Raw genomic sequence first — 57,671 nt, 5'->3', positions numbered from 1 at the left:
CGGACCGCTACATCACCGACCGTTACCTGCCGGATAAGGCTATTGACCTCATGGATGAGGCTAGCTCTCGGGTGCGCCTGCAGGTCTACACGGCCCCTGATGAAGTGAAGAAGCTGGAGTCCCGGCTGGAGGAAATCGAGAAGGAAAAGGCCGCGGCCGTCAACGCCCAGGAATTCGAAAAGGCGGCCTCCCTGCGGGATGAAGAGAAGAAGATCAAAGAGGAACTGGAAGCTAAAAAGGGCGAGTGGCAGAAGGAGAAGGGCCTGGAGAGATCCGTGGTCACAGCCGAGGACATCGCCCAGATCGTCTCCAGCTGGACGGGAATCCCGGTAACCCAGCTGGCCCAAGAGGAAAGCGAGCGGCTGCTGCATTTGGAGGATGTCCTACACCAGCGGGTCATCGGCCAGGATGAGGCCGTCCACGCGGTAGCCCGGGCCGTGCGCCGCGCCCGGGCGGGCCTCAAAGATCCCAAACGGCCCATTGGCTCCTTTATCTTCTTGGGACCTACCGGGGTCGGCAAGACGGAGCTGGCCCGGGCCCTGGCCCAGGCCCTCTTCGGCGACGAAGACGCCATGGTCCGCTTCGATATGTCCGAGTATATGGAGAAGCATACCGTCTCCCGCCTGGTGGGTGCTCCTCCCGGCTACGTCGGCTACGAAGAGAGCGGCCAGCTGACGGAGGCCGTCCGGCGCCGGCCCTACAGCGTCGTCCTCTTCGACGAGATCGAAAAGGCCCATCCGGACATCTTTAACGTGCTGCTCCAGGTCCTGGACGACGGCCGCCTGACTGACGCCAAGGGCCGCACCGTAGACTTCCGCAACACGGTCATCATCATGACCTCCAATATCGGCGCCAGCACCATCAAGCGGGAGACCCTGGGCTTTAAAGCCTCGACCAGCGAAGTGGCGGCCGAGTCTTATGACAAGATGAAGAAACACATCATGGAAGAGCTGCGGCGGACCTTCCGGCCGGAATTTTTGAATCGCCTCGACGACCTCATCGTCTTCCACGCCCTGGCCCAAGAAGACATCCGGAAGATCGTCGACCTGATGCTGGTCGAACTCAACCGTCGCCTGGAGGACAACAACCTTGCCGTCGAGGTAACCGACGAGGCCAAGGAGATCCTGGTCCGGGAAGGCTTCGACGAGGCCTTCGGCGCCCGGCCCCTGCGCCGCGCCATCCAGACCCTTATCGAAGACCAGCTCTCCGACGAAATGCTGGCCGGCAAATTCCAACCCGGCGATAAGGTCCGGGCCGTGGCCCGGGACGGCAAGATCGCCCTGGAAAAGGCGGCTTAGGACCAGGGTCGGGGCCGGTTTGCCAAGGGCAACGATAAATGGGTCAACCCGGCGAAAGTGACTTCACAACCGGCATTTGGGTCGGCTACCGGCGGCACTAAAAAAACACCCGCAACGCGCGGGTGTTTTTTTATAGAAAATGGTTGGTCGGTGAGTGAGCAGGTTTATAGTGTAGAGTGTTAAAATAAAACTACAAATCAGAACCCCGGCTTTGCAGGAGGAATATTTTTCCTTTCCATGCCGCCGGCTGGATCTGCGGGACGTCAGGGGAAGCAGTCTGTTTGGCGATGGGGCGGCCTGCCGGACATTGACGGGCGCATCCGGGGCCGGCGGGGAATCTTCTTCCTGGGCAGTGGTGACTACCACTACGTCGCCTATTTACTGCTGCAGCATATTACTCGTCCCTTTACCCTGGTCCTTTTTGACAACCATGCCGACCTGCTGCCTGCACCAGCCAGCGATCTGCTCGCTTGTGGTTCCTGGGTGAACCGCGCCCTGGAGCTGCCCAATTTGAAGAAAGCCCTGATTATCGGCGCCCGGCCGGATAGCTTTACGGTCACAGGGGTCGCGCCTGACCTGCTGGGGAAGGTCGTATATCTACCTTGGGGCAGTAGCTCTGACCCTCATAATGAAGGCATTCTCCGTGAAAGCGTCGTATGCCTTCCTTTACAAAGACACAAAAAAACGCTGGGGCCGAGGCCCGGCCAACAAAAGTGGCAACTAGTATGGCAGCCAAGGATAGATATTCATGCCGCCGGGCGACATCAGCGGGGAAGCTTACTGGCGTATTGATTGCGTGGTAATTTTAGGGTAAAATGGTGGGGAAAAAGGTTTGCTACGCCTGTCCATAAAGGGAACATTATGAACGAGAAAATAGTCTATTCTTTGGCCGAACGTGTACAGGAGAAGTTTAACCCCGAAAAGATAATTGTTTTCGGTTCCTGGGCAAGGGGGGAAGCAGGGCCGGACATCGATGAGAAGGGATGGTGCTTTATGAACGCGGAGGAAAGAAACAGGATCATATTAGAATAGTAGTAGGGACGTAATCAAGTGAAGGCGTAATAAAAGAAGGTGGGAGCTTTGGAGCGTTTTAAGTTTTACACCTTACCAGATGAAGAAAAGCAAAGCCTTATCACCAAAATCACGGCTAGCTTAAAAGGTCGGGAGGAGATAGCCTTTGCCTACCTCCACGGCTCTTATCTAGGGGAAGGGCCTTTTAAAGATATTGACCTGGCTATTTACCTTCATGAACACGCATTGGGTGATGAAAACTTTCTTTTTGAGATCCACCTGGAGGAGGCTATCAGGACCCATATACCTTTTCCGATTGACGTTCGTATCCTTAATAATGCCCCTTTATCCTTTAAGTACAGCGTAATAAAAAATGGCCGCCTATTAATCGAAAATAACCCCACTACCAGGGTTGAATTTCAGGAGTCTACTTTGGACAGATATTTTGATTTTGTTCCCTTTCGTAAACGCTATTTAAAGGAGACCCTGGGCCTTGAAATATGATACTTTGTTTGATCGGTAGCGCTAAATATCAATTTATTGTCGCAATCGAAGCGGCAATTGATTTAAGCAACCATATCATAGCCCAGAATAATTGGCGGATACCGGAGGATTACGCCGATACTTTTCGCATTCTAGGTGAAGCGGGTATTTTTCCGCCTGAGTTTGTTGCTACCCTTATAAAGATGGCCCGATTCCGCAACCGGTTGGTACATATTTATTGGGATGTAGATAATAATACCCTCTACAACATACTAGAAAATGATCTTAAAGATTTCGACACATACTTAAGGGCAATGACTAAATTGTTTTCTAATGGCAATGGGCTATAATAGGTCCATACTCCTATACGCCCTGCGCCTGGATGGTTGGGAAGCTATTGGGACAAAAAAGGAAAGGCATAATAACCTCCCCATAACCTTTAGCTGCCGGGGCATAATAGTAGTAACAGCGGCGAGGGGGAATGAATATGGCTGACGATAAATCGCTACGGGAAAAGGTATAGAGGAAAAATCCATCTCGGAACTTTCATCGGAACACGGGGTACATCCACCCCAGCTCAATCGGTGGACGGCCCTGGTTATTAAAGAACTACCAAGCCTGTTTACTGATAGACATAATGAAGCCGCCGCTCCTTTTCACCACAGGAGTTTCTTTATCTGGCAAGGCTTCTATTAACCGATATAATTCATCCTGGGCTACGCTCACCATTAGCCACCTTCCTTTCAGCCAAAATCTGTTATTTTGCCGCTTCTTTCCACCATTTTACCCCAGGGCTGACATTTTATCAATATTGCCAGCTACTCGCGCTGATCCTTTATCCTTTCGTCTTTTGCCCTTATTTCAGGCCTTCAGCCGTTGTGCGAGTTTTAATTTTCCAGGGTACCCAGGAGGCAGAAGGGTTTTTCCGCCCGGCGCCCCGCGGCCTCCAGGGCGGCCCGGTCGCCGGCGGCGAGGAGGCAGGTGGCGGGGCCGGCCGACTTTAGCAGGTCCAGCTCCGGGAGGCCAGACCTCCAGTCGATTTGCAGCCTGTATAATGCGGCCAGGTCCCGGGCCTCGGCCAGGATGCCCCGGGAGCCGGCGGGGACGATTTCCCGGATACCCGGCTGGTTGAGGAGCAGGCGCACGGTTTTCAGGTCTACGATTTCCGGGTCGTCGAGGAAGACCTCGGTTCCGACCTTGGGCCGTCCCAGGAGGGCCAGGGTATCGCCGGCAGCCAGGCGTCCCATTAACAACTCCGCGGTTGTTGCCAGGCCGATGACGGTGATCCCTATCCCGGACTGGGTAGTGGGGACGTTTTTTTCGCTGCTGCCGGTGAGGGCTTTCTCCGGGTCGATGCCCAACGCTCGGATCTCGTCGGCCACGCCTTCCCGGATGGCCGCGCCTGCAGGTTCCGGCTCCACGCAAAGGGTGTTGGCAATGCAGGCTGGCCAGGCCCCGGCCGCCAGGACTTTCATCAGGGCCACCCTGGCGGTAAAACGGCCCAGGACGTACCCGGGCACGCGTACCACGTCGGCTACCTTGGGGCCGATAGCCCCGGCGGAGTCGCAGGCGATCACCAAGGACCTTTGCTCATCCAGGTCCAGGATGATCAGATCCCGGTAGCGGCGGGGGGAAAGGGTGGCCGGGGTCATTTCCCTTCACCTTTCCCCCGGCCGGCGGCATAGCTGGCGGGAAATACCCGGCGCAGGCTGGTAAAGGCAGCCGCTGCCAGGGCGATATTCAGGGCGGAAGCGAGCAATAAGGGCACCACCATGGCCAGGAAGAATGCTTTGCCGAACCCCGGCAGGGGGATGAACAGCGCCGGGAGCAAAAGGCCGTTGAGGGCTATTCCCACCCCTATTCCCAACCAGGGGGAAAGGCGGTAAAAGAGAGCAAAGAGGGCGACGACGGCGGCCATGCCGGCGGCGATAACCAGGTGGAGGGGCAGGGTGAGGGGGAACCCGGCGGTAAAGGCGGTGAGCAGGTGCCCCAGGGCTGCTATCAGGGCCCCATCGGCGGGCCCCAGGATGAGGGCGCCGAGAAAGCCGGGAAAAGAATCGAAGGCCGGCGTGCCGGTGATGCTGGGTATTTTTAGATTAGCGCCCACAGTTGACAGGGCGATGAGCATGGCCAGGGTGGCTAGGCGCCTGGCCGTCCAGCGACTTGCCTTGCCGGTCGAGGGAGATACTGCCGGTTTCGCCATGTTTGCTTCACCTTCCTGATATGAAGATTTTGTCAGTGGCAATCCGGGGGGCCGGGTCGCCCCCAATTAAAAAGTCCCCAGCCGTCTTCCGGCTGGGGACTTTACCATCATCCCCGGTTGCTTCTCCCCTTTCCTGGCGAAGGTGAGAGGTCCCATGGACAGGCAGGTCTCCTGGCTCGCGCTTCCTTGTTTTACGATGCCTTCCCGGGAACTATCCCAGTGGCGTTATATCGTAAACTCCACGCTCACAGTGGCGGGACCGCGCCGGATCGCAGCCTGAAAAGGCGGTTACCGGACTTCCCTATTCTTCCCCTTCCGGGACACCTGTCCATTTTCCATATATGGCTGTCAATTATTAATATAATCCACCACCAGGCTTTTGACAAGTCCTGTTTCCAAAACCTACCCTGGAAAGTCCATGACAAATTTGTCGCCGCGAATAGTATTGGGGCTAAGTTGTCCGTTTATTTCTGGCGGAAAAGGCCAGCTCTGGCCGGGTTACCCTGGCTCGCTAGCCAATTGACCGCACCGGTGAGCGGGGCGCGGAAGCTATATAGAAACTATATAAATGACGTCCCCTGCCCATGAACTTGCTGTTGCCGGGGTATACTAGATTTGATTGATAGCAAGGGAGTGGGCATGATGGACGATGATGCTTCTTTACGGGAAAAGGTGCGGCAGCTCCTGCGGAAGGATAAGGACCTGCGCAGTTACGGTTTGAATGCCGACGTGATCGAGGGCGAGGCCCAGCTCCAGGGCATCGTCGATACCCTGGGGGAGAAGGAGCGGGCCGGAGGGTTGATCAGTAAAGTGCCTGGGGTGAAAAGTGTGGCCAATGCCGTGGCTATCAGCACCGACGGTGCCGTCCGGGACGAAGACGTGACCATAGAGGTTGCCGAGGAGCTGGACCAGGACCCGCGGGTGGACCTGCGCCATATTGGCGCCGAAAGCGTTGGCGGCCACGGCACGGTGGTTTTAAAGGGCCGGGCGGAAGACCCGGCCGAGATGGAGGCGGCCCGGGAGGCGGCATTTAAAGCCCGGGGTGTAACCCGGGTAGTGAGCCAGGTTAAGGTAGGGGGAGAGGAAATGAGCCTGGAAAATATTTTCCACAGCCAGGTGAATAACGATAGGGAAGAGTAAGGTTGAATCAGCTGCGGGAGGGCTTTCCTCCCGCGGCTCAATTTATATTTATTGCCATTTCACCTGGATAATATTAAAATAGTATCAAGAAATAAAGATGTACGTTGTTGGGAGGTGATATGATGACGTGGGAAGAGGTAAGAAGGCTTTTCCCAAATAAATATATACAAGCAGGTGTGATACTTGATTTAAAAAGTTTGCGGGTCTATTTCGGGTCTATTTCAATGAGGGGTAAATAATATACCCTTGTCTCACTTCCAGGGAGGCCGTAGTAAAAGAAGGTCAGGGTCGGGTCGTCGTGTTCCGGCCTCTCCGGGTGGCAGGGGAAGAGTTCGATAAAACCGTGACGGCGCAGGTTTGCCGGGGCTTCTTTCGCGAGCCCTGGTATATATTTTTCTATGGACCGGGGAGCGGTTATCCGCACCATGTAATTTGCACGCTCCTCATCTGTCAGGGGCGAGGGCGGCACCCAGTCCGGGAAGTTGCGGCTGCAGTCGCGGCTGAGGAAATCGAATTTCAGGAGCTGGTAGAAGCGATCGAGCTGAGCCTGCGTAAGGTTACGTAAGCACCCTGCTCGTGCCATGATGGCAGCAGGCTGTGCTGCTTCTGTAGGCCTGTGCGCTGGCTCCAGTTTGCTAGGTGTTTCTCCTGGTCTAACCTTTTCCAGCCCGGCCTCGGGGATGGGGATTTTACCGGGACCGGCGGGGGGATTCCCATGGCTGCCTGCCCCATGAATGTTGCCGGCTCCATTCCGGAGGCTACCATGATAATCTGGTAAGGGTTGTATGACGATCCTCGTGGCGATTCCCCGGGTCAGGCTGATGGCAAAGGCCGCCAGGTGGTTAAAGAGATCCCGCTGGCTGTGGCCGCGGCGCAAGAAGCCCTTTGCCTCCCACCAGGCGGCCAGGGCCTCGTAGAGGGCGAAGTAGCTGCCGTCAAAGGCGGTGGCGGCCAGGTAGGCAAAAGCGTGGTCGGCCAGGTGGCTGTTGCCGTAATACTTGAGGAGGTCTTCAATGACGTGGAGGCGCAGCATCTCATCGTAAGCGATGGCGCTGTTGGCCAGGACCTGGTAGGGCGGCCGGTCGAGGAAGAGGTAGCCGAACTCATCGGCCCGGGCGCGTAGGCTCGTGCCTTTCAGGAGTTTCAGAAAGCCGAGCTGGATCTCGTGGGGTTTCAGGGCCGCTACGGCGTCGAAGCTTTCGCCGACTCCTGTGTAAGTTTCCCCGGGCAGGCCGGCGATGAGGTCCAGGTGCAGGCGAATGTTGCCTGCTGCCTGCAGGCGGCGGATATTGGCGGCCAGTCGTTTCCAGTCCTGGCGGCGATTACAGCGGGCGTTCACCCTGGCGTCAATAGTCTGGACGCCGATTTCAAACTGAAAGAGGCCCGGTGGTATCCGGCTTAAAAAGGAAAACATCTCGTCGTCCAGGTGGTCGCCGGCGATTTCAAAATAAAAGCGGGCTTTGGGCCGGAGGGAGAGGAGATACTCCCAGAGGGCCAGGGCCCTTTCTTTATGGGCGTTAAAGGTGCGATCGACAAACTTAATCTCCCGTACCCCGGCCGCCAGCAGCCGCGCCAGGTCCTCCTGCACCCGTTCCAGGGAGAAGTAGCGCACTCCCGTCGTGGTAGAGGAGAGGCAGAAGCCGCAGGCGAAGGGGCAGCCGCGAGAGGTTTCGTAATAGACAGTACGCTGCCGCAGGTCGTTACCGCTAGCAGCCAGGTCTTCTGCGTAGGGAAAGGGAATAGGGTCAAGATCTTTATGGCGAAGGAGAGGGCTGGTCCCCGCCCCCTGGCGATCGGTAGCCAGGGTGGTTTCCTGGCCGGAAATAGTACCGGGCCGCGCCGGGGGGCTGGCGAACGGGGCGCCTGAAGTGGATAAAATACCCGGAAAGATAACTGAGGCCGGCGGGTTGATGACAACCTTCCCATCCTGCCGCCAGGCCAGGCCGGGAATGGCGGCCAGGGGTCCTCTGGGGACGCACAGATTTTCACCCTCAACCGCACCCGGCATAGTACCTGTGATCAATTGCTCCATAAGGGCGCGGAAGGGTACCTCCCCCTCGCCGATGATGATCAGATCGATTTCCGGATGCTGGGCGAGAAAGTCCTCCACCCCAAAGGAGATTTCCGGGCCGCCGCAGAGGATGGGTAGGTCCGGCCGCACCTTCTTCAGAATAGCCGCGACGGCCAGGGTGGACTCCAGGTTCCAGATATAACAGGAGAAAGCCACCAGGTCGGGCCGGTGGCGGTAAATAGCAGCAGCGATATGCCCGGGGTGGTCGTTAATGGTGAACTCATCCAGGACGAAATCTAGGGGCAGGTCGCGGCAGCAGGCCCGCAGGTAGCGCAGGGCCAGGTTAACGTGGATGTACTTAGCGTTGAGGGTGGTTAACAGAATACACAAGGGCTGATCGTCCTTTTTTAGGTTGACGTTAATATCCGTTACTGGCTGAAACCTGTTCTTCGAGAAGCCCCTCATGGGGGAGGGGTTAATTCCTCCTCACCACGAAACTAAGAAAATGCTGTCTGAAGAGCTGGCGGGTACAGGCGGAAGGCGACTGGGTTCGAGGCGTCTGATACTTCTGCGAAGCCGTAGCGAGGCAGCGGTGGGAGAAGAAGCCAGACGGTACCTGGCATATCGGCTTACATACTTGCTTCGGGCTCCACCGCTAAGATTTCCAGATTCCCCAGGCACTCCTTGACGAGCTCCGCCACGGCCAGGTTTTCTTCGGCCGCCGCCACCCGTGCCAGGGACGGCCGGGTGGCCGGGTGCCTGGGGACGAAAAGGGTGCAGCAGTCTTCGTAGGGCCGGATGGAGATGTCGTAGGTGCCGATGCGCCGGGAGACCTCGATGATCTCGCTCTTATCCCAGGCTACCAGGGGCCGTAGGACCGGCAAGTCGACTACCTGGTTGATGACGGCCATACTCTGCAGGGTCTGGCTAGCCACCTGGCCCAGGCTTTCTCCTGTCAGTAAGGCCAGGGCGCCTTCTTGCTCAGCCACAGCCTGTGCAATACGAAACATCATCCGCCGCATGATGGTGACGTAGAACTCCTGCGGGGAGTACTGGCGGATGGCCTTCTGGATATTGGTGAAGGGGGCGATAACCAGGCGCAGGGGGCCACCGTAGCCGGCCAGGACCCGGCAGAGGTCGAGGACTTTTTCCTTGGAGCGCTCGCTAGTAAAGGGGAAGCTGTAGAAGTGGAGGGCCGTTAGCTCCAACCCCCGTTTCATCCCCATGTAGCCGGCCACCGGGCTGTCGATGCCACCGGAGATGAGGAGCAGGCCGCGGCCGGTTACGCCTACAGGCAGGCCGCCGGGACCGGGGATGGTGCGGGAGAAGATGTAAGCCCCTTCGTCGCGGATCTCCACGTAAATATAGCAGTCAGGATGGTGAACGTCCACCCGCCGCTTCGGGCTGTGGCTGAGGAGGTAAGCCCCCAGCTCCTGGTTGACCTGGGGCGAGGTTAAAGGGAAGTGTTTGTTGGGCCGCTGGGTTTGGACCTTGAAGGTGGTGCCGGGGGTGTCCGCCAGGACGGCCAGGGCTTTCTCCTTGATGGCCGCCAGCTCCAGGGGGGCGGTGACTACCGGACTCAGGGAGACGATGCCAAAGACCCGCCGCAGCCGCCGGCTGACGGTTTCCAGGTCGTCGTAGAGCTCGACAAAGATGCGGCCGAAGGTTTTACGCATTTTATGAGGCGGCAGGTCGGCCAGGGCGCGGCGCATGTTGTCCAGGAGTTTATCCTCGAAGTAAGGGCGGTTATTACCTTTGAGGCTGATTTCGCCGTAACGGACCAGGAGAGATGTATACATGTGATTCCTCCGAAAATAGGGTTCTACCAAAAATGGATATGACTTACATTATCGCTGCGGGGCTGGCGGCTACAGGCTCCAGGCTCCGGTGGTTCTCGGCTAGCAAACTATACGCTCAGCCTTCCTCGGCGGCGGGGGTGGCTTGGTTTTATCCCTTTGATCAATCATAACGGGGCGTGGTACTTCTATTTTCTAAAGCCACGTTACGATCCCCATCCCGTTCACCGCCGCCGCGCTACGGCTTCGCTAAGTTTGCTGGCGCCTCGAACCAAGTCGCCTTCCGCCTGTAGCCGCCAGCCCCTGCCTCCACCTGCATTTTTATCCTTCGTGGCGGGGACGGCAGCCACCATGAGGGGCTCCACTAAAAATAGATAGGCGAAATAGGAGGTGTGGCTTCCTTACAGCGACCATAATTCTTGCACACATTCTTTAAAGGCAGCCACGGTGGGTTCTACCTCTTCCGGCCGGTTCAGGGCGCCCAGGCTGAGGCGGATGGCCCCCTCCTGGCGCCAGCGTTCCAGGTGCAGGGCCTGGAGGACGTGGCTGGCGTCCTGGTGCCGGGAGTGGCAGGCCGAGCCGGTGGAGACGTAGACGCCTCGCTGTTCCAGCATGTGGGCCAGGACCTCGGCCCTTACGCCGGGAAAGGAGACGTTCAGGATGTGCGGTGCGGCCGCCGCCGGGTCGGGGCCGTTGATGACGGTGCCGGGGATCTCCGCCACCAGCCGCCGGGCGAGCTCGAGCTTGATCGCCTGCATTCTGGTAGTCCGCCGGGCAAAGTCGGCCGCGGCTAGTTGGGCGGCGACGCCGAAACCGGCAATCCCCGGGGTATTCTCCGTACCGGAGCGCTGGCCGGCCTCCTGGCCGCCACCGGTCAACAGGGATTCCAGGCGCAGGCCTTCTTTGATGAATAGCGCGCCAACACCCTTGGGGCCGTGGATTTTATGGGCGCTTATGGAGAGGAGGTCTATATCATCCCGGTGGCAGTCCAGGGGGATCTTGCCGTAGCCCTGGATGTGGTCAACGTGGAAGACGGCCCGGCTGCGGCTGTGGGCCAGCCGGGCTATCTCGGCAACAGGTTGCCGGGAGCCGACCTCGTTGTTGACGCTCATAATGCTGACCAGGATGGTATCCTCCCGCAGGGCTGCCTCCAGGTCCGTCGACCGCACCAGGCCCCGGGCGTCCACAGGCAAGTAAGTTACCTCGTAACCTTCGGCCTCCAGGCTACGGCAGGTAGCCAGGATAGAGGGGTGCTCGATGGTAGTGGTAATTAGGTGTTTTCCCTGGCGCCGCCGCGCCCGGGCTACTCCCCGCAGGGCCCAGTTGTTAGCCTCAGTGCCGCCGGAGGTGAAGTAAATTTCCCCCGGCCGGGCGCCGATGAGGATGGCCACCTGGCGGCGGGCCTCCCCCAGGGCTTTTTCCGCCTTGACCCCCAGACCGTGGAGGGAAGAGGGGTTGCCATAGTTTTCCGTTAGCATCTCATTGATGACAGCTATGACCTCCGGCAGGGGTGCCGTAGTAGCGCTATTATCTAGATAAATTATGGGCGGCAAATTTACGACCTCCAGGATAACTCGACCCGAACTTATTTTCGCCGGGCCCGGCTGGCCCGGCGTTTTCTATTATTATACAACAATTATCTCCAACTTAAAGGCCCTGGCCACAGCTCTAATTATTTTCGTGGACTTCACACTCTATTTTACAGTAGACGCCCATGTCGCCGGGCAGCACCAGCAGGGGATGAGAACGGTAAGCGCATAGCGCACCTCGTAATTTAGCCAACCAGCTTAGACACCACTCCCCAACCATCAGCATATTGTAAACTAATCTCCTACCCTTAATTTCCGGTGGATTCCTTATAGTGGCGTGCACCGTTAACACCGCCACCAGCAATCGGGAGAGATGAGAGGCAGGCCAGCTTTAATCTGAAACTGGCGCAGCCAGTTTCCGCAGGACTCCCACCTCTCACCTCCCACTTCTCACATCTCATTTTGGGGGAGTGTGTCGCCTATGCACAGGATAGAAAAGGCCTTGTCCAGGCATCAACTGGACCTCATGAGCCTGCCCAATGTCGTCGGGGTAGGTAAGGGTTATAAAAGTGTCCGCGGCGAGGTGACCAAAAAGCCGGCCTTGATTGTTCTGGTGGAGAAGAAGCTGCCTGCCAATCGCCTGGAGCGGGGGGCCAGGGTGCCCCAGGTTTTAGATGAAGCTGAAACTGATATCCTAGAAGTGGGGGAGTTAAGGCTCCTGGGACGGACCGATTATCGCCGCCCGGCCCAGCCGGGGATGAGCATCGGCCACTATAAGATCACCGCCGGCACCTTCGGGGCAGTGGTGAAAGATCGCAAAACAGGGGAGCCCCTGATTCTTTCCAATAACCACGTTATGGCCAATATCAGCAACGGTCGCGATGGCCGGGCCAAGATCGGGGATCCCATCCTCCAGCCCGGTCCCTATGACGGTGGTACCAGTGAGCAGGTAATCGGCTACCTGGAACGTTTTATCCCTATTAATCCAGTTGTCCAAGAGGTTACCTGTACCCGGGCCCTGCGCCTGGAAAAGATCCTCAACCGCCTGGTGCATCTGGTCCGCCCTTATTACCAGGTGCGGATGCAGAAAATAACGGCCGTGGCCAACATTGTCGACTGCGCTGTAGCCCGGCCGGTGAAAAAGGACGCCATTCGGCCGGAGATTTTGGACCTGGGGACGGTTAAGGGCGTCCGGGAGCCCCAGATAGGGATGGAAATAGTAAAGAGCGGGCGCTCCAGTGGCATTACCCGCTCTACCGTCAAGGTTCTCCAGGCTACGGTAAAAGTAGTTTTGGAAGAAGGATTAACCGGTCTTTTCAGTGACCAGTTTGTTACCGGTCCTATCGCCCAGCCGGGGGATAGCGGCTCCCTCATCCTGGATAAGGAGAACTACGCCGTCGGGCTCCTCTTTGCCGGTTCCGACCAGACCACCGTCGGCAACTATATCCAGAACGTCCTTGACCGGCTGGAAGTGGAGTTTTAGCCACTTACATGGTCAACTGGCCGCCAGGGACGTCGACGATTTGCAGCACCCTTTCTTCCTCACCGGTCTGGGCATTGATGTAGGTGAGGTAACTGGTATTATCTAAGCGCGTTTTAATCTCATAGGTCAGCTTTTCGCCGCCCCCGGGCATGGGGATGAGGGCCAGCCTGGTACCTTCAATCTTCACACCGGGGTTTATTTTTGCTCGGGCCTGCTCGGGTGTCAGCTTTGGCCGGGGCAGGTCCCGCTGGTGATGGGCCATATAATAAGGTGTGGCATCCCAGCCGGTGATTTCGCCGTTATCCAGGGCGACCTTGACCTTGACCTGGTCCGGGTAGAGGAGGACATCCCCTTCTTTAGCGGCGAAGGTGATGACCTGGTTGTTGTCGTTACGGACCATATAGGTCGGCTGCATATCACCGAAGCCCTGGCTTTTTAAGAAGGCCCGGGCTTTTTCCAGGGCTGCATTGGCGTCCAGGGACGGCGCCGTCACCGGGCGGGGGTTAAGGAGGGAAATAATCTGCCCGCCCTGCTTGCTGACGTCGACATTGACAATGACATTGGGCCGCCTGCTGTCCATTAACCGCAAGGCAAAGGCCGGGATACGGCCGTTGCTGGTGCGGGTGGCCTGGACCCGGTAGCTGCTGTTGCTGGCAGCGTTACTGAAGTTGGTAGCGCGGCGTTCCGCCTCAGCCTGGATAACCTCGCCGCCCCCCAGGCCCAGGGGCTGTTGCTTCTCCAGGTGGCTGGAAAAGGGGCCGTCATAGTTCAGACTAGGGAGGGTCTGCAGGTGCCGGTCGGTATTAATGAAACCATCCAGGGGGCCGGGGCTGGCCTGGGCGGGGATGGCCAAGCGGGCGATGGTCCGGGGTAGGGCTGGCATCCGGGCGCCGTAAAAGCTGCTCCAGCGTAAGGCTTTGTCAGCTACCTGGCCCTCGGTCTGGTGCAGGGAAGCGGCCAGGCGCTCCATCTCGGCCTTCAGATTGCTCAATTGCTGCCGTTCCTGGGGAGTCATTTCTTCACCCCGGGCCAGTTTTTGCGCCAGGTAGTTATTGTAGTCGCTGGTCTGGGAGAGAAACTTACTAGTATTCACCGGCTTAAAACCCGGGGTGGGCAGCTGGCCCAAAGAGTTTTGCGCCGCGGCTGCCTGGTTCCAGGCCTCCGTTAGGTGGACGGCCTGCTGGCGGGGGGAGTTGCTGGCCAGGGTTTTGCCCATACTCACCTGGGCCTGCTCGACATAGCTCAGGAGGTTGTAAAAATCGCGTTGGCCGCCGGCCTCTACGGCGTTGGCCAGGGTGAGGCGATTGGCCCTTTCCCACAGGCCCCAGCCGACGGCTACCAGCAGGGCCAGGGAGAGCAAGAGGGTGGTCAGCTTCCGTGTCAAAGTAAACACCTTCCTTATACCATTTTAAATACCATTTTAAATACCATTTTAACGGGCGAAGACGTGGTTGCCGATCTGGGTAATGATGGTCCGGGTCCAAATCCAGGGACTAACCTCTTTAGACGGGTTCCAGAAGAATAGGGCGCCGTAGGTCGGATCCCAGCCGTTCAGGGCATCGGCCGCCGCCCGGCTAGCGGTTGCCAGGTTGGTAACCTGCCAAATGAGGCCGTTGCTTACGCTCTCGAAGGCCCAGGGTTCGAAAACAACTCCACTGATGGTTGAGGGGAACAGGGGGCTGCGGACCCGGTTCATGACTACGGCGCCTACGGCTACCTGGCCTTCATAGGGTTCAGTACCGGCCTCGGCGGCGATGAGCCGGGCCAGCAGGTTCATTTCATCGCTGGTACCCACCGGCGTCCCGGCCTGGGTGGGAATCGCGCCAGGAACCTGTCCCTGGCGCTGGTAATGCCAGAGGAAGGCGCCCATCAGAATGACGGCCAGGAAGACCGGTAGTAAGATGCGTAAACGACGGGGATGCATATTCCTTTCCTCCCAATTTTTTAATCACCTCTAGTTTGGATGGGCCGTCGGCAGCTTATGCAGGACAGGAGTGAAATTTAGGAATCAATCCCGGCATAAAAAAAGAGCCCCCAACCAAGGCTCACAGGATCGCGACGCTATGCTATGCTCATAGGGGCCGGTGGATACAGACTTCGGGCTCCGGGTGCTTAAGCGAGCAAACTTGGCGCTCAGCCTTCCTCGGCGGCGGGGGTGGTTGCGACGGGGCGTGATACTTTTCGTTTCTTAAGCCACGTCATGATCCCCATCCCGTTCACTGCCGCCTCGCTACGGCTTCGTTAAGTTTGTTTACGCCTCGAACCAAGTCGCCCTTCGCCTGTACCCACCAGTCCTTAACCGCAGACTCATGACGAAGATGGATCATACCGTGCTAACTATTGCGAAAGCGGCTGCCGCGGCTGTGCTGCGGCGGCTCTTCTTCTTCCCGGGAAGGGCTTTCCTCCGGCGCCTCCTTTTCCCTGGCAGCCTTATTCTCCCGGGCACTCATGAGCAGGTTCATCAGGCTCGTCAACAGGGCCGGATTTTTACCCAGGAGCCCGGCCAGTTCCGCCGACGGCTTGAGGTTGCCGCTGGCGGCCTGCCCCAGGACGGCATTTAAGGCCTCCTGGATAGTACTCCCGGCCCGCGCCGGCGCAGCAACATTGCCGTTAAGGAGATTTAGTATGCCGAGCAAATCGACCAGGCCGACCAGCCCAGCCAGTTCATTAAAGCTCAGAGACTGCTGCTGCGGTCCCAGCAGCTGCAGCAATACCGCGACGAGGTCGGTTTTTTCTACCTTTTCTACCTTTTCCACCTCAGGTTCAGGCCCCCTTTCCCTGTGCATTCACCTGGCAGCGGCGATGCAATCAGGTCCCATTTAAATATATGCCGGCGCCGGGAAAAGCTGCGCTGGCACCAACCATCTTTTCTCTGCATATTTTTAACTAAAGAGGCAACTTTTTAAGATGGGGGGTTATACAGGTGGTAGACCATATCGTGGATCCCAACCTCCTCGCTGTCATCCAGAGCCTGAAACCTTATATGAACCGCCAGGCTCTGCAATGTACCGAGGTGGCGGAGACCCTGCTGGAGGTTCTGGCCAGCGAGCAGGCCCAGCGGGTCCAGGAGAAGCTGCAAAACCTCCGGACGGAATATAAACAGACCATCCAGACAGCCAGGTTAAAGCAGAAAGCAGCCGGCAAGAGCGACAAATGAGAGGATGACCAGAGAGGGCGGGACCCTTTCTCTCTTTTTTTAATTCTGATTCTTCTGCTGCTGTCTACCGGCGGTTTCCCCGGGCCCGGCACCTCTCCGGGAAATAAGGTTAAGAATACTGCAGGTGCAGGCGGAATTTTCCGGCGCTGGCTGGCGGGTCGCCGGGGCAGGGCGCAGGCCTTTCACCTTTCCCTCCGGCCCTCTCCGGGAACGGCGCAGCTGCTACCGGGACCCTGGCTCCGGCAGCGGTCTTTCCAATTAGGCCGGCCGGTTGCCCTGGGGAACTGGGCCCGGCGACCGAGGGCCTTTCTCCAGTGGGGGGGCGCTGGGGGGAGTGAACGACGGTCAGGCTATTTAAAATTACCTCTTCTTCCCAGGCTAGCCGGCCGTTTTCATAACGGCGGCGGCGGATTTCCGCCCTGGGGATAAAGGCTGAAACTTCATGGGGTAGGTCGTAGGTCAGGCGGCGGATAACGTGGATGACGGCACTATCCACCTGGAGTTCCACTTCGTCGGTGTTGAAATGGCAGTCAGGCAGCAAGGGAAACACCTCCTTTGCTGCCAGTATATGTTAGACGGTTGGGCCCGGGACTTACTTTCTCCATAAATAGGCTTCTGCCAAAAATTGTTGCCACTTACAGTAACCGCCATAGGGCTGGCGGTACAGGCTACAGGCTCCGGGTGCTTAAGCGAGCAAACTTTGCGCTCAGCCTTCCTCGGCGGCGGGGGTGGCTCGGCTTTATCTTTTTGTTTAATCATAACAGGGAGTTGTACTTCTCGTTCCTGATGCCACGCTACGATCCTCATCCCGCTCACCGCCGCCTCGGCTCAAGGCTGCGCTGAGTTTGCTGACGCCTTGAGCCAAGTCGCCTGCCGCTGTACCCGTCAGCCCCTGCCGCCACCTGCATTTTCATGGTTCGTGGTAGTCGGCCGGGGGTGATGGGAGAAAGGGCAGCCAGAAAATGTCAGGGGCCGGTTTCCCTGCAGGGGAACCGGCCCCATTTTAACTGGCTTTGCTGACTTCGGGGGTCTTGCTCTCTTCTTTGGCCTTACTTTTATATTCCGAGCTGCGGTTTTCAGTGGTGTAGAAACCGCCGGCCTTATAGATAACATTAACGTTATGGCTGATTAGCCGGTGGACCGGACCCCCGCAGGTGGGGCAGTGTTTTAGCGGCGTGGCTGTGATCCGTTGCTCCTGCTCAAATACCCCGCATTTGCTGCACCTGTACTCGTATACTGGCATCATTACCACCTCAGCTGGTCGATATAGTTCCAGCATTGGTTATACGCCAGGAAGCCAGGTTTGTCAAGACCACCCTTTAGCAGCCCCGGGGGCCTTGGCGGCATCAGATATACCTATGAAAAACGAAATATTAACCACAACTTGCCGGGCTACTGGAGCAGGATTCAGTCGTCGGGTGGCGAATACTTTCTTTTTGTAGCCTTTGGTAACCTTCACTGGAAGAAGGGATCATATCTTGTCACGCTGGCGTTACCAGACACTGCTGTGGATGGTAGTGATCATTGCCACCCTGGCGTCCGGGATAGTGCTTACGAACAGAGTTCGGCTGGAGGAAGCCAATAAGACAGTAACCTTGGCGGTGGATTTCCAGCAGGTGCAGAAACTGGCCCAATGGAGTGGTTTGAATTCCAGGGAAGTTTTGGACCGCCTGCAGCAGGAGGGCGTTAACGCCGTCCTGTTTAAGGAACAGACCATCGATGATCTCCAGCCGCGGGCCTGGGTCGAGGGTGGGTCCCAGGCGGCCCTTACCCTGCCGGCCCTGGGCCGGGAGGTGCGGCCGGAATACACTTATATCCTGACCCGGGAGCGGGAGTTGGCGAAGCGCCTGGAACTGCAACTGGAAAATAAGATTACCGGCCAGGTGCAGGTGCTGGCTGCCGGTGATGTTACTGCCCTGGGCGTTCCCCTGGCGGTGCAGGAGTTAAGGGAGGTAGGCCTGGGCTTCCCGGCCCGGGACATGGCCACGGTAAAGGAGCTGGGGATGTTCGTCGTTCCCCAGGTAAAACAGTGGTACGGCGCCAATCCGGCCACCCTGGCGGCGACCCTGCGGCCCTTGATGGATTACCGGGATAGTATCGCGGCCTTGCTTTTTAATGATAAGACCCTCCCCGGTTATCCCCGTTACCTTTCTAACCTGGCCGCCCAGGTGGAGCAGCTGGGGGTTCCCTTGGGCCTCATCGAGTTTTCACCCCAACAGGGGCTCAACCAGCTGGCCCTGCTCCTGGATAAAAAGGCTATCCGGGTGCACAGCATCAGCGCCGGGGAAATGGACGCCATGACCCCGGCCGCAGCCCTGGAGCGCCTGGACCTGGCGGCCCGGGAGCGGGATGTACGCCTGCTGATTGCCCGCTTTAAGTTTAACCCGGGGTCGGCCAGCTGGTTGCAGGATAACCTGCAGTATGTGGGGGACGTTAGTAAAATGCTGGCAGCCGACGGCCTGGCCATCGGCCGGGCCCGGCCCTTCGCTCCTTTTCCTTACTCCCGGCTTTGGGTGTTGCTAATCGGGTTCGGGGTGCTGGCTGCCGGGGTGCTGTTGCTCGGGCAACTGGAACTGCTGCCGGCCGGCCTAATCCTGGGCCTCTTAGGGGTCCTGGTCTGGACGGGGGTCCTGGGGCTGAACCACCAGGTACTCCTGGCGCGTAAGGCCATGGCCCTAGGGGCGGCCGTCATCTTTCCCACCCTGGCCATGCTTACGGCCTGGTCGCCGGAGGGCCGTGGCTTGAGGACCAGCCTGGCCCTTTTAATCCGTACGGCCCTAATCTCCTTACTGGGAGCGGTGGCCATCGCCGCTATCCTGGCGGATAACACCTTTTTCCTCAAGATTAATGCGTTCAGCGGTATCAAAATCGCCTTTATCCTGCCCTTAATTATCTTTACCCTGGCGGTTATTATCCGGCAAGAAGGGCGGCGCACCGCTACAACCTTTCGGGGCTGGCTCGACGCCAATTTGACTTTGAAGCTGGTGCTCCTGGCTGTGGTGGTGGCCGCTGCCGGTCTGGTTTATATCAGCCGCAGCGGCAATGAAGGGGTCGGCCTGTTGCCCTTCGAAGGCCAGATGCGTTCCTTCCTGGGTAATGCCTTACTCGCCCGGCCGCGGACCAAGGAGTTTCTCCTGGGGTACCCTTTCCTGCTCTTGAGCCTGACCCTGGGTTACCAGCACCGCTACCTGCTCTTCTGGCTTTTAGGCCTGGTGGGGCAGATCTCCCTGGTCAACACCTACTGCCACCTGCACATCCCCTTCCTAATCTCCCTACTCAGGACCTTTAACGGTCTCTGGTTGGGCCTGATCCTGGGTGTAGTGCTGGTTTTAGTAGTAAGGTTGGGGCAGCGGTTTTTGGGGAGGCCTAGGCCATGGCCCGGGCAGTAATCTCTGGCTACTACGGCTTCCAGAATGTCGGTGACGAGGCCGTCCTCTATAGTATTATCGCCGCCTTGAGGGACCTGGCCCCGGACTTGGAGCTCACCGTCCTCTCCCGGAACCCGGCCCAGACTGCGGCCAGTTACGGCGTGCAGGCGGTGGATCGCTGGCACCTGGCCCGAGTGGCCGGGGCCATCCGCCAGGCCGACTTGGTGCTCAGCGGCGGCGGCAGCCTTTTTCAGGATGTCACCGGGCCCAAAAGCCTGCTCTATTACCTGGGCATAGTCCTGCTGGCCCGGTTATGGCGCAAGCCAGTGGTTATCTACGCCCAGGGGCTGGGACCTCTGCAGCGGCGCTGGAGCCGCTGGTTGACACGCCGGGTATTAAATGAGGTCCAGTTGATCACCCTGCGGGATAGCGAATCGCGCCAGCTCCTGGAGAAGCTGGGGATCAGGCGGCCGCCGGTCTACGTTACCGCCGACCCGGTCCTGGGCCTGGACCCGGGGGCGATGGATTTGCAGCCAGGTGATGCTAAATGGGAGCAGCTGAAACTTACCAGTCCGGTGGTGGGGATCGCTGTGCGCTCCTGGCCGGGGGCCGGGGAGTGCTGGCCGCCCCTGGCCCGGGTAGCCGACGACCTGGTTGCCGGAGGGTGGCAGGTTTTATTTTTGCCCTTTCATTTTCCTGCTGATGTCGACGCCTGCCGCCAGGTAGCCCGGTTGATGCACAACCCCGCGGTTATTATAAAAGAAAACCTGGACCTGCCCACCTGGCTGGGTCTTACTGGTCGGTTGCAATTTCTAATCGGCATGCGCCTGCATGCCCTCATCCTGGCAGCCATTATGGAGGTGCCCTTTCTGGCCCTACCCTATGACCCCAAGGTGGCGGCCCTGGCCCGGATGATGGAGCAGCCGGCGATGGGGTGTTTAGCAGGTATTAGCTATCATGGCCTTGGGGCCGCCGTCAAGGCCGCCCTGGCCAATCGCGAGGAACACGCCCGGCGGCTACGGGCCGCGGTGGCCGAGCTGCGACCCCGGGCCCTGGATACCGCCCGCTTGACGTTAGAATACCTGGTGAAAGGAGTAAAGGGCTGATTCTTAGCCCTGTCCTATGGCAGTTGCGAATGATAGTAAATTCAGCCGGGGACCTGAGGGGACCCCGGTAGCCCGTATGGCCAGGGCCGCGGGGATAGTGTTGGTTTTAAACCTCTTGAGCCGCGTGCTGGGCTTTGTGCGTGACGCCAGTATCGCGGCCCGTTTTGGTGCCGGGCCGGCTACAGACGCCTACCTGGTGGCTTATACCATTCCCTTCTTCCTCCAGACGATCCTGGGAATGGCCTTTGTCACGGTCATGGTGCCGGTGGTGACTACCTACCTGGTCCGGGGTGACCGCGATCAGGGCTGGGCCGTGGCCAGCGCTGTCGGCAATTGGACGGCCCTGACCCTGGGTTGATTGACGGTAGCGGGTCTGGGCCTGGCGCCCTGGCTGGTCCGCCTCATGGCCCCTGGCTTCCCGGCACCGGTCTTTGACCTGACGGTAAAGCTCACCCGCATCATGTTCCTTTCCCTGGCCTTCATGGGTACAGGGATGCTGGTCAGCGGTATTTTAAACGCCGGTTACATCTTTACCTCCCCGGCCCTGGCGCCGGCGGTGAGCAACCTGGTCATCATCGGCACGGTGATCTTTGCCGGTTCTACCTTCGGGATTACCGGCCTGGCGGTAGGTACGGTCCTGAGTTTTGTCGCTTACCTGTTAATCCAGCTCCCCGACCTGTCGCGGTTGCACTTTCGCTACACCTGGCGCCTGATGGCCGGGCACCCGGCCGTCCGACAGATCGGCCGCCACCTCTTGCCGGTCTGCTTTAGCCTGGCAGTAGTCCAGCTCTACCTGGCGACGAACCGTTTTTTTGCCTCTAACCTGGTCGCGGGGAGTATCACCGCCCTGGACTTCGCCAACCGCCTGGTCAGCCTGCCCCTGGGGGTCTTTGTCGCCAGCGTTACCACCGCCATCTTTCCCTCCCTGGCCGAGCAGGCGGCCCTCAATGACCGCCGGGAGATGGCCCATCTTACCGACCGGGGTCTGGGACTGGTGGCCCTGACCATTTTACCCGCAGCAGCCGGCCTCATCGCCCTGCGGGTGCCCCTGGTACAGCTGGTCTTCCAGCGGGGGGCCTTTGACCCAAGGGCTACGGCCATGACGGCGACGGCGGTACTCTTTTATGCCGTCGGCCTCCTAGCCCAGGCCATGCACCCCATCCTCACTCGGGCTTTTTACGCCCTCCAGGATGTGGTCGTACCAGTAGTCACCGGGATCCTGTCGGTTGGCTTGAATATTTTTTTTAGTTATCTCTTGGCGCCGCGCCTGGGACACGGCGGCCTGGCCCTGGCCAATTCCCTGGCGGCCAGCATCTACGCCCTGATGCTTTACCTGGCCCTTTACCGCCGCCTACCGGAGCTCAAGGCTGCGGTCCTGGTGAACACCATGGTACGCATCGCCCTGGCGGCCCTGGGGATGGGGCTGCTGGTCTGGTTGGCCGGGTCCGGCTGGCATGTTTTCACCTGGTCGCGGCCGCTTTTGGGCCTGCTGGTACGGATGATGGTCTTAATGGGCGGCGGGGTGCTGGCCTTCTGGGGCCTGGCCCACTGCCTTAAGATTGAAGAAGTAAGCTTTATCAGCGCCATGATCCGGCGGCGGCTGCAGCGGTTTTTTCCCGGATGGCAGGAATAAAGGGCTAAATGGCGAATACAGTTAATACTATTGAGTCTAAACCATGTTATAATAAGCGGAGTGGCGTTATGGATTGGAACGCTATTCAGGGGATCCTGCCCCACCGTTACCCCTTCCTGCTGGTGGATCGTATCCTGGAGGTGGAGGCGGGTCGGCGGGCCGTAGGCCAGAAAAACGTCAGCGGCAACGAATGGTATTTTAGCGGTCATTTTCCCGGACAAGCGGTCATGCCCGGGGTCTTAATCATGGAGGCCCTGGCCCAGGTCGGGGCGGTGGCCCTCCTCAGCCTGCCGGATTTTCAGGGCCGGGTGGCCCTTTTCGGCGGCATGGATCGAGTGCGTTTTCGTCGCCAGGTAATTCCCGGCGATGTTTTGCGACTGGAAACAGAGATTATGAAACTCAAAGGCCGGGTCGGCAAGGGCTACGGCCGCGCCCTGGTGGGGGAGGAGCTGGCTGCTGAAGGCGAACTCCTTTTCGCCGTGGGTGAGCGGATCGAGTAAAAAAGGAGGAAGCGCAGGTGGATATCCTGGCCCTGGCATTAGCCGGGATAGTTAGTTTTTTATTAACACCTTTACTTTGCCGACTGGCTCCCCGCCTGGGGGCCGTCGATAAACCCAATGGCCGTAAAATTCATCACACCCTGATGCCCCGCCTGGGCGGGGTGGCCATTTATGCCGGCTTTCTGGCAGCCTACTGGCTGGGAGGTGCCCATTTCCGGGAGTACCCGGGCCTCCTCCTGGCCGGGAGTTTTATCCTGGTAGTGGGCATCATCGATGACATCCGCTCCCTGAGCCCCCGCCTGAAGCTCCTGGGTCAGATTGTAGCTGCAGCCATCCTGGTGGCCTTCGGTGTCCGGGTGGATTTTCTCACCAACCCCTTTAGCGGCCTGGTCCTCCTCGGCAAACTGGCCATACCGGTAACCATCCTCTGGCTGGTGGGGGTTACCAATGCCCTGAACCTGGTCGATGGCCTGGACGGGCTGGCGGCAGGCACCTCCCTCATCGCCGCTGCCACCATTGCCGTAGTAGCCTGGTTCAATGGTGAATTGGTAGTGGCCTTTCTCTCCCTGGCCCTGGCGGCGGCCACCCTGGGTTTCCTGCCCTTCAATTTTCACCCGGCGCGCATCTTTATGGGCGACAGCGGTTCCATGTTCCTAGGCTTTAACCTGGCGGCCCTGGCTACCATCGGCCTGACCAAGAGCGCGACAGTTATATCCCTCTTTATTCCGGTAGTAATCCTGGGGTTGCCCATCCTGGACACCCTGTTTGCCATTATCCGTCGTTTCCTTAACCACCAGCCCATCTTCGCCCCGGATAAGGGCCACCTGCACCATCGCTTGCTGGCCCAGGGCTGGAGCCAGCGCCAGGCAGTGGGCATCATCTACCTGGTCAATATCTGCCTGGGAGGGAGCGCCATCCTCCTCAGCCGGGTAGCCACGGACCAGGGGGTCTTGATCCTGGTCGGCCTGGCAGTGATTATTTTAGTTGGGGGTGATAAACTGGGGATCATTGGCCGGTCTGGCCTGTCCAGGGCCAAGGCCCGGCATAATACCCTGCATATGTTCTAGTCAGATAGCACCTGTACCGGCAGGAAGCGGCCGCAGTCTTTTAACTGCGGCCTTTTTGCATTGATGGCGTCCCAGGGGAAATAATACAGGAAGGAAAATTACCTGGAACGGGGGTTTGGGAATGCGCGACCTGCTAATTGAGGGCCTTTTAATCCTAGCCTTTATTGTGGCCGGCACGGGCCTGCTTTTCTACCTGCATAAGCGGGAGTTATTATAAAAGGAGGCGTTACCCGTGAAATTCCTGGAGGTATTTCTTCAAACAATCCTGGCCTTTTTTGCCATCCTGATATATACTCGTATACTAGGTAAGCAACAGATTGGCCAGCTGACCTTTTTCGAGTATATCAATGGTATCACCTTTGGCAGCATCGCTGCCGTCCTGGCTACCGATACAGCACCGAACCAGACGTGGATGCACTTCCTGGGTTTAACCCTTTTCGCTTTCTTTACCTGGCTGGCCGGTTATGCTGCCCTAGTGAGCCGACCGGCCCGGAAGCTTATCTCCGGTGAGCCAACAGTTGTCGTGCACAACGGTAAAATTTTGGAAGAAAATATGAAAAAGATGCGCTATAATTTTGATGAGCTGGCCATGCAGCTACGGCAAAAAAATGTCTTTGATATTGCCGACGTGGAATACGCTATTATGGAGCCTGACGGGGACCTGAGCGTCTTGCTGAAGTCCCAGAAACGGCCCCTTACGCCGGCCGACTTGCAATTGCCGACGGAGTACGAGGGGGTGGCTACCGAGCTAATTGAAGACGGGGAGATCCTTTTCCAGAACCTGGAGCAAAACCACCTGGACGAAAAATGGCTTATCCAGCAGCTCCAGGCTCAGGGGATCCAGGATATTAGCCAGGTTGACTACGCCGTCCTGCGGAGCAATGGTTCCCTTTACGTTAACTGCAAGGAAGACGATATTATCAACCCGGTTGATATTACCGACGCCCCGGAGAGCCCGGTAAAGACGGAGAAGGAAGAACAGGACCGGCCTTGAAGATTTCACTAGAAGTCTATTTCCCAAGGAGGCTACAGCATTAATGCCTATCAAATTTGGTACCGATGGCTGGCGCGCCATCATTGCCGACGAGTTCACCTTTGCCAACGTCCGTCTGGTGACCCAGGCTACGGCCAATTACCTGCTCCAGGAGAACGGCCCCGGGCAGCTCATCATCGGTTACGACAACCGCTTCCTGGCCCCGGAATTCGCCTGCAGTGTGGCCGAGGTCCTAACGGCCAACGGCTTTACCGTCTACCTGCCCTCCCGTTCTGTGCCCACCCCGGTGACGGCCTGGGCCATCAAAAAATACGGGGCGGCCGGGGCCTTAATGCTCACTGCCAGCCATAACCCCCCCGCATACTGCGGCCTGAAGTTTATTCCCGAGTATGCCGGGCCGGCCCTGCCGGCGACTACCTCCGCTATTGAAAAGGAGATCGCCGCTGTCGGGACCGGGGGCGAGGTCAAGACCCTGGACCTGGATACAGCCCGCGCCAGGGGGCTGGTCCGGGAACTGGAGCCGGAGGCGGCCTACCGGGAATACCTGCGCCGTTTGATTGATGTTGGGGTCCTCCGCAAGGCCGCTTTAAAGGTTGTCGTCGATCCCCTCTACGGGGCTGGAATCGGCTACCTGGAAGATTTTTTGCGGGCGGCCGGCTACCAGGTCGAAGTTATACATAATCACCGTGACCCCCTCTTCGGCGGCGCCCTGCCGGATCCCAGCGCCCGGGGCTTGGAGGAATTAAGCCGACGGGTTCGGGAGACAGGTGCCCATCTGGGCCTGGCCCTAGATGGCGATGCCGACCGCTTCGGGGTGGTAGATGGGGATGGGACTTACCTAACGGCCAACCAGGTCCTGTACCTCGTCCTGGCCCATTTAGTCCTGGACCGGCAATATAGGGGTCCGGTGGCGCGGACGGTGGCCACCACCCACAATTTAGACCTTCTGGCCCGGGCCCACGACCTGGAGGTAATAGAGACCCCGGTGGGTTTCAAGTATATCGGCGCGGCCTTGCGGGAAAAGGGTTGTATCCTGGGGGGTGAAGAGAGCGGGGGCTTAAGCATCCGGGGACATATCCCGGAGAAGGACGGCATCCTGGCGACATCCCTGGTGGCCGAACTGCGGGCCGTTCAGAACCGCAGCCTGGGGGCGATTCTGGGGGATTTACAGTCGCGTTACGGGCAGTTAGTTAACCAGCGCTTGGACCTTAAGGTAGATCCGGTTGCCAAAGAGCGAATCCTCCAGGAGTTACCCGGCTTTGCCCCGGCCAAGGTAGCCGGGATAGCGGTAACCGGCCGCCTGACGGTGGATGGGATGAAACTAACCTTGGCGGATGGCAGCTGGGTCCTGTTGCGGCCCTCGGGCACCGAACCCCTCCTGCGTCTTTATGTGGAGGCGCCCGACGGCGAGCGCCTCCACCGGATACAACAGGATGTAACTGCAGCCCTCAGGATTTAAAGTAAAGGGAGTATTCGTCAGGCGAGAGTTCCCGGTAACAGTTGGGGCAAAGGGAACCCTTGCCCGGAACATCAATTGCATTTTCTAGGCTGAGGCGCTCGATCAGGCTCAAGGAAGCGCCGCAGCGCAGGCAGGCATCGCCGCTGGCTGCCACTACATTCACCTCCTTCGCACCCCCGCTGATCGGCCGGCATAGGATGGAGCAGGGGGTGAGGGACTATGGGTTACCAGGCACCGGTAATCTTGCTGGTAGCAGTTGTTTCCCTGGTTGGGGCTTATGGCTGGCTCTGGTGGCGGCAGCGAACCGGGAGCCTTAATTACCGCTGCCTAATTATTCTGGTGCGCCAACAGGGAGAGTTCCTGGAAGGGCTCTTGCGTCACCTGTGTCGCCGGCGTTACTGGCATGGGTGGCCTTTGGAGTTCTGGGTAGTTGTGGAAGAAACCTGCGAAACAACCACTACTATCTTGCGTCATTTTAACTATCCCTATCCCTGCTACCGGATGCTTGTTACCCCGGTGGTAGCGACAACCATCCCGGCCTTACCAGAGCCCGGCGGGGTTATATTAGATTTGACGCAAGAAGCGAATTACTGGCAGGCGCGAGCCAGATTATCCCAGGTTTATCAAAAATGTCAAATCAACTAAATCAATAGAAGGAGAAATTTATCTAGGTGGCGAATACAAGTTGTAGTTTGATTTAAGGGGATTAGACCCATGGGCTACAGGCTCAGGCGGGCCGGTTGGACGGCAGGGGTATTTATTGTAGCTGGGAGTATTTTTTTATCCCTGGCGACACTACCAGCCCCGGCCGTCTTCTGGGGATTAACCTGGGGTGTAATTAACGGCCTGGCAGTCTTGACCGGGCTTGACGGCACCAGCTTTATCCGGCAAGCTTTCCTCTTGGGACTCAATCTGGTACTGGTAGGCGGCTGGCATTTTTACAGCGTTGAACCAGCGGCGGCTACAGTACCATTTTTCCTGTTTCTACCGGTGCTGGTACCCCTTTACCGGGGGCAAAGGCGGGTAGCTCTGGCGGGCTTGTTTGCCGGTGTCCTCCTGGGAGGTTATTTCCTGCTGCGTGATAAGGCGGTTGACCTGACCCGGTGGGCCCTCCTGGGTGGCTGGGCCGCCGTGGCGGCCTTTATCCTGCACCTCTGGTGGGAGCTGGTGGCCAGGGCCAGGCAGGTGGTTGCCTTGCAGGCCGAGGTGGCAGACGCCGGCCGGGAATACCAAAAGGCCTGCGCCCGGTTGGCCACCATGGAGATGGCGGCCATTACCGATGATCTAACCCGGATTTATAACTATCGTTACTTTGAGCGCACCCTGGACAATCTATTGATTCCCGGGCAGAAGCCCCGTTCTCTGGCAGTCCTGATGCTGGATATTGATCGCTTCAAAGAAATTAATGATGCCTTTGGACACTTGACCGGCAACCGGGTTCTGGTGGAACTGGCCGCCGTTTTAAAAGAGCAGACCCGGGACCAGGATATTGTCACCCGCTTTGGCGGGGAGGAATTCGCCGTTATCTTACCCGACACCGACTATCACGGCGCCCTCCAGGTTGCCGAGAGGATCCGCCAGGCCATAGCCGGGCATGTCTTCCAGGGCGGGGGGCAGCCCATCCACCTTACTGTCAGCACCGGCGTAGCCGTCTGGCCGGAGGACGGCAGCGATAAAAATGAAATCATCGACCACGCCGACAGCGCCCTTTACCAGGCCAAGACCACCGGCCGCAACAGCGTCTGCGCCTACCGTCTCCTCCAAGGGGGGCGCGCCGTCCATGGCTAAGGGCAGCAGTTACGGGCAGCCAATTTTTTGTTGGCAAGGCATCATCTATCTGGTAAAGGGTAAGGGGAGCTGCCGGGCCGGGTTGAGCCATAACCCCGGCCTGGATCTTACCTTCTGGCGGCAGCGTGGTTACCAGCAGCTGGAGGTCCTAACACCGCCGTTACCCCTGGGGACGGCGGTTTTTTTACATAATCAAGTGGCCGGGTGCCTGGCAAAAGGGGAGCAGGGGTTTAAGTACTCGCAGGTTTTGGCGGCCCTGGACCGGGGCTGGTCCAGGCTGGGTCTGCCCCCCGGGCCCCGGGCCGGGAAGCTAACCATTGCACCCCTGCCACCACCCCCGCCGGCGGAGCTGGCCCTGGTCAGGGAGGTTCTGGCCGGCAGAATTCTCTGGCGGGAGGAATTGGCCTGGGCCCTGGCAGAAAAGAAGCTGGGGGTTAATACACCCCTGGAGGATCTCGGCCACTGGCTCTACCTGGCCGGGGAAATTGAACTATTTCCCGGGGTGGGGTACGACCCCGACGGCCGGCCCCGCTGCCGGCGTTGCGGCCAGGCTACCAGGCTGGTAAAGGTCTCCTGTACCGCCTGCGGGCAGGTCGACTGCTTGCTTTGTGAGGGGTGCCTGGCCATGGGCCAGTCCCGCCGCTGCCGTCCCCTTTATGCCCGGCCCCGGCCAGCTGGCCTTAATCCGCCGGCTCGGCCCCCGGAAATATGGCGGCCCCGCCTCCAGTTCGACCTGACCCGGGCCCAGGCTGATGCCTACCGGGAGGCCGAGGGATTTGTCAGCCAGGATCAGGCCAGAGAGTGCCTCCTCTGGGCCGCCTGCGGCGCCGGTAAAACAGAGGTAGCTTACGGCGCCATTGCTGCTGCCCTGGCCCGGGGACGTCATATCCTTTATGCCTGTCCCCGGAAGGAGGTTATCCGCGAACTGCACCTGCGTCTTCAGAAGGTCTGGCCAGAGTTATCCCTAGAGGCCCTTTACGGTGGTAGCCCGGGGAAGTTTGGTACGGCTGACCTCACCCTGGCTACGACCCACCAGGCCCTGCGTTTTTACCGTTCCTTTGACCTGGTGATCCTGGATGAAGTCGACGCCTTTCCCCTGGCCGGGGATCTCATGCTCTACCATGCCGTCGCTCGGGCCCGCCGGGAACAAGGCCAGACCTTGTGGTTAACGGCAACCCCGCCGCCGGAGCTGATAGCCAGGGTCCGGAGGGGCCGGCTGGCTGTCATCTATCTCCCGGCCCGGCACCACGGCCACCCCTTACCCCGGCCGGAGTTTATCCGGGAACCCTTCCTGAAGCCACCGGGTGATGGTCCTTTGCCCCGCTCCCTGGTAAGGGGGGTCACTACGACCCTGGCGGGGGGACTTCAGCTCTTAATCTTTGTCCCGGCCGTCTATATGGTGGACCAGGTCGTTGGCTGGCTGGCAGCAGCCTGGCCCGGCCGGGCCCCGGCGGGTGATTGGATCCGGGGCTGCTACGCTGCCCACCCCCGGCGGGAAGAGGTTATCGCCGCCTTTCGCCGCCGGGAGTTTCCGGTCCTGGTGACTACTACTGTTATGGAGCGGGGGGTAACCATTCCCCGGCTCAATGTCCTCGTCCTCTATGCTGATGAGGAGCGAATCTTTACGGCCAGCACTCTGGTCCAGATTGCCGGCCGGGCCGGCCGTTCGGCCGAGTATCCCACCGGTAGAGTGTGGTTTATAGCCCGGCGCCTGAGCCCGGCCATGGCCGAGGCTGTGCGCCAGATCCGGGAGTTTAACAACCTGGCCCGCCGGCGAGGGTACCTTAAATAGAAGTGGGATAGGGGAGGTGGGAAAATTGTAGAAACCGGGGCTGGAGGTTACAGGCGGAGGGCGACTTGGTTCGAGGCATTAGCAAACTCGAGCTGTGCCGAAGCGAGGCGGCGATGAACGGGATGGGGATCGGTTTTTAGTTCATAGTTCGTAGGGGCAGGTGATGGCGCGACGTTTACCAATCTCCTCTTCCCTCAAGGGAAAACATGCGCCGGGTGTGGCCGGCCGGTGGGCCGGGAGTTATTCTGTCCCGCTTGCCGGCGGCAAGTATATTCCTGGCGGGAGGAGTATCATCCCTGCCGGTATTGTGGCCGCCTTTTGCCGGCCGGGGCGGGGGATATCTGCCGCCACTGCCGGGAAGAACGGCCGCCCTTCCAACGGGCCCGGGCCGTGGGAGCCTACGGGGGCATTTTAAAAGAAATGATTTGGGCACTGAAATACCAGGGTCGTCGTTCCCTGGCCGGGCCCCTGGGCCTCCTCCTGGCCGGGTTAGCCCTGAAAGAGCTGGGTGACGTTGTTCCCCAGCTGCTGATTCCCGTGCCTCTGACTCCTGCCCGGTTGCAGTCTCGGGGATTCAACCAGGCGGAACTCCTGGCCCTGTCCCTGGGCCGGGAGTTGGGCCTGGTCGTTACCGGCCGGGTCCTGGCCCGGGTGCGGGAAACTACCCCCCAGGTTGGCCTTTCCCGGCAGGCCCGCTGGCAGAACCTGGCCGGGGCCTTTCAGGTGCTGGAGTCCGGGCTTATCAGGGGGCGGCGCCTGCTCCTGGTAGATGACGTGCTGACTACCGGAGCCACAGCAGTGGCCTGTACCGTTGCCCTTCGCGCTGCCGGGGCGGTCAGCGTCCGGGTTGTTACCCTGGCTACGGGGTTCGAGGCTATTGCCAATATTTCGCCATGATTAACCGAAACAGATTCCTCATTCGACAAGAAATTAAGCTTTTAACAGACCCGTCCACAGGAACAAGGTAGTGATTGCAAGTTATTAACAGGGTTATCCACTTTATCCACAGGTTTGGGCCGGTAACACCTCGAGAACGAAGGCTGTTTTCGACAACCAAAAATTAGCGATAATTTTGCCCGCTATAGATATTTGCCGTTTCGTGTTTACCAGAAGTAGATTTGACAGCCATCTTTAACCATGTTACAATTGGTTTGCTTGAGGGTGCTCCCGACCCCAAGGGAGATCTATTTTAGGAGGAATGTTGACAAGATGCAAGGCAAGGTTAAGTGGTTTAATCCGGAGAAGGGTTACGGCTTTATTGAAAGGGAAGACGGTAAGGACGTTTTCGTCCACTTCTCCGCGATCCAGGAGGAAGGCTTTAAAACCCTGGCGGAGGGCCAGGAGGTCGAGTTCGACATTGTCGACGGGCCCCGCGGTCCCCAGGCAGCCAATGTAGTTAAGGCCTAGTAAATCAGGCCCCGGCATTGTCCGGGGCCTTTCTGGTATTTAAACAGTGCCCTGCTGTTTTTTGGCGGCGGCCAGGGGCAGGACTGCCCGGTGACTGCGAAACTTTTTCCTACCTGCCGGCAGGAATTTCTCCTTTGATGGGGAATAATAGTAAAAAGGGGTCAGAAAGGAGTGCTTCCAGGATGGAATTAGTCATCCGCGGCAAAAACCTTCCGGTGACCGACGCTCTACGGCAGTATGTCGCCAAACGGCTGAGCAAAATCGAGCGTTACCTCGACGGTGTCGCTGAAATCCAGGTCAACCTGGCCCTGGCCAGGGAGAAACACGTTGTCGAAGTAACCATTCCCATGAATGGTTACCTCCTGCGCGGTGAGGAAGCCACCGGCGATATGTACGGTTCCGTAGACCTGGTAGTCGAAAAATTAGAGAAGCAGATCGCTAAATATAAGACCCGGCTGAGCAAGAAATTAAAAAACGGCACCCTGAAAGAGCTGGCCGCCGAGCACCAGGAAGTAGCAGCCGACCCGGAACCACGCTTGATCCGGACCAAACGCTTTGCCATTAAACCCATGCCGGTAGAGGAAGCCATCCTGCAGATGAATCTCCTCGGCCATAGCTTCTTTGTCTTTTCCAACGCCGAGACGGAAGAAGTCAATGTCCTTTACCGCCGCCGGGATGGTAACTACGGTTTGATTGAGCCGGAGTATTAATATAAAGATATCTGGAGGTTTTGGGAGAAATTGGCCGCCAGAAGGCCGATTTCTCTTTTTTAGCGGCTTTTTTAAGTTTCCCGGCAGGAATTCTTTTAGCCGGGGCGAAATATAAAATAAAGCAAGGGATAATCGCATTCAAGGGATGAGGCCTTTGACGGAATCGAGAAAGAACAAACCGGGGCCGGAGGACTACGAGCGGATAATCTGCCAGATTAAGGGGGTACTAGGGGCGCGCCTGGTGACAGACAGCAACGGTGATCTTAGCGAGATACATATCATGGCCCTTAGTGGGCGGAGCCCCAAGCAGATCGTCCGGGACGTAGAATCGGCCATTCTGGTACAACTGGGGGTGGCTGTAGACCATAAAAAGATCAGCATCGTCCAGGTAGAAGACCCGGCGCTCCCTGGGGAAGTCAGGGAAGACAGGGCCATGTATACGTCCACCAGCTGCCGGTTACGCCTGATCAGCATTAATCTTTTTACCCGGGGCCCGGAGGCTGAGGCCACGGTGGAAGTGGAAGTCGGCAGCGGGGGTGGGAGTACGGTTTACCAGGGGCACGCCTTTGGCCCCAATGCCCCGGAACATAGCCTGCGCTTGGTGGCGGCGGCTACGGTCAACGCCTTGACGAAATACTGCGGCAGCAACTGGAGCCTAGCCCTGGAAGACCTGGTCTGGGTGGAGGTAGCCCACCGCCGGGCCGCCCTTTGCGCTCTGATCCTAGTTACCGCCGTGGGCAGCGAGTACCTGGTAGGGGTAACCCTGGCCGAAGGCGATGAGCGCCAGGCTGCCGCCCAGGCTGTCCTCCATGCCCTGTCCTGCCGCTTCTGCAACCTGCAGGGACTGCGGAATGAATGATTGTCACTTGTAGCCCTTCGTGTTAAAATATACAGAGCAGGTTTTTCTTGAAAGGAACCAGCACGGTTCCTTTTGTGTTATGTTTGGACCTTATTGGCAAAGGAGGGCTAGGAGAGTGTTAGGTTTACTGCGTAATCTCCTTGATGATAATGCCCGGGATATAAAGAAACTGAGCCGCCAGGTGGAAGCCATTAATGATCTGGAACCCGAGATCCAGGCCCTGAGCGACGGCGACCTCCAGGCCAAAACAGGCGCATTCCGCCGGCGTTTGGAAAATGGTGAAAACCTGGATAACCTGTTGCCGGAAGCCTTTGCCGTCGTCCGGGAAGCTTCCCAGCGGGTTCTGGGCCTGCGCCACTTTGACGTCCAGCTGATGGGCGGCATCGTCCTCCACCAGGGACGCATCGCCGAGATGAAGACCGGTGAAGGTAAAACCCTGGTGGCCACCCTACCGGCCTATCTCAACGCCCTGACCGGCCAGGGCGTGCATATTGTTACCGTCAACGATTACCTGGCCCGGCGGGACAGCGAGTGGATGGGCCGCATCTACCGTTTCCTGGGGCTGAAGGTCGGTCTTATCGTCCACGGCCTGGAAGCAGCGGAGCGGCGGGAAGCCTATGGCGCTGATATAACCTACGGCACCAATAACGAGTTCGGCTTCGACTACCTGCGGGATAACATGGCCCTGCGGCCCGAGGAGATGGTCCAGCGGGAACTGAACTACGCCATTGTCGACGAGGTGGACAGCATCCTCATCGACGAAGCCCGGACGCCGCTGATTATCTCTGGCATGGCGGAGAAGCCGACGGAGATGTATTATACCGTGGCCGGGGTTATCCCGCGGCTCCAGCCCGACGTGGATTATAATGTTGATGAGAAGGCCAAGGTGGCGACCCTGACGGAAGCCGGGGTAGCTAAGGTAGAGAAGATGCTGGGGGTCGGCAACCTCTACGACGACGCTAACATGGAACTGGCCCATCACGTCAACCAGGCCCTGAAGGCCCACACCCTGATGAAGCGCGACCGGGACTACGTGGTCAAGGACGGCCAAGTCATCATAGTCGATGAGTTTACCGGCCGCCTCATGTTCGGCCGCCGCTACAGCGAGGGGTTGCACCAGGCCATTGAGGCCAAGGAAGGCGTGAAGATTGAGCGGGAGTCCCAGACCCTGGCGACTATCACTTTCCAGAATTACTTCCGCATGTATGCCAAGCTGGCCGGCATGACCGGCACGGCGGCCACCGAGGAAGAGGAATTCCGCAAGATCTATAACCTGGACGTGGTGGTCATTCCCACCAATATGCCCATGATTCGCAAGGACTACCCCGATGTCGTCTACCGGACGGAAAAGGGCAAGTTCGAAGCAGTGGTGGAGGAGATCCGGGAACGCCATACCAGGGGCCAGCCCTTGCTGGTAGGCACCATCTCCATCGAGAAATCGGAACGCTTGAGCGAGATGCTGAAACGGCGGGGTATCCCCCATCAGGTTTTAAACGCCAAATATCACGAAAAGGAAGCCGAGATTATCGCCCAGGCCGGCCGTTTGGGCATGGTGACCATTGCCACCAACATGGCCGGCCGGGGCACGGATATTATCCTGGGGGGCAACCCCGAGGCCCTGGCCAAAGAGAAGATGCGTCACCAGGGTTACAGCCCGGAACTCATCGCTGCGGCCACGGCCCTTAAGAGTGAGGACAGCGATCCGGAGATCCTGGCCGCTCGCCAGGACTACCAGCGGTTCCTGGCCGAGGCCCGGCGGGAAACGGAAGCAGAACACCGCCAAGTGGTGGAACTGGGCGGGCTGCATATCATCGGTACCGAACGCCACGAGAGCCGGCGGATCGACAACCAGCTGCGCGGCCGCGCTGGCCGCCAAGGGGACCCGGGTTCCAGCCGCTTCTATGTCTCCCTGGAAGACGACCTGATGCGCCTCTTCGGCTCCGACAACCTGACGGGTATCCTGGACCGCCTGGGGATGGACGACAGCACGCCCATTGACCATCCCCTGGTATCCCGCTCCCTGGAGCAGGCTCAGAAGAAGGTTGAGGCCCATAACTTCGACATCCGCAAGCACGTCCTGGAATATGATGACGTCATGAACCAGCAGCGGGAGATTATTTATCGCCAGCGGCGGGAAGTCCTTACCGGGGCCGACATCCGGGCGACCATTGAGGATATGATCAACACCGTCGTTGACCAGACCATCGACCGCTTCGCCGGGGAGAGTAAGTACCCCGAGGAGTGGGACCTGGCCGGCATGCTCGACTACGCCGAACAGCTCTTCCTGCCGGGCTGCGACCGGGAGGCCCTGGCAGAAGAGATTAAAGAACTGGAGAAGGATGAGGTTTACGGCTTCCTGCAGGAAAAAGCCCAGGAAGCTTACCGGCAACGGGAAGAGGAACTGGGGGCCGAAACCCTGCGGGAGATCGAGCGCCTCATCCTGCTGCGGGTGGTGGACACCAAATGGATGGACCACCTGGACGCCATGGATCAGCTGCGCCAGGGCATCGGCCTGCGGGCCTACGGCCAGCAGGATCCACTGGTAGCGTATAAATTTGAGGCCTACCAGATGTTTAACGACATGATTGCCTCCATCCAGGAGGACGTGGTCCGTTACCTGTACCGGGTGAAGGTCGTCCAGCCGGAGGCCGAACGCCCCCGCCAGGTGGTAGAAAACCGCTATGCTGCCGAAGCCGCCGGTCCCCGGCAGCCGGTGCACCGGGAACCCAAGGTGGGCCGCAACGACCCCTGCCCCTGCGGCAGCGGCAAGAAGTACAAGAAATGCTGTGGCGCCGGAAAATAGATAAACATTTGCGAAGGAGTGAGCCTGCTATGTTACAGGATTATAAAGGCCGCCTGGAAGAATTAGACCGGCGGCTGCAAGAACTGAGGGTTTCCCTTTGACCTGGAAGCCGCTAATGACGAGGTAGAGCGCCTGGAAAAGGAGATGCTCACCCCGGGTTTCTGGGAAGATCGGGCCAGGGCCGAGGCCGTCGGGAAACGCCTCACCTATCTCAAGGAAAAGCTGGCCCACTACCGGGAACTGGAGCAGGCTTGCAGCGACGTCCAGGAGCTGTGGCAGCTCGCCCTGGCGGAAGAGGATACCTCCCTGGAAGGGGAGATCGCGCGGGAGCTGGCGGTCGTCGAGGGTAAAGTTGAGGGGCAACTGCTGGCTACCATCTTAAACGGGCCCTACGACCGCCACAATGCCATCCTTTCCCTGCACCCCGGTGCCGGGGGTACGGAATCCCAGGACTGGGCCGCCATGTTACTGCGCATGTATAACCGCTGGTGTGAAAACCGCGGTTACCAGGTGGAACTCCTGGACTACCTGGAAGGCGAGGAGGCAGGGCTCAAAAGCGCCACCATCCTGGTCAAGGGTGAGAATGCCTATGGTTACCTCCAGGCTGAGAAAGGGGTCCACCGCCTGGTGCGTATCTCCCCCTTTGACGCCGCCGGCCGGCGCCATACCTCCTTTGCCTCGGTGGACGTCATCCCCGAGGTGGAGGCTGACGAGGAAGTAGACATTAACCCGGATGAATTAAAGATCGATACCTTCCGCTCTCAGGGGGCCGGGGGGCAGCACGTCAACAAGACGGACTCGGCGGTGCGAATTACCCACCTGCCGACGGGTATTGTCGTCAGCTGCCAGAACGAGCGCTCCCAGCACGCCAACCGCTTGGCCGCCATGAAGATCCTCCAGGCCCGGCTGGCGGCTTTAAAACGCCAGGAGCAGGAGGCTGAACTGGCCCAGATCCGGGGCGAACAGCGGGAGATAGCCTGGGGCAGCCAGATCCGCTCCTATGTCTTTCACCCTTACACCCTGGTCAAGGATCACCGGACCGGGGTGGAGACGGGTAATATCCAGGCCGTTATGGACGGCCAGCTCGACCCCTTTATCCAGGCCTATTTACACCTGCAGCAGAAGGGTGAATAAGGTACTTTAAAGCCCGGCCAACGGCCGGGCTTTAATCTTGACATTCAACCGGGTCTGGTATAGGATGGAATAAAGCCTTTTTGGTCTTTTGGGTATACCGGCAGCTTAATTGGGGATTACTAAATTAAACCCGAACAGGGAAGGAGAGGATCGCCTTGATTAACGCCCGTGCCCATCTTGAGCTGGCCAAAAAGTATGTCACGGAAAAAGTCCTCCAGGAAGCCTTCAACTACATGGAAAAAAACCCGGAGGAGAATTTCCCCCGCCTCCTCAACGCGGCCCGGTTGCTGGCCAGGGAGGAAGTCCACAAACGGCAGATCGCCAAAGTGCTGGAGGCGTACCGCACCAACCCCAGCATCCATACTTATGTGAACCGCCTCTTCCGGATGCACCCCAATGTCAAACAGCGCCTGATTTATAACTGGTTCGTCAACGCCATGCTCCTGGGGATCCCGCGCCAGCATCAGGTTTCCCAGGAAACCGGGGTGCATATACCCAACTTCTTTCTCCTGGATCCCACCAGTGACTGCAACCTGCGTTGCCACGGCTGCTGGGCCGGAGAATACGCCCACCATGACACCCTGGAGCTGGACCTGGTAGACCGCCTTTGCCGTGAGGCTAAAGAGGTCGGTATCTACTGGCTGGCCATGTCCGGGGGTGAGCCCTTCCGCTGGCCCCACCTTTTTGAACTGGCCGAGCGTCATCCGGATATGGCTTTTATGCTCTACACCAACGGCACCCTGATTGATGACGCTGTAGCCGACCGCCTGCTGGAGGTAGGGAATATTACACCGGCTATCAGCCTGGAGGGCTGGCGGGAGCGCACCGACGCCCGCCGGGGCCGGGGCGTCTTTGACCGGGTAATGGCGGCCATGGACCGCCTGCGGGAGCGGGGCCTGGTCTTCGGGGTTTCCATTACCATCACCCGGGAAAACGCCGCCGAGATCACCAGCGATGCCTTCATTGATTTCCTGGTGGAGAAGGGTGCCGTCTACGGTTGGAGCTTCCATTATATACCCATCGGTCGGGAGCCCAATCCGGAACTGATGGTTACCCCCGAGCAGCGGGCCTACCTGGCCGGGCGCATCCCTTATATCCGTAACCATAAGGGCCTGCAGATTGCCGACTTCTGGAACGATGGTGAGCTGACTCTGGGTTGCATCGCCGGCGGCCGCCGCTACTTCCACATAACCGCCAGCGGGGCAGTAGAGCCCTGTGCTTTTATCCATTTCTCGCTGGATAACATTAAGGAAAAGAGCCTGATGGAGGTCCTCCAGTCGCCCCTCTTCCGGGCCTACCAGCGGCGCCAGCCCTTCAGTGAGAACCTGCTGCGGCCCTGTCCCCTTATCGACGTTCCCGCCGGCCTGCGGCAGATTGTGGCTGAGACCGGGGCCCGGCCTACCCACCCGGGGGCGGAAACAGCCCTGGGCGGTGCCATCGGCGCCTATCTGGACGCCAATGCTGAGCGCTGGGGCCGGCTGGCCGACAAAATATGGCAGGAACGCCACCCGGCACCGGAAAAGGAATTGACAGCAGGAAAGTAAGGGTATATGCTGAAGGTATCACCTAGGGGGAGAGGGAGGCTTATGCTCACCGGGCGGCGGCGCCAATTTCTGGATAAAATTAAAAAACTCTACCAGGAAACGGAGGCTCCCGTCCACTATATTACCGTAGCCGAAGGGCTCAAGGTTAGCAAGTGGACAGCCTACGACGTGTTACTAGAACTGGAAAAAGAGGGTTTCCTGGAACGACAGTATATAGTTAACAGTAATGAGAAATCCCCGGGACGCTCGATGATTATGTTTGTGCCGGCGCCGGTAGCAGCCGACGCTGGGGGTAAAGGGGGCGGCACTGCCACCCTGAGCCTGGATTGGCAGCAAGCCCGGGCCAGGTTGCTGGAAACCTTGAGCAACCTGTTACCCCGGGAGGCAGGACGGGTGGCCGGGGAGCTGCTCCAGGAAATGCGGGAGAAAACCCACCCGGTGATCACCAGTGCTTACACCCTGACCATCCTGCTGGTCTACCTGAAATCCCTGGGAGAACGAGCCCTGCAGGTGGTGCGCCATGCCCTGCAGAAAGCCCCCCGCCCGGAAGCCGGCCTCTTCCTGGCCACCGGCACGGGCCTGGGCCTGGCAGTCAATATGCTCCCCCAGAACCCCCTGGCCGGGCAGCTGGCCGGTTATTTAAGCCGCCTGCAGGAGCAGATTGGTAAATTGACCGGTAGGGAGCATAAACTCCTCCTTGATTTTTTACACGAAGCCCTGGAACGGGCCATCTAAAGATATTCTTAAGCCCGGTGCTACCTGAAAGCCCGGGCTTTTTTACCAGGGAGGGCCGGTGGATGTCCCTGCGGCGCCGTTATATCCATTTTAATCGTTACCGCCAGGTGGTTAATGTTCTGGCCCGCTACGGTTTTGGTTACTTCCTCGATCAGGTCGGGTTGGGCAACCTGATCCTGCGGCGAACGCGAGAAGACGCCCCCCTGTCCCTGGGCCAGCGCCTGCGTCTGGCCCTGGAGGAATTGGGCCCTACCTTTATCAAACTAGGCCAGCTTTTGAGCACCCGGCCTGATTTGCTGCCGGCGGATATCGTCGCCGAACTGGCCCACCTCCAGGACCGGGTGCCCCCCTTCCCCTTCCCCCAGGTGCGCCAGGCAGTAGAGGAAGAATTGGGCCAGCCCCTGGAGGAGCTCTTTACTACCTTTACGCCCGAACCCCTGGCTGTGGCCTCCATCGGCCAGGTCCACCAGGCGACCCTGCCCGGCGGCAGCCAGGTAATCGTCAAGGTCCAGCGGCCCGGCATCGCCAAACAAATCCGGATCGACCTGGAGATCCTCTTCGATCTGGCCCGCCTGGCCCAGCGCCATACCCCTTACGGCCAGATCTATGATTTCAATCAGATGGCAACCGAGTTCGCCTGGGCTATGACGGCCGAGCTAGATTACACCCAGGAGGGCCGCAACGCCGACCGCTTCCGGGAGAATTTCGCCACCGATGCCAGCGTCTATTTCCCTGCTGTTTACTGGGATTATACCACCGAACGGGTCCTGACCCAGGAGTATGTCGCAGCTGTAAAGCTCAACGACCTGGCGGAGATCGACCGCCGGGGTTATAACCGCCGCCGGATAGCCACCCACCTGGCCCGGGCCGTTTACCGGCAGGTGCTGGTAGACGGTTTTTTCCACGGTGACCCCCACCCGGGCAACCTGGCCGTTTTGCCCGGGGAGGTCATTGTCTTTATGGACTTCGGCCTGGTTGGCACCCTGGGGGAGGAGATGCAGGCAAAGTTCGTCACCCTGATGCTGGCCATTATCCGGCGGCGCAGCCAGGACGTCCTGCGGGCCATCACGGCTATGGGCGTGGTGCCCGCCGAAGCGGATCGGGGAGCCCTGCGGCGGGAGATTGAGGACCTGCGGGATAAATACTACCACCTCTCCTTCCGCCAGATCAGCCTGGGCCAGGCCATTGAGGAGCTTCTCCAGCTGGCCTTCAGGTATCACCTGCACCTGCCCCCGGAGCTGACCCTCCTGGGGAAGACCATGCTCACCCTAGAGGGCCTGGTCCGGGAGCTGGACCCGGAGCTCGAACTGGCCGAACTGGCCGAACCCTACGGCCGGGAGTTGTTGCGGCGCCGCTTCAGCGCCCGCTCCCTGGGGCGGGAGCTGGTGGAAAACCTGACCTTCGGCTGGGAAACCCTGCAAAGCCTGCCCCGGCAACTCCGGCACCTCCTGGACGTGGCGGAAAGGGGCGAGCTGACCCTGCGGGTTGAACCGTTGAAACTACGGGGTCTAATCCGTCAGCTTGACCGGATCAGCAACAAGCTGACCATGAGCGTGGTCCTGCTGGCCTTCAGCATCATCATGGCCAGCCTGATTATCAGCACGGCCCTGGGAGCGCCGGCCAACAGCCTCTTCTTTCGCCTGCCGACCCTGGAGATCGGTTTTGGCGCCGCCGGCCTCATGCTTTTATGGTTGCTGGTGACCATCTGGCGAGGTGACCGTGATTAAATAACCATCCCGGCCACCGGGGACCGCCCCTTGAATAAACTTTCCGGTCCAGGCGAAGAATGAGGATTAAAGCGGGGGATGTAAATGCCTTACCGGATAACCAATGCCTGTATCGCCTGTGGCGACTGCACGGTGGTTTGCCCACAAAAGGTTATTATTGAGGATGGGGCGACGTATAACACCTTGGGGGATATTAATTCCACCACGGATGTCGTCCGGGACGGCGCCATGGACGAACCGCCGGAAAAGCTGGCGGCCTTCTACCGCATTACGGCCGGGTGCAATAAATGCGGTCGCTGCCGGGAGGTCTGCCCGGCGGGGGCTATTGTTTGGGAAGACTAGCTGCTGCCCCTCACCAGCGACCTTATGGCAGGGTGGGCTAAAAAATAGGACCGGGGATACCGTCATAGGCAGGAAAAAAACTTTTCCTGTCGAAAAGGAACATAGTTCCAGGGGGTAGGTGTGGTGCAGCGAAAGGCATGGGCGGACTACCTGGGGATTACTGCCGGTACCCTGATGACTGCCCTGGGGCTGGTTCTTTTCCTGGTACCCAACAGGATCGCCGCCGGTGGCGTCAGCGGCCTGGCTACGGTTCTACATTACTTGCTGGGCTGGCCGGTCGGCTTGACCATGCTGGCCCTGAACATACCCCTCTTCCTGGCCGGACTCAAAGTCCTGGGCCTGGAGTTTGGTTTTAAAACCCTCTATGGGACAATTATTCTCTCCCTCCTTACCGATACCCTGGCCCTTTGGCTGCATGCGCCTACCAGCAACACCCTGCTGGCCTCCCTTTATGGTGGTCTTTTAAGCGGGGTGGGTATGGGGATTGTTTTTCGCTCCGGGGGCAGCACCGGGGGTACTGACCTGGCGGCCCTCCTCTTCCGGCACTACCTGCATATCAGCGCCGGGGTAGGTTTATTACTGGTCGACGCCCTGGTAATCACCCTGGCTGGCCTGGCCTTTAACGTGGAACTGGCCCTCTATGCCCTGGTGGCCCTTTTTCTTACCAGCCGCGCCATTGACGCCATCCAGGAGGGTGGAGGCTACGCCCGGGCGGCCGTGATAATTTCTGATAAGGCAGAAGAGATCGCCCGGCAGGTGCTGCGGGAGCTGGACCGCGGGGTCACGGGGTTGGCTGGCCGCGGCCTGTATACTCGCCAGGAACGGGAAGTGCTGCTGGTGGTGGTCCAGCGGGCCGAGGTCAGCCGCCTGAAGAACCTGGTGGCGGCCCTCGACCCGGGTGCCTTTGTCATCGTCAGCAATGTCCACGAAGTCCTGGGCGAGGGCTTCCGCCGCTGGCGGGCGGAGGGCTAGCAGAAGGGCTGGCGGGTACAGGCGGAAGGCGACTTGGTTCGAGGCGGAAGCAAACTCAGCGCAGCCGTAACGAGGCGGCGGTGAACGGGATGGGGATCGTAACGTAGCTTCAGGAATGGGGAGTAGCACGCCCGAGCCACCCCCGCCGCCGAACAAGGCTGAGCGCTAAGTTTGCTCGCTGCGAACCACTGAAGCCTGTACCGCCAGCCCCGTAGCGGTCACTGTAAGTTACGTCCATTTTTGGCAGAATCCTATTTTCGAAGGAGGCTTGTAACCCTTGCCCAACGATTATCAAAAGCTAGCCGCTACAGCGCAGCGGATCCGCCGGCACATCATCAGCATGATAGGAGCGGCGGGTTCCGGCCACCCCGGCGGTTCCCTGTCGGCGGCCGATATCATGACCGCCCTTTACTTTAAAGTCATGCGCCTGGATCCCTCCCGGCCAGACTGGACGGAACGGGATCGCTTCGTCCTCTCCAAGGGCCATGCCGCCCCGGTCTTATACGCTACCCTGGCCGAGCGAGGTTTCTTCCCGGTAGATAAATTGACCACCCTACGCCACCTGGGCAGCCCCCTGCAGGGCCACCCGGACCGCAAATCCCTACCCGGAGTTGAGGTTTCCACCGGTTCCCTGGGCCACGGCCTGGCGGTGGCCAACGGTATGGCCCTGGCCGGGCGGTTGGACGGCCGGGATTACCGGGTTTACGTTCTGATGGGCGATGGCGAACTGGAAGAGGGCATGGTCTGGGAAGGGGCCATGGCCGCCGCCCATTACCACCTGGACAACCTGACGGCCATTGTCGACCATAATCACTTGCAGATTGACGGCCGGGTGGAGGAGGTCATGTCCCCGGAACCGGTGGCTGCTAAATTCCAGGCCTTCGGCTGGGAGGTCCTGGCCATTGACGGCCACGACTGCGGCCAGATCCTGAAGGCCCTGGAACGGGCCCGGGAGACTAAGGGCCGGCCTACGGTTATTATCGCGGAAACCATCAAGGGCAAGGGCGTCTCCTTTATGGAGAACCAGGCCGCCTGGCACGGCAAAGCCCCTAAGCCGGAAGAAGTAGAGGAAGCCCTGGCCGAGCTGGCCTGACGGTCGCTAAGATGAGGGGATGATACCCGCCGCTGGCAGTGGCCGGCAACAAGGGAATGTCCCGGAACCGCGAAGGAACGGGCCGGGCGAACAGGCGGCCCCTTCAGGGGCCATACCGACAGCAGCAGACTATTTTCGGGGGAGATATATATGACCAAGATCGCGACGAGGGAAGCCTATGGCCGGGCACTGGTAGAACTGGGCCGGGAGAACAGCCAGGTAGTAGTCCTAGACGCCGACCTGTCCAAGTCTACCATGACCCGCTACTTCGCCGAGGAATTCCCCGAGCGCTTTTTCAATATGGGTATCGCCGAGCAGAGCCTCATGGGCACGGCCGCCGGACTGGCTTTGAGCGGTAAGGTTCCTTTTGCCAGTACCTTTGCCGTCTTTGCCACCGGCCGCGCCTATGACCAGGTACGTAACGGCATCGCTTATCCGAAAGTCAACGTTAAAATCGCCGCCACCCATGCCGGCCTCACCGTCGGCGAAGACGGCGCCTCCCACCAGGCCGTCGAGGATGTAGCCCTCATGCGCGCCGTACCCAATATGACGGTTATCGTGCCGGCCGACGGAGAAGAGACCAGGCAGGCCGTCTTCGCAGCCGCCACCTACCAGGGGCCGGTGTATATCCGCCTGGGCCGGCCGGCCGTACCGGTTATTTACGGCGAGGACTACCAGTTCCAGATCGGCCGCGCCCACACCCTGCGCCAGGGTAAGGACGCTGCTATCATTGCCTGCGGCATTATGGTCGCTAAAGCCCTGGAGGCGGCCAGGGAGCTGGCTAGCGCCGATCTGGAGGTTATGGTTATCGACATGAGTACCATCAAGCCCCTGGACCGGGAAGCGGTCCTGGCTGCCGCAGCCACCGGAGCTGTGGTGACAGCCGAGGAACACACGATCATCGGCGGCCTGGGCAGCGCCGTAGCTGAGGTACTGGCGACGGAGAAACCCGTCCCCCTGGCCATGGTGGGCATCCGCGACACCTTCGGCGAGTCCGGCAAGCCCGACGAACTGCTGGAGAAATACGGCCTGACGGCACGGGATATCGTGGCGGCAGTGAAAAGGTTGACGAAATAAATGTTTAAGTACGAGATAATTATTCATTAGAGCGAGGAGGATCAAAGATATATAGCTGAGGTTCCTGAATTGCCAGGTTGTATGGCCGATGGCGAAACCTACGAAGAAGCTGTTAGAAATGCGCAGATAGTTATATCCGAATGGATAGAAACGGCCAAAAGCCTGGGGCGCAGAATACCGGAGCCCAGGGGAAGATTAATGTATGCCTGAGGCTGCAGACAAATTATAACAAAAAGCAAAAACCAAAAAGGAATCCTGCTATTTATGTCGAAACAACCCTAGAGGTTGTTTTTTTCTTTGCCCTTGTGGAGGTACGTGGCAGATGAGTTTAATCCAATTTTTTAATGTTACCAAACAGTATCCGCCCAATATAACAGCCCTCGATGATCTCAGCGTTAAGATAGATAAAGGCGAGTTTGTTTTTCTGGTAGGTCCCAGCGGCGCCGGCAAAACAACCTTCATCCGGCTCCTTTTCCGGGAAGAGACACCCAGTAAAGGCCAGATTATCATTGGCGGTCGTAGTGTTGCCCGTTTAAAAAGAAATGAAATTCCCCTTTTAAGACGTAATATAGGCATTGTCTTTCAGGATTTTCGCCTCCTGCCGGAACGGACAGTCTTTGAAAATGTGGCCTTTGCCCTGCGGGTAGTGGAAATGCACCCGCGGGAGATCAAGCCCCGGGTGGAAAAGGCCCTGGAACGGGTAGGTCTGACCGCCAGGGCGCGGCTGTTCCCCCACCAGCTCTCCGGTGGCGAGCAGCAGCGGACGGCCATTGCCCGGGCCATTGTCAACAACCCGCGGATTCTGGTGGCTGATGAGCCCACCGGCAACCTGGATCCGGCTATCTCCAGGGAGATCATGAAACTCCTGGAGGAGATTAACCACATGGGAACCACGGTCATTATGGCCACCCATGCCTGGGATATCGTCAATAGCCTGCGGAAACGGGTTATCGCCCTGGAACAGGGTCGGCTGGTCAGGGACGACCGGGAGGGGGCCTACGGTTATGAAGCTTAGGACGACAGGCTATTTCTTCCGCCAGGCGGCCCTCTCCCTGTGGCGCAACTTTTGGATGAGCCTGGCGGCCACGGCCAGTGTGGCTATCTCTATGTTCCTCCTGGGAGCCTTTGTCCTCCTGGTTTTCAACGTGAATTACATCGCCGCCAACCTCCAATCCAATGTAGAGATCGCCGCTTTCCTTCAGGTCGATGCCCCCCGGGAGGTGGCCCTGCATATCCAGGACCAGGTACGTTCTTTGCCCGGCGTGAGCCAGGTGACCCTGGTACCAAAGGAAGAGGGGCTCAAGCAGTTAAGCGAGCAGTTCGGCAGCGAGCAGGACCTGCTGGCGGCTACCGGCGGTGTTAATCCCCTTCCCGATTACCTGCGGGTCCGGGTGGCTGATCCCCAGGGCATTCAGGACATAGCCCAGTCTATCAAGTCCATACCTGGAGTGGAGAAAGTAAACTACGGCCAGGAGACGGTAGAACGCCTCTTCGCCGTGGTGCGCTGGCTGCGCTGGCTGGGAGCGGCCGTTATCCTCATGCTGGGCCTGGGCGCCCTTTCCCTGATTGTCCTGACCATCCGCCTGGCGGTCTACTCCCGGCGCCGGGAGATTAACATCATGAAGTATGTGGGCGCTACCGACTGGTTTATCCGCTGGCCCTTTTTCCTGGAGGGCCTATGGTTGGGATTAGCCGGCTCGGGTATTGCCGCCCTGGCGGTTTATCTAGGGTATCGCCTGGTCTTAAATATGATGGGACCGGCCATGGTTTTTATACCCCTCATCCATGATCAGGGGTTGTTAATCCGAAGCGCCCTGAGCCTGGTTGCCGGCGGTTCCCTGGTGGGGGCCCTGGGCAGCCTCCTCTCCATCAGGCGCTTCCTGAAGGTATGACTTTTAGCGGTTTCATTTGATTTCATTTGAAAGGAGGTGACAGCCCTTGCACCGAAGAGTTATAACTATCGTTTTACTCCTGGCCTTCGCCCTGAGTATCGTACCGGCCTATGGCGCCAGTCTGGGTGAACTGCAAAAGCAACAACAGCAGGTCCAGCAGAATATGGCCGATCAGCAAAAACTCCTGCAGCAAAAAAACGATGAGGGCGCGGCCTTAATGCAGCAGCTGCAGCAAATTGAGCAGGAGATCCAGCAGAAGCAGGCCCAGATAGCCGTCCTGGACCAGCAACTGGCTGCCGCTCAAGGGCGGGTCCAGCAAGCTACCGTTGACCTGCAACAGGCCGAAGCCGCCCAGGCCAAAAGGATGGAGATCCTGCGGGCCAGGCTGAAAGACATTTACCAGGTGGGACAGGTGAACTACCTGGAGGTCCTCCTCCAATCCACCAGCCTGGAGGATTTTTTGGTTCGCATGGAGCTCCTGGCTAAAATCGCCCGGGGTGATATTAACCTTATAAACGAGATTAAGGCGGAACGGGATAAAATCGCCGCCCGTAAGTCCGAACTGGAGGCCGAACGCAACCGGATCGCGGAGCTACGGCGCCAGGCCGACGGTGAGCGGGTGCAACTGGCCTCCCGCCAGGCCAGCCAGCGCCAGCTCCTGGCCCAGGTAGAGCAGGAGAAAAAGCGAGTGGCCGCCGCCCTGGACGAGATGGAAGCCACAGCCCGGCAGATAGCCGCCAAGATCCGGGCCGAACAGGCTAAGAGCAACCGCAAGCTGGCACCTGAAGGCGTCCGGGGGATGCTCTGGCCCTTGCCCGGGTACACCAGCATCTCTTCCCCCTTTGGCTGGCGGATCCATCCTCTGCTGAAAACCAGGCGCTTTCATGATGGCATTGACATCCCGGCTCCTACAGGGACGGAGATCGTTGCCGTGTTAGACGGGCAGGTTATATCAACAGGTTATATAGGGGGTTATGGTAACCATATCATCATCGATCACGGCGGTGGCTTATCTACCTTGTACGGGCACCTGTCGGCCATCTTGGTCGACAATGGTCAGGAAGTGAAGAAAGGCCAGGTAATCGGTCGCGTGGGATCAACGGGTTGGAGTACAGGCCCCCATCTACACTTTGGGGTTTTGCTCCAGGGCGAGCCAACTAATCCCATGAATTATTACTAATCCCTGCAGCCGGTACATATAATTGGGTATGGGTTGCGGGAATGCTACAGAATGTAGGCGGTGGTTGGTTTGCCAAGGATCTGGCGGCAGGTCGGCCGCGGGTTGCTGGCCCTGTGCGTGGTCGTCACCCTGGCCCTGGGGGTGGGGGTGGCCACCCACTTCCAGGTAGTTGAACAGGGCCTCAAGACATACAGCCTGCTGCGCTTTCAGGCTTTACAACCTGTCAGCACGGACAGGCTGTTGACGGGGGCCATCAAGGGCATGGTCGAGTCCCTTGATGACCCTTATTCTACTTACCTGGATGCCGAAACCTATCGTAAGCTGCAGGAGAGCGTCACCGGTAGCTACGGCGGTGTCGGCCTGCTCATTACCCTGGATGAGAAGGACCGGCGGCTGGTAGTCGTCTCGCCCTTTAAGGGTACGCCAGCCCAGCGAGCCGGAGTTAAAAGCGGCGATTATATCACGGCCATTGACGGCCGTGATACTGCCGGCATGGATCTGGAGACTGCTTCCAACCTGATGCAGGGCCAGCCAGGGACGAAGGTCGAGTTAAGTATCCTTTCCACCGGGGCCACTGCCCCTCGGAAAGTATCCCTAACCCGGGAAGTAATTAAGGTACCTACGGTAGATGGCAAGATGCTCCCCGGCCATCCGGGCGTCGGCTACATCAGCCTGACCATGTTCAATGAACAAACCGGGGCCGACCTGGGCCGGGAGTTAGCGGACTTGCGTAGCCAGGGGATGCAGAAGCTGGTCCTGGACCTGCGTAACAATCCGGGCGGCGCCCTGCCGGCGGCCGTCGACGTGGCCAGTTATTTTGTGGCCAAAGGGCCCATCGTTTACATCGCTGACCAGAAGACCTCGGAACCCTTAATGGCCCGGGGTTACGCCCAGCCCCTGCCCCTGGTGGTCCTGGTGAATAAAGGCAGCGCCAGTGCGGCGGAGATTGTGGCCGGGGCCATCAAGGATACCAAGAGCGGCAACCTGGTAGGGGAAACGACCTTCGGCAAGGGCATCGTCCAGACCATCTTCCCCCTGCCCGGCAATGCGGCGGTGAAGATTACCACCCACAAGTACCTGACACCGGGCAAGCACGATATCAATAAAAAAGGCATTACGCCCAATTATGTCGTTACCATGGACCCCCAGCTGGAGCAGCAGGTCCTCACCCACGCCCCGGACCTGGAGCGGGATGTCCAGCTGCAGAAGGCGCTGGAGGTGCTGGGGAAATAGAGCGATGCGGTAATTTGTTTTGTCGCGGCCAGAGGTGTTAAACCTTACTTTATGACTTATTTATGACTTAAATGTTCATAAAGCGGAGTGGAAGCGGAGTGGTTCTGGCGATGTCCTGGCTAAGCGATTAAGTCACACTTAACTTCTGGGCGCAGCTTGGGTGTCGCTCGGCGGCCCGGGGTATACTACCCCGGGCCGCTATGTTATAATAGCTCCCGGAAGGGGAGAGCGCAGATGCCGCCCTTTGTTTTGAAGTCTGATTTTGCGCCCCAGGGCGACCAGCCCCGGGCCATCGCCGCCCTGGTAGAGGGGCTGCAAAAGGGTTACCGGCACCAGACCCTCCTCGGGGCCACCGGCACCGGCAAGACCTATACCATGGCCCAGGTCATCCAGGCCGTGCAGCAGCCCACCCTGGTCCTGGCTCCCAATAAGACCCTGGCGGCCCAGCTCTGCGGTGAATTCCGGGAGTTTTTCCCCAACAACGCCGTGGAGTATTTCGTCAGCTATTACGACTATTATCAGCCGGAGGCCTACGTGCCCCAGACGGATACCTATATTGAAAAAGACAGCTCCATCAACGACGAGATCGATAAGCTGCGCCACTCGGCCACGGCAGCTCTTTTTGAGCGGCGGGACGTTATCATCGTGGCCAGCGTCTCCTGCATCTACGGCCTGGGTTCCCCGGAGGACTATAGCACCCTGATGCTCTCCCTGCGGGAGGGCCAGGAATACGACCGGGACGCCATTTTACGCAAGCTGGTGGACATCCAGTACAGCCGCAACGACTATGACTTCAAGCGGGGCACCTTCCGCGTCCACGGCGACGTCATCGAGATCTTCCCGGCCTCCTTTACGGAGAAAGCAATCCGGGTGGAAATGTGCGGCGACGAGGTGGAACGCCTGCTGGAGATCGACACCCTGACAGGGGAGATCCTGGGCCAGCGTCGGCATGTAGCCATCTTCCCGGCCAGCCACTATGTCGTGGCCGAAGACAAGATGGAGCGGGCGCTCAAGAGCATTGAGGCCGAGCTGGCGGAACGCCTGGAGGAACTGCGGCGGCAGGGGAAACTCCTGGAGGCCCAGCGCCTGGAGCAGCGGACCAACTTCGACCTGGAGATGATGCGGGAGGTCGGCTTCTGCAAGGGGATTGAGAACTACTCCCGCCACCTGACGGGCCGGGCGCCGGGGGAGCCGCCCTATACCCTGCTGGACTACTTTCCCCGGGACTTCCTGTTAATGATCGATGAATCCCATGTTACCGTGCCCCAGATCGGGGGGATGTACGAGGGCGACCGCTCCCGGAAGACGACCCTGGTGGAGTACGGCTTCCGCCTGCCCTCGGCCCTGGACAACCGGCCCCTGACCTTTGCGGAATTCAGCCGGCACGTACATCAGGTTGTTTACGTCTCAGCGACACCCGGCCCCTACGAACTGGAGCACTCCCAGCAAGTGGTGGAGCAGATCATCCGGCCCACCGGCCTGGTGGACCCGGAGGTCCTGGTGCGGCCGGTCAAGGGGCAGATTGACGACCTCCTGGCCGAGATCCATAAACGGGTGGAGAAAAGCCAGCGCGTCCTGGTGACGACCCTGACCAAGCGCATGGCTGAGGATTTGACGGACTACCTGCGGGAGGCCGGCCTCAAGGTGCGCTACATGCACTCGGATATCGGCGCCATCGAGCGGATGGAGATCATCCGCGACCTGCGTCTAGGGGTCTTTGACGTCCTGGTGGGCATTAATTTACTGCGAGAGGGCTTGGACCTGCCGGAGGTTTCCCTGGTGGCCATCCTGGACGCCGATAAAGAGGGTTTTCTCCGTTCGGAGCGTTCCCTTATCCAGACCATCGGCCGGGCGGCCCGTAATGCCGAGGGCCAGGTCATCATGTATGCCGACACTATTACCGCTTCCATGCGCCGGGCCATCAGCGAGACCAATCGCCGCCGCCGGATCCAGCTGGAGTATAACCGCCAGCACGGCATCACCCCCCGGACCATCAGCAAGCCGGTGCGGGAAGTCATTGAAGCCACCCGGGTGGCGGAGGGGCCGGCTCGTTATGATGCCGGGGACGGGGAAAAGACGAAGAAAAAACCTAAACTGAGCAAGCGGGAGATGCGCTCCCTCATCAGCCAGCTGGAGAAGGAGATGCGCGCCGCCGCCAAGCAGCTGGAGTTCGAGCGGGCGGCCGAACTCCGGGACGCCATCCTGGAGCTGCGCCTGCAAGCCGGGTAGTGCTACAATAGATAAAGGTGATTAAAAAGGTGATTAAAATTGAAGTTTATTGCCGATCTTCATATTCATTCCCATTACTCCATGGCGACCAGTAAAGACGCCAACCCGGAGAACCTTTATCGCTGGGCCCGCCACAAGGGTGTGACCCTGGTAGGCAGCGGTGATTTTACCCATCCGGGGTGGCGGCAGGAACTCCGGGATAAGCTGGAGCCGGCTGGAGACGGGTTGTACCGCCTCAAGGACGAACTCTGTCGCCAGGTGGAGGAAGACCCGGTATCAGGGCTGACGCCGGCGGGGCTTACCGGCGGTGGTAACCAGGCTGGCAACCTGGAGGGGGCAGCCGCCGTTTCCAGTTACCTCCCCCAGGAAGCCACCGGCCGGCCAGTGGTACGTTTTATCATCAGCGGGGAGATCAGCACCATCTATAAACAGGGGGGACGCACCCGCAAGGTCCACCACCTTATCCTCCTGCCGGGCTTGGAGGCGGCCGCAAAATTGAGCCACCGCCTGGAGGCGATCGGCAACCTCCACTCCGACGGCCGGCCCATCCTCGGCCTGGACAGCCGCCGGCTCCTGGAGATGACCCTGGAGGCCTGCCCGGAGGCCATCTTCATTCCGGCCCACATCTGGACGCCCCACTTCTCCCTTTTTGGTGCCAATTCGGGTTTCGCCGCTATGGAGGAGTGCTACGGCGACCTAACGCGGTATATCTTTGCCGTGGAAACCGGGCTCTCCTCCGACCCCCCGATGAACTGGCGCCTGGCAGCCCTGGACCGGTTGACCCTGGTATCCAACTCCGACGCCCACTCACCCCGGCACCTGGCCCGAGAAGCCAACCTTTTTAATACGGATCTGACCTACCCCGCTATCCGCCAGGCCCTCCAGGACCGGGTAGGAGACGGTTTCCTGGGAACCCTGGAGTTTTTTCCCGAGGAGGGTAAGTACCACTACGACGGCCACCGCAACTGCCAGGTCTGCTGGCAGCCGACCCAGACCAGGGCCGCCGGGGGTATCTGCCCTATGTGCGGCCGCAAGCTCACCATCGGCGTCTTGCACCGGGTGGAGGAACTGGCCGATAGGGAGGCAGGGTTCCGGCCGCCTGCCGCCCGACCCTTTGAAAGCCTGATCCCCCTGCCGGAGGTCATTGCCGCCGCCCTGGGCATCGGGGTGGCCAGCAAAAGGGTTACCAGGGTCTATTTTAATTTAATCAACACCCTGGGACCGGAGTTGGCAGTTTTGCGCGAGGTGCCCCTGGAAGCCATCGCCCGGGTGGCCGGCTCCCTGGTAGCCACGGCCATCCAGCATATGCGTACCGGCGAAGTGGAGGTCCATCCCGGTTTTGATGGCGAATACGGCAAGGTTTTCCTCATGCGGCCGGAGGAGCGACAACTCCTTATAGGGGAGCCGCGCCTTTTTACGGAAGAAGCTACTGCCGTACCTGCAGCGACCAGGGGTGATAGGCCGGAAACGGTCCTTCCCGGCCCGGCTGGTGCAATTGCAGCAAAATTCGCCCCGAATCCTTCCGTGGGCGGCGCACCCCCGGTCCTAGCGGCGCCGGCAGAACGTGCGAACCGGCAACCCCTTAATCCCGAACAGCAAGCTGCCGTAATGGCGGCGGACGGACCGGTGGTGGTCGTGGCCGGGCCGGGCACGGGCAAGACCCGCACCCTGGTCTACCGGCTGGCTTACTTGATTAAAGAGAGGGGTGTAGACCCGGGGGAGATCGCTGCCGTCACCTTCACCAACAAGGCCGCGGCTGAAATCCGCCAGCGGGTAACCGATCTGCTGGGAGAGAGGGAAGGAGTGGCTGCCCTGACGGTGGGGACCTTCCACAGCATCTGCCTGGACCTCCTCCAGGCCGGCATGGCGGCCGGGGGGCAACCGTTATCCCCTATAGCCCAACCGGAACCGGCTGACTACCACCGCTCCTTGGCCATTATCGACGAGGTTGACGCCCGGGAAATCCTGGCCGAAGTCCTGGTAGAAGATAGAGGGCAGGGACGGCGGGGGGTGGCTACTCTGCAGCGACAGCTCTCCCTCCTGAAAGGTCGCGGCCTTTTCCCAGATGCCCCGGAGGTACCGGACGACCTGCGCCCCCTCTACCGGGCCTACCAGGAGCGGCTGGAATCTTACGGCCTCATTGATTACGACGATATCCTCCTGCAGGCCCTGGCGCTTCCGGGGGTTACCCCGGTGGCTGCGGGGACAGCCGGGACTACCCCAAACCCGAGGCCTGTTCCCTTTACTCATCTCTTGGTGGACGAGTTCCAGGATGTCAACGCCGTCCAGTACCAGCTGGTCAAAAAGTGGGCTGGAGACGGGGAGAACCTCTTCGTCATTGGTGACCCCGACCAGGCCATCTACGGTTTTCGCGGCGCCGATTACCGCTTTTTTGGCCAGCTCCTGCAGGACTTTCCCGCGGCCCGGCTCTTCTACTTGCACTGGAATTACCGCTCGACGCCGGTTATCCTCAAGGCAGCCGCCGGGGTGATCGCCCACAACCCGGTCGAGGGCCCCCTGGCTGTCACTCGGGCCGAACTGGCGGCTGCCGCCTCCGGGCCGGCAGGAGCTTTATCGACGCCGGGTGATGGTTCGTCCAAGCAGGCAACTACCCCTGTTAAACCGGCAGCCACCTTGAAATCCCCGGTGCCGGTGGGGAGGGTGAATCCCCATGTCCCTCAATCCGGGTCCTTACCGCTAGTTGACGGAGCAGGCCTAGAAGTTACGGCACCTAATTATAATGGGGCGGGTCTGGAGGGCGTCCACCCGCAGGGTTCCCCCATTATCTACCTGGAAGCCCCGGGAGAGACGGCGGCGGGAATAGCCCTTGTCAGGGAGATCGACCGCCTGGTCGGGGGCACCACCATGCTCCAGGCCCACGGCCAGGGCCGGGGGGCGAAAGGAGGCCCGGAGCCCGGGGAGGGGGAAAGCTACAGCTTCAGCGATCTAGCCGTTCTCTGCCGCACCGGGCGCCAGTTGGAGTTCCTGGAGGAATGCTTTTTAAAAGAGGGGCTGCCCTATCGCATCGTGGGCCGGGAGAGCTTCCTGGAAGCAGCCCCGGTCCGGCAGGCCCTGGCTTTTTGTCGCTGCCTGGTCAATCCGGCTGACGACTTCTACCTGCTGCAATGCCTGACCAGCCAAAGGGGCATCAACCGGGAAACAGCTGCCCGGATCGGGGAACTGGCCCGGAATCTTGGGGTCCCGGCCTGGCAGGTCATTAGTGGACTCGCCGGTGGTGAAGTAAACCCGTCGGAATCCCCCAACGAACCTGCAACTTGCAGAAATCACCGTGAGGCGTTTCCCGGCGAACCTGCAACCGGGGTAAACCACCCCGGGGCGTTTCCCTACGGGCCGGCACTGCGCAATCGCCTCCAGGCCTTTATTGCTACCCTGACTGCCTACCGGACCGCCCTGGAGGAGCAGTCTCCTGCCGATCTCCTGGCCCGTTGGGCCGGGGAACGCGGCCTGCAGGAAGAAGAGTCCCTGGCCCGGTTAATCCGGGTAGCAACGGGCTTTGCTGACCTACCCACTTTCTTGCGTGGGGTCGTCCTGGCCGGAGAGGCCGACCATGAGCGCCGGGGATCAAGTACCCTTTCTTCAGAGGTAGTTACCCTCATGACCCTGCACGCCGCCAAAGGGCTGGAATTCCCGGTGGTCTTCATTGCCGGCCTGGAGGAGGGAGTGTTGCCCCTGCGGGAACGCCAGGGGGCGAACCTGACTCCGGAGGAGATGGCCGAAGAACGCCGCCTCTTCTATGTCGGCATGACCCGGGCCCGGGAGTTGCTGTACCTGGTAGCGGCCCGGAGAAGGGAGCAAGCCGGTGCTGCAGTACCGGCAGAGCCTTCCCCCTTCCTGCGGGAGATACCGGCCGGTTGCCTGGTGACGCGGGTCTGGGAAGCCGGGGGTAAAAGTAAGGGAAATAAAGGTGAGGCAGGAGAGGACACGCGGTTTAAGCAACTGAGCCTGTTTTAAGGGGGACTACCCAGGCGAACAAGAAAATGCCAGCGGGGAGCGGAAGTAGTGATGGGGTTTTAAAGGGCCCGGGCGGACGGGTAAACCTCTTCCACGGCGGCTATAAAGAGGTCGACCAGGTTGGGGTCGTAAAGGCTGCCGGCGTGTTTTTTCAGCTCCAGGTAGGTTTCGTAGGATTTGAGGGCGTGGCGGTAGGGGCGATCGGAGGTCATGGCGTCAAAGCTGTCGGCCAGGCGGACGATACGGGCCAGCAGGGGAATGGCCTCGCCGGCCAGGCCGTCGGGATAGCCGGAGCCGTCGTAGTTCTCGTGGTGGGAGCGGATAATGGGGGCGATAGATTTCATGGCAGCAATAGGCTGGACCATGTCGCTGCCCCAAATAGTGTGGCGCTGGGTAAGCAGCCATTCCCTGCTATCCAGGGGCCCGGCCTTGGTCAGGATGGCGGTTTCGAGCTCGATCTTGCCGATATCGTGGAGGTAGGCCCCGTAGCGCAGGGTATCCTTTTCTGCCTCGGTGAGGCCCAGTTTCTGGGCCAGGGCCAGGGCGTAGGACATAACCCGTTCCGAATGGCCGAAGGTGTAGCGATCCTTGGCGTTGATGAGGGCCACCAAGGTTTGCAGGGCAGGGAAAGCGTCCTTGATCTTCAGGGCGCTGATCTCGCTCAAGACGGATTGGTAGAGGTAGGTATGGCCTCTGCTGTATTTGGCCCGAAAAAGGTCGTTTTCCGCCGCCCGGATGAGCAGGGAGACCTCTTCGCCGTCGTCGGGATAAACGGCAGCCCCTAGGGAGATGGTAAAGGGTTTACCGTTGGACCAGCCATCCCCCGTCAAGGAGGCGGAGGCCCGGACGATAACCCGCGCCGTTATACCGGTGGCTATTTTTAGGGCCTCGTCCTTGCCCTTGCCGGGCATAACTAAGGCAAATTCATCGCCGCCATAACGGGCGGCATAGAAAGGCTCCCCTATTGCCTCCTGGAGCAACCGGCCGGTGGAACTCAGGATCTCATCGCCCCGATGGTAACCATAGATGGAGTTGTAGTATTTAAACTGGTCGATGTCCATAATGATAATGGCCAGGGGTTCCCGGGCCACCTCCGCCGTTTGTAACGACTGGGTGAGCCTTTCCTGCAGGTAGCGGTAGTTATAAAGCTCTGTCAACTGGTCGTAGTCGGCCAGCTGGAGTAACTCCTGCTGGGTCTTTCTTTCCACCTCCATCAGGCCGCCTACCAGCCAGGCCACCAGGGTAGTGACGCCGGCGATAACGATATTAGTTTGAAAGACCTCCGGCAGCAGGTGGTGCAGCACCCGGTAATCGACGAAAAAAAGGTAGGTGCTGGCCAGGGCCGCCGTGACAGTGCCCGCTTTCTTGCCGAAAGCGGTCGCCGTGATGATTACCGGGATAATGATTAAAAACCTTACTTCCAAAAAATTCTGGCTATGCCAGATAAAGGTAAGGGTTAAAGGGAAGATAATAGTGAGGAGCAGGATTTCGTCGGTTTTGGATTGATCAAAGAGGGTAACTTTCGAGATAAATTTACGTGTAACATAAATAACGATTCCTAAGCAAAACATAATTAATAAGAAGCTAAGGCGCATGGATATTGCAATACCTAAGCTTATATTATAATAGCTAAAAATAACCATTAGAAAGATTAAAAGGCAAATAATATGGGTAACCAATATATACTCCGATATCTCGGTAATCCTTCTCTTTTCCCATAACCGCATAGTCGTTACTCCTGTCGCGGATGTAAACACCATTATCTTTAAAGATAATGGTGTTTACAGTAGAGTTAGTAAACTGAACTAAATATCGATGCCGGGAGGGCGGGTTCCCGGTATTATTGTACCATTGATGAAACCTGTTATTTTTTCAGGGCAGCAGGAACCTCGGGTTGGTACCACCATACTGTGCAAGCAGGTTTAATGGTGGTCAGGGCCACCAGGGTCAGGAAGCTGAAGCAGGCAGGCAACAGGCGATAACAGAGGCGTTTCATACGGTTATTCCTCCTTTGGCCATGAGGTTATCTATCAGAATGGCAAACCAGTGCCCCGCCCTGGTTAAACTAAAGGTTTGCCACCCCAGACCCAGGCTGAGGGCCAGGATAAAGGGAACAGCTCGCATCGTCACCAGGATTAAAACCTGGAGGACGGCAATAAAGACTACCAGCACTAAAGAGAGAGCGCGCAGTCGCCGGCGTTCCGCCGGGGAGGTGATGGGTTTGGCCGGGGAATCCACCGGCGCCCGGCGCCAGATAACAACGACGGCTATTATAAACCCGGCCAGGATCATTACCCCCAGGCCGGCCGGGGTAAACAGGGGCGCCGCCAGGGCCGCCAGCTTCCCCAGCAGGGGGGCGACGATCATCCCCAGGAGGTTGCAGGTCAACGGGGAGCGGCTGTGGGCGCCGCCGGCCCAAAGGCGCAGGCTCGCCGCTGCCAGGGTGACAGCCAGGGTGAGGGCCAGGACCCCCAGGAGCCAGCCCACCAGGCAGATGGAGAGGAAGCCGGTGACGGTATAGACCAGCATCTGCAGGCCAAAAAGGGCGATGGCCTCTTCATCGGAGTTCAAGTTGAGGTGTTCCTTTAAGTAGGCGGCGGCCGGACGCGTCAGGGAGAGTTTCAGCATGTCAAGCCCTTCTTGAGGTTGTAGTAGTTTTTGCCCAGGGCCACCAGCAGTAAGAGGATCTCGTAGGGCAGGGCGAAGGCCGCCCTGAGGAAGGGGTTGGCGAAGCTCTCCTCATAATTTAATCCAGTTAGCTTTAAGAGCGGCCCGGTATAAGCCAGCTCGGCCGCTGCGACTATGGCGACACATATCAGCACCGCCAGGAAGGTCCGGCTGAGCCGGGTCCCGGTTAGAAGCCGGGTATAGACGGCCAGGGAGATAATCAGGATTACCGAGTGCATGCCGAAGGCGATGGGCAAATAACGGACCAGGTTGGTCA

Annotated in this window: 51 protein-coding genes, 3 pseudogenes and 1 riboswitch (2 of these 55 running past the window's edge); of the genes and pseudogenes, 39 read left to right on the top strand and 15 right to left on the bottom strand. The window is 59.2% G+C overall.

All coding sequences use genetic code 11. The features are described from left to right. The 5 genes from SDD30_RS08655 to hepT form a co-directional block, all read left to right on the top strand. A protein-coding gene (locus tag SDD30_RS08655; RefSeq protein ID WP_434074519.1) for an ATP-dependent Clp protease ATP-binding subunit crosses the window boundary here: on the top strand, positions 1–1,298 show its 3' portion. The gene continues 1,234 nt to the left of window position 1, outside the view; 1,298 of the gene's 2,532 nt are visible here — the last part of the coding sequence; its start codon lies beyond the left edge, outside the window; it ends in the stop codon at positions 1,296–1,298. Positions 1,299–1,535: 237 nt separating this feature from the next. Continuing rightward, on the top strand, positions 1,536–2,090 hold the full coding sequence (locus tag SDD30_RS08650) for a hypothetical protein (RefSeq protein WP_434074518.1): 555 nt from the start codon (positions 1,536–1,538) through the stop codon (positions 2,088–2,090). Positions 2,091–2,159: 69 nt separating this feature from the next. Next, positions 2,160–2,330, top strand: coding sequence for a nucleotidyltransferase domain-containing protein (locus SDD30_RS08645; RefSeq protein ID WP_434074517.1), 171 nt, complete (start codon positions 2,160–2,162; stop codon positions 2,328–2,330). Positions 2,331–2,378: 48 nt separating this feature from the next. Next, positions 2,379–2,813, top strand: coding sequence for a type VII toxin-antitoxin system MntA family adenylyltransferase antitoxin (gene mntA, locus SDD30_RS08640; protein WP_434074516.1), 435 nt, complete (start codon positions 2,379–2,381; stop codon positions 2,811–2,813). Between the two features lie 8 nt (positions 2,814–2,821). After that, a complete protein-coding gene (gene hepT, locus SDD30_RS08635; protein WP_434074515.1) occupies positions 2,822–3,142 on the top strand; it encodes a type VII toxin-antitoxin system HepT family RNase toxin in 321 nt (106 codons plus the stop codon). A gap of 537 nt (positions 3,143–3,679) precedes the next feature. Here the strand turns inward: hepT and SDD30_RS08630 are convergent. After that, a complete protein-coding gene (locus tag SDD30_RS08630; protein ID WP_434074514.1) occupies positions 3,680–4,444 on the bottom strand; it encodes an AIR synthase related protein in 765 nt (254 codons plus the stop codon). Beyond that, positions 4,441–4,995 carry an ECF transporter S component gene (locus SDD30_RS08625; protein WP_434074513.1) on the bottom strand — a complete coding sequence of 185 codons (555 nt, stop codon included), beginning with the start codon at positions 4,993–4,995 and terminating at the stop codon, positions 4,441–4,443. The genes SDD30_RS08630 and SDD30_RS08625 overlap by 4 nt, the downstream gene beginning before the upstream one ends. A gap of 144 nt (positions 4,996–5,139) precedes the next feature. Next, positions 5,140–5,338: riboswitch (cobalamin riboswitch) on the bottom strand. Between the two features lie 272 nt (positions 5,339–5,610). Between SDD30_RS08625 and SDD30_RS08620 the strand changes: the two genes are divergently transcribed. Next, positions 5,611–6,135: a BON domain-containing protein gene (locus SDD30_RS08620; RefSeq protein WP_434074512.1), complete on the top strand. Its 525-nt coding sequence runs from the start codon at positions 5,611–5,613 to the stop codon at positions 6,133–6,135. 205 nt (positions 6,136–6,340) lie between these two features. Here the strand turns inward: SDD30_RS08620 and SDD30_RS08615 are convergent, their stop codons facing one another. The 3 genes from SDD30_RS08615 to SDD30_RS08605 form a co-directional block, all read right to left on the bottom strand. Next, on the bottom strand, positions 6,341–8,536 hold the full coding sequence (locus SDD30_RS08615) for a B12-binding domain-containing radical SAM protein (RefSeq protein WP_434074511.1): 2,196 nt from the start codon (positions 8,534–8,536) through the stop codon (positions 6,341–6,343). 239 nt (positions 8,537–8,775) lie between these two features. Next, complete coding sequence (thiI, locus tag SDD30_RS08610; protein WP_434074510.1) at positions 8,776–9,945, bottom strand: tRNA uracil 4-sulfurtransferase ThiI; 1,170 nt, start codon at positions 9,943–9,945, stop codon at positions 8,776–8,778. 398 nt (positions 9,946–10,343) lie between these two features. After that, positions 10,344–11,495 (bottom strand): cysteine desulfurase family protein, encoded by a 1,152-nt coding sequence (locus SDD30_RS08605; protein WP_434074509.1) that lies wholly within the window; start codon positions 11,493–11,495, stop codon positions 10,344–10,346. Positions 11,496–11,952: 457 nt separating this feature from the next. Here SDD30_RS08605 and SDD30_RS08600 point away from each other — a divergent pair, with 457 nt between their 5' ends. Continuing rightward, positions 11,953–12,954 (top strand): chymotrypsin family serine protease, encoded by a 1,002-nt coding sequence (locus SDD30_RS08600; RefSeq protein ID WP_434074508.1) that lies wholly within the window; start codon positions 11,953–11,955, stop codon positions 12,952–12,954. Positions 12,955–12,958: 4 nt separating this feature from the next. Here the strand turns inward: SDD30_RS08600 and ypeB are convergent, their stop codons facing one another. From ypeB to SDD30_RS08585, 3 genes are all read right to left on the bottom strand, one after another. Continuing rightward, positions 12,959–14,338, bottom strand: a complete 1,380-nt coding sequence (gene ypeB, locus SDD30_RS08595; RefSeq protein ID WP_434074507.1) for a germination protein YpeB — start codon at positions 14,336–14,338, stop codon at positions 12,959–12,961. 48 nt (positions 14,339–14,386) lie between these two features. Then, the gene (locus SDD30_RS08590; RefSeq protein WP_434074506.1) at positions 14,387–14,878 is read right to left on the bottom strand and encodes a cell wall hydrolase; all 492 of its coding nucleotides are present in this window, start codon (positions 14,876–14,878) and stop codon (positions 14,387–14,389) included. Positions 14,879–15,287: 409 nt separating this feature from the next. Further along, a complete protein-coding gene (locus SDD30_RS08585) occupies positions 15,288–15,710 on the bottom strand; it encodes a hypothetical protein (RefSeq protein ID WP_434074505.1) in 423 nt (140 codons plus the stop codon). A 167-nt stretch (positions 15,711–15,877) separates the two neighbouring features. Here SDD30_RS08585 and SDD30_RS08580 point away from each other — a divergent pair, with 167 nt between their 5' ends. Next, entirely contained in the window at positions 15,878–16,111 is a 234-nt protein-coding gene (locus SDD30_RS08580) for a hypothetical protein (RefSeq protein ID WP_434074504.1), read from the top strand. Between the two features lie 109 nt (positions 16,112–16,220). Here the strand turns inward: SDD30_RS08580 and SDD30_RS08575 are convergent, their stop codons facing one another. Next, a complete protein-coding gene (locus tag SDD30_RS08575; protein WP_434074503.1) occupies positions 16,221–16,652 on the bottom strand; it encodes a hypothetical protein in 432 nt (143 codons plus the stop codon). Between the two features lie 462 nt (positions 16,653–17,114). Next, positions 17,115–17,357, bottom strand: a complete 243-nt coding sequence (locus tag SDD30_RS08570) for an FmdB family zinc ribbon protein (protein WP_434074502.1) — start codon at positions 17,355–17,357, stop codon at positions 17,115–17,117. A gap of 232 nt (positions 17,358–17,589) precedes the next feature. Here SDD30_RS08570 and SDD30_RS08565 point away from each other — a divergent pair, with 232 nt between their 5' ends. The 7 genes and pseudogenes from SDD30_RS08565 (at position 17,590) to SDD30_RS08535 (ending at position 26,238) form a co-directional block, all read left to right on the top strand. Further along, positions 17,590–19,500 carry a DUF5693 family protein gene (locus SDD30_RS08565; RefSeq protein ID WP_434074501.1) on the top strand — a complete coding sequence of 637 codons (1,911 nt, stop codon included), beginning with the start codon at positions 17,590–17,592 and terminating at the stop codon, positions 19,498–19,500. Then, a complete protein-coding gene (gene csaB, locus SDD30_RS08560; RefSeq protein ID WP_434074500.1) occupies positions 19,485–20,585 on the top strand; it encodes a polysaccharide pyruvyl transferase CsaB in 1,101 nt (366 codons plus the stop codon). Before SDD30_RS08565 ends, csaB begins: the two co-directional genes overlap by 16 nt. A 16-nt stretch (positions 20,586–20,601) precedes the next feature. Continuing rightward, positions 20,602–22,218 (top strand): annotated as a pseudogene (gene murJ, locus SDD30_RS08555) (murein biosynthesis integral membrane protein MurJ). Positions 22,219–22,286: 68 nt separating this feature from the next. Beyond that, positions 22,287–22,718: a 3-hydroxyacyl-ACP dehydratase FabZ gene (gene fabZ / locus SDD30_RS08550; protein ID WP_434074499.1), complete on the top strand. Its 432-nt coding sequence runs from the start codon at positions 22,287–22,289 to the stop codon at positions 22,716–22,718. Between the two features lie 17 nt (positions 22,719–22,735). After that, positions 22,736–23,785, top strand: coding sequence for a glycosyltransferase family 4 protein (locus tag SDD30_RS08545; RefSeq protein ID WP_434074498.1), 1,050 nt, complete (start codon positions 22,736–22,738; stop codon positions 23,783–23,785). 232 nt (positions 23,786–24,017) lie between these two features. Further along, a complete protein-coding gene (locus tag SDD30_RS08540) occupies positions 24,018–24,779 on the top strand; it encodes a DUF421 domain-containing protein (protein WP_434074497.1) in 762 nt (253 codons plus the stop codon). A gap of 43 nt (positions 24,780–24,822) precedes the next feature. After that, on the top strand, positions 24,823–26,238 hold the full coding sequence (locus tag SDD30_RS08535) for a phosphoglucomutase/phosphomannomutase family protein (protein ID WP_434074496.1): 1,416 nt from the start codon (positions 24,823–24,825) through the stop codon (positions 26,236–26,238). Here SDD30_RS08535 and SDD30_RS08530 read toward each other — a convergent pair. Then, the gene (locus SDD30_RS08530) at positions 26,228–26,392 is read right to left on the bottom strand and encodes a hypothetical protein (protein WP_434074495.1); all 165 of its coding nucleotides are present in this window, start codon (positions 26,390–26,392) and stop codon (positions 26,228–26,230) included. The genes SDD30_RS08535 and SDD30_RS08530 overlap by 11 nt on opposite strands. A gap of 65 nt (positions 26,393–26,457) precedes the next feature. On the opposite strand from SDD30_RS08530, the gene SDD30_RS08525 reads away from it, so the two are divergent. From SDD30_RS08525 to SDD30_RS08410, 24 genes and pseudogenes are all read left to right on the top strand, one after another. Next, a complete protein-coding gene (locus SDD30_RS08525) occupies positions 26,458–26,883 on the top strand; it encodes a hypothetical protein (RefSeq protein WP_434074494.1) in 426 nt (141 codons plus the stop codon). A 69-nt stretch (positions 26,884–26,952) separates the two neighbouring features. Next, positions 26,953–28,026, top strand: a complete 1,074-nt coding sequence (locus tag SDD30_RS08520) for a GGDEF domain-containing protein (RefSeq protein WP_434074493.1) — start codon at positions 26,953–26,955, stop codon at positions 28,024–28,026. After that, a complete protein-coding gene (locus tag SDD30_RS08515) occupies positions 28,019–29,818 on the top strand; it encodes a helicase-related protein (RefSeq protein ID WP_434074492.1) in 1,800 nt (599 codons plus the stop codon). Before SDD30_RS08520 ends, SDD30_RS08515 begins: the two co-directional genes overlap by 8 nt. Before the next feature lie 189 nt (positions 29,819–30,007). Next, positions 30,008–30,163: pseudogene (locus tag SDD30_RS08510) on the top strand (hypothetical protein); the annotation flags it as partial. 75 nt (positions 30,164–30,238) lie between these two features. After that, positions 30,239–30,715, top strand: a complete 477-nt coding sequence (locus tag SDD30_RS08505; protein WP_434074531.1) for a ComF family protein — start codon at positions 30,239–30,241, stop codon at positions 30,713–30,715. Between the two features lie 312 nt (positions 30,716–31,027). Next, positions 31,028–31,225 carry a cold shock domain-containing protein gene (locus tag SDD30_RS08500; RefSeq protein WP_109205830.1) on the top strand — a complete coding sequence of 66 codons (198 nt, stop codon included), beginning with the start codon at positions 31,028–31,030 and terminating at the stop codon, positions 31,223–31,225. Between the two features lie 182 nt (positions 31,226–31,407). Continuing rightward, entirely contained in the window at positions 31,408–31,935 is a 528-nt protein-coding gene (hpf, locus tag SDD30_RS08495) for a ribosome hibernation-promoting factor, HPF/YfiA family (protein WP_434074491.1), read from the top strand. A gap of 154 nt (positions 31,936–32,089) precedes the next feature. Beyond that, a complete protein-coding gene (locus SDD30_RS08490; protein ID WP_434074490.1) occupies positions 32,090–32,794 on the top strand; it encodes a hypothetical protein in 705 nt (234 codons plus the stop codon). Between the two features lie 115 nt (positions 32,795–32,909). After that, complete coding sequence (gene secA / locus SDD30_RS08485) at positions 32,910–35,597, top strand: preprotein translocase subunit SecA (RefSeq protein ID WP_434074489.1); 2,688 nt, start codon at positions 32,910–32,912, stop codon at positions 35,595–35,597. Positions 35,598–35,626: 29 nt separating this feature from the next. Continuing rightward, a protein-coding gene (gene prfB / locus SDD30_RS08480; protein WP_434074488.1) for a peptide chain release factor 2 occupies positions 35,627–36,731 on the top strand; the annotation gives its coding sequence in 2 pieces (ribosomal slippage) (positions 35,627–35,695 and positions 35,697–36,731; 1,104 coding nt in all). 155 nt (positions 36,732–36,886) lie between these two features. Then, on the top strand, positions 36,887–38,275 hold the full coding sequence (locus tag SDD30_RS08475; protein ID WP_434074487.1) for a radical SAM protein: 1,389 nt from the start codon (positions 36,887–36,889) through the stop codon (positions 38,273–38,275). Between the two features lie 42 nt (positions 38,276–38,317). Next, the gene (locus SDD30_RS08470; protein WP_434074486.1) at positions 38,318–39,010 is read left to right on the top strand and encodes a hypothetical protein; all 693 of its coding nucleotides are present in this window, start codon (positions 38,318–38,320) and stop codon (positions 39,008–39,010) included. Positions 39,011–39,072: 62 nt separating this feature from the next. After that, positions 39,073–40,737, top strand: coding sequence for an ABC1 kinase family protein (locus SDD30_RS08465; RefSeq protein WP_434074485.1), 1,665 nt, complete (start codon positions 39,073–39,075; stop codon positions 40,735–40,737). Between the two features lie 84 nt (positions 40,738–40,821). Further along, entirely contained in the window at positions 40,822–41,079 is a 258-nt protein-coding gene (locus tag SDD30_RS08460) for a 4Fe-4S dicluster domain-containing protein (RefSeq protein ID WP_434074484.1), read from the top strand. Between the two features lie 123 nt (positions 41,080–41,202). Further along, on the top strand, positions 41,203–42,051 hold the full coding sequence (locus SDD30_RS08455) for a YitT family protein (protein WP_434074483.1): 849 nt from the start codon (positions 41,203–41,205) through the stop codon (positions 42,049–42,051). A 277-nt stretch (positions 42,052–42,328) separates the two neighbouring features. After that, the gene (locus SDD30_RS08450; RefSeq protein WP_434074482.1) at positions 42,329–43,144 is read left to right on the top strand and encodes a transketolase; all 816 of its coding nucleotides are present in this window, start codon (positions 42,329–42,331) and stop codon (positions 43,142–43,144) included. Between the two features lie 150 nt (positions 43,145–43,294). After that, a complete protein-coding gene (locus tag SDD30_RS08445; protein ID WP_434074481.1) occupies positions 43,295–44,221 on the top strand; it encodes a transketolase family protein in 927 nt (308 codons plus the stop codon). Beyond that, positions 44,222–44,431, top strand: a pseudogene (locus SDD30_RS08440) (type II toxin-antitoxin system HicB family antitoxin). It begins immediately after the preceding gene. A 112-nt stretch (positions 44,432–44,543) separates the two neighbouring features. Further along, the gene (gene ftsE, locus SDD30_RS08435) at positions 44,544–45,236 is read left to right on the top strand and encodes a cell division ATP-binding protein FtsE (protein WP_434074480.1); all 693 of its coding nucleotides are present in this window, start codon (positions 44,544–44,546) and stop codon (positions 45,234–45,236) included. After that, positions 45,226–46,113 (top strand): permease-like cell division protein FtsX, encoded by an 888-nt coding sequence (gene ftsX, locus SDD30_RS08430; RefSeq protein ID WP_434074479.1) that lies wholly within the window; start codon positions 45,226–45,228, stop codon positions 46,111–46,113. Before ftsE ends, ftsX begins: the two co-directional genes overlap by 11 nt. A gap of 46 nt (positions 46,114–46,159) precedes the next feature. Further along, a complete protein-coding gene (locus tag SDD30_RS08425; protein ID WP_434074478.1) occupies positions 46,160–47,293 on the top strand; it encodes a murein hydrolase activator EnvC family protein in 1,134 nt (377 codons plus the stop codon). A 69-nt stretch (positions 47,294–47,362) separates the two neighbouring features. After that, positions 47,363–48,526, top strand: a complete 1,164-nt coding sequence (locus tag SDD30_RS08420; RefSeq protein WP_434074477.1) for a S41 family peptidase — start codon at positions 47,363–47,365, stop codon at positions 48,524–48,526. 234 nt (positions 48,527–48,760) lie between these two features. Continuing rightward, positions 48,761–50,755, top strand: a complete 1,995-nt coding sequence (uvrB, locus tag SDD30_RS08415; protein ID WP_434074476.1) for an excinuclease ABC subunit UvrB — start codon at positions 48,761–48,763, stop codon at positions 50,753–50,755. A gap of 81 nt (positions 50,756–50,836) precedes the next feature. Then, a complete protein-coding gene (locus SDD30_RS08410; RefSeq protein WP_434074530.1) occupies positions 50,837–54,727 on the top strand; it encodes a UvrD-helicase domain-containing protein in 3,891 nt (1,296 codons plus the stop codon). Between the two features lie 59 nt (positions 54,728–54,786). Here SDD30_RS08410 and SDD30_RS08405 read toward each other — a convergent pair whose 3' ends face one another. The 4 genes from SDD30_RS08405 to SDD30_RS08390 all read right to left on the bottom strand — a co-directional run. Then, positions 54,787–56,298: a diguanylate cyclase gene (locus SDD30_RS08405; RefSeq protein ID WP_434074475.1), complete on the bottom strand. Its 1,512-nt coding sequence runs from the start codon at positions 56,296–56,298 to the stop codon at positions 54,787–54,789. 293 nt (positions 56,299–56,591) lie between these two features. After that, positions 56,592–56,723 carry a cyclic lactone autoinducer peptide gene (locus SDD30_RS08400; RefSeq protein ID WP_434074474.1) on the bottom strand — a complete coding sequence of 44 codons (132 nt, stop codon included), beginning with the start codon at positions 56,721–56,723 and terminating at the stop codon, positions 56,592–56,594. After that, a complete protein-coding gene (locus SDD30_RS08395) occupies positions 56,720–57,355 on the bottom strand; it encodes an accessory gene regulator ArgB-like protein (RefSeq protein WP_434074473.1) in 636 nt (211 codons plus the stop codon). Before SDD30_RS08395 ends, SDD30_RS08400 begins: the two co-directional genes overlap by 4 nt. Then, positions 57,349–57,671, bottom strand: partial view of a hypothetical protein gene (locus SDD30_RS08390; RefSeq protein ID WP_434074472.1) — the 3' portion only. Its footprint extends 148 nt past the window's final position; only the last 323 of its 471 coding nucleotides appear in the window; its start codon lies off the right edge, out of view; it ends in the stop codon at positions 57,349–57,351. The genes SDD30_RS08395 and SDD30_RS08390 overlap by 7 nt, the downstream gene beginning before the upstream one ends.

The organism is Moorella naiadis (nom. illeg.) (assembly GCF_051020825.1).
Classification (GTDB): Bacteria; Bacillota; DSM-521; order Neomoorellales; family Neomoorellaceae; genus Neomoorella; species Neomoorella naiadis.
The sequence above is the reverse complement of the archived record's forward strand: the minus strand, read 5'-3'. Positions and strand labels throughout refer to the sequence as shown.

Bases quoted from the DNA above. Each gene is read 5' to 3' on its own strand.
- SDD30_RS08650 (WP_434074518.1), top strand. From the start codon at position 1,536: ATGCCGCCGGCTGGATCTGCGGGACGTCAGGGGAAGCAGTCTGTTTGG.
- SDD30_RS08645 (WP_434074517.1), top strand. From the start codon at position 2,160: ATGAACGAGAAAATAGTCTATTCTTTGGCCGAACGTGTACAGGAGAAG.
- SDD30_RS08630 (WP_434074514.1), bottom strand. From the start codon at position 4,444: ATGACCCCGGCCACCCTTTCCCCCCGCCGCTACCGGGATCTGATCATC.
- SDD30_RS08625 (WP_434074513.1), bottom strand. From the start codon at position 4,995: ATGGCGAAACCGGCAGTATCTCCCTCGACCGGCAAGGCAAGTCGCTGG.
- thiI (WP_434074510.1), bottom strand. From the start codon at position 9,945: ATGTATACATCTCTCCTGGTCCGTTACGGCGAAATCAGCCTCAAAGGT.
- SDD30_RS08600 (WP_434074508.1), top strand. From the start codon at position 11,953: ATGCACAGGATAGAAAAGGCCTTGTCCAGGCATCAACTGGACCTCATG.
- SDD30_RS08590 (WP_434074506.1), bottom strand. From the start codon at position 14,878: ATGCATCCCCGTCGTTTACGCATCTTACTACCGGTCTTCCTGGCCGTC.
- SDD30_RS08570 (WP_434074502.1), bottom strand. From the start codon at position 17,357: ATGATGCCAGTATACGAGTACAGGTGCAGCAAATGCGGGGTATTTGAG.
- csaB (WP_434074500.1), top strand. From the start codon at position 19,485: ATGGCCCGGGCAGTAATCTCTGGCTACTACGGCTTCCAGAATGTCGGT.
- fabZ (WP_434074499.1), top strand. From the start codon at position 22,287: ATGGATTGGAACGCTATTCAGGGGATCCTGCCCCACCGTTACCCCTTC.
- SDD30_RS08535 (WP_434074496.1), top strand. From the start codon at position 24,823: ATGCCTATCAAATTTGGTACCGATGGCTGGCGCGCCATCATTGCCGAC.
- SDD30_RS08525 (WP_434074494.1), top strand. From the start codon at position 26,458: ATGGGTTACCAGGCACCGGTAATCTTGCTGGTAGCAGTTGTTTCCCTG.
- SDD30_RS08520 (WP_434074493.1), top strand. From the start codon at position 26,953: ATGGGCTACAGGCTCAGGCGGGCCGGTTGGACGGCAGGGGTATTTATT.
- SDD30_RS08515 (WP_434074492.1), top strand. From the start codon at position 28,019: ATGGCTAAGGGCAGCAGTTACGGGCAGCCAATTTTTTGTTGGCAAGGC.
- SDD30_RS08505 (WP_434074531.1), top strand. From the start codon at position 30,239: ATGATTTGGGCACTGAAATACCAGGGTCGTCGTTCCCTGGCCGGGCCC.
- SDD30_RS08500 (WP_109205830.1), top strand. From the start codon at position 31,028: ATGCAAGGCAAGGTTAAGTGGTTTAATCCGGAGAAGGGTTACGGCTTT.
- hpf (WP_434074491.1), top strand. From the start codon at position 31,408: ATGGAATTAGTCATCCGCGGCAAAAACCTTCCGGTGACCGACGCTCTA.
- SDD30_RS08470 (WP_434074486.1), top strand. From the start codon at position 38,318: ATGCTCACCGGGCGGCGGCGCCAATTTCTGGATAAAATTAAAAAACTC.
- SDD30_RS08465 (WP_434074485.1), top strand. From the start codon at position 39,073: ATGTCCCTGCGGCGCCGTTATATCCATTTTAATCGTTACCGCCAGGTG.
- SDD30_RS08460 (WP_434074484.1), top strand. From the start codon at position 40,822: ATGCCTTACCGGATAACCAATGCCTGTATCGCCTGTGGCGACTGCACG.
- SDD30_RS08445 (WP_434074481.1), top strand. From the start codon at position 43,295: ATGACCAAGATCGCGACGAGGGAAGCCTATGGCCGGGCACTGGTAGAA.
- ftsE (WP_434074480.1), top strand. From the start codon at position 44,544: ATGAGTTTAATCCAATTTTTTAATGTTACCAAACAGTATCCGCCCAAT.
- ftsX (WP_434074479.1), top strand. From the start codon at position 45,226: ATGAAGCTTAGGACGACAGGCTATTTCTTCCGCCAGGCGGCCCTCTCC.
- uvrB (WP_434074476.1), top strand. From the start codon at position 48,761: ATGCCGCCCTTTGTTTTGAAGTCTGATTTTGCGCCCCAGGGCGACCAG.
- SDD30_RS08410 (WP_434074530.1), top strand. From the start codon at position 50,837: ATGGCGACCAGTAAAGACGCCAACCCGGAGAACCTTTATCGCTGGGCC.
- SDD30_RS08405 (WP_434074475.1), bottom strand. From the start codon at position 56,298: ATGTTTTGCTTAGGAATCGTTATTTATGTTACACGTAAATTTATCTCG.
- SDD30_RS08400 (WP_434074474.1), bottom strand. From the start codon at position 56,723: ATGAAACGCCTCTGTTATCGCCTGTTGCCTGCCTGCTTCAGCTTCCTG.
- SDD30_RS08395 (WP_434074473.1), bottom strand. From the start codon at position 57,355: ATGCTGAAACTCTCCCTGACGCGTCCGGCCGCCGCCTACTTAAAGGAA.